The organism is Vibrio olivae, from assembly GCF_042428525.1.
Lineage (GTDB): Bacteria > Pseudomonadota > Gammaproteobacteria > Enterobacterales > Vibrionaceae > Vibrio > Vibrio olivae.
In genome coordinates, this window is record NZ_JBHMEP010000012.1 from 1 (window position 1) to 57,671 (window position 57,671).

At 46.2% G+C, this 57,671-nt stretch carries 55 protein-coding genes and 1 riboswitch; of the genes, 13 read left to right on the forward strand and 42 right to left on the reverse strand.

Annotation, left to right across the window (positions count from 1 at the left end; genetic code table 11):
• Positions 1-354: 354 nt before the first annotated feature.
• The 3 genes from hemG to ACFFUV_RS20655 are packed head-to-tail and all read right to left on the reverse strand — an operon-like array spanning position 355 to position 3,030.
• Positions 355-885, reverse strand: coding sequence for a menaquinone-dependent protoporphyrinogen IX dehydrogenase (hemG, locus tag ACFFUV_RS20645; protein WP_390196867.1), 531 nt, complete (start codon positions 883-885; stop codon positions 355-357).
• A 16-nt stretch (positions 886-901) separates the two neighbouring features.
• Positions 902-2,359, reverse strand: a complete 1,458-nt coding sequence (locus ACFFUV_RS20650) for a TrkH family potassium uptake protein (RefSeq protein WP_390196870.1) — start codon at positions 2,357-2,359, stop codon at positions 902-904.
• A 38-nt stretch (positions 2,360-2,397) separates the two neighbouring features.
• Positions 2,398-3,030 carry a YigZ family protein gene (locus tag ACFFUV_RS20655; protein WP_390196873.1) on the reverse strand — a complete coding sequence of 211 codons (633 nt, stop codon included), beginning with the start codon at positions 3,028-3,030 and terminating at the stop codon, positions 2,398-2,400.
• Positions 3,031-3,242: 212 nt separating this feature from the next.
• Here ACFFUV_RS20655 and fadB point away from each other — a divergent pair, with 212 nt between their 5' ends.
• Together fadB and fadA are read left to right on the forward strand one after the other, a co-directional pair.
• Positions 3,243-5,414, forward strand: coding sequence for a fatty acid oxidation complex subunit alpha FadB (gene fadB, locus ACFFUV_RS20660; RefSeq protein ID WP_390196875.1), 2,172 nt, complete (start codon positions 3,243-3,245; stop codon positions 5,412-5,414).
• Between the two features lie 12 nt (positions 5,415-5,426).
• Positions 5,427-6,590: an acetyl-CoA C-acyltransferase FadA gene (gene fadA, locus ACFFUV_RS20665; RefSeq protein WP_390196878.1), complete on the forward strand. Its 1,164-nt coding sequence runs from the start codon at positions 5,427-5,429 to the stop codon at positions 6,588-6,590.
• A gap of 48 nt (positions 6,591-6,638) precedes the next feature.
• Here the strand turns inward: fadA and punR are convergent, their stop codons facing one another.
• A complete protein-coding gene (punR, locus tag ACFFUV_RS20670; protein WP_390196881.1) occupies positions 6,639-7,547 on the reverse strand; it encodes a DNA-binding transcriptional activator PunR in 909 nt (302 codons plus the stop codon).
• 175 nt (positions 7,548-7,722) lie between these two features.
• Between punR and punC the strand changes: the two genes are divergently transcribed.
• Complete coding sequence (gene punC, locus ACFFUV_RS20675; protein ID WP_390197077.1) at positions 7,723-8,916, forward strand: purine nucleoside transporter PunC; 1,194 nt, start codon at positions 7,723-7,725, stop codon at positions 8,914-8,916.
• 43 nt (positions 8,917-8,959) lie between these two features.
• Here the strand turns inward: punC and glmU are convergent, their stop codons facing one another.
• The 23 genes from glmU to ACFFUV_RS20790 all read right to left on the reverse strand — a co-directional run bounded on the left by glmU (position 8,960) and on the right by ACFFUV_RS20790 (position 29,101).
• Positions 8,960-10,321 (reverse strand): bifunctional UDP-N-acetylglucosamine diphosphorylase/glucosamine-1-phosphate N-acetyltransferase GlmU, encoded by a 1,362-nt coding sequence (gene glmU / locus ACFFUV_RS20680; protein WP_390196884.1) that lies wholly within the window; start codon positions 10,319-10,321, stop codon positions 8,960-8,962.
• 155 nt (positions 10,322-10,476) lie between these two features.
• Positions 10,477-10,899 carry a F0F1 ATP synthase subunit epsilon gene (locus ACFFUV_RS20685; protein ID WP_390196888.1) on the reverse strand — a complete coding sequence of 141 codons (423 nt, stop codon included), beginning with the start codon at positions 10,897-10,899 and terminating at the stop codon, positions 10,477-10,479.
• An 18-nt stretch (positions 10,900-10,917) separates the two neighbouring features.
• On the reverse strand, positions 10,918-12,321 hold the full coding sequence (gene atpD / locus ACFFUV_RS20690; protein WP_390196891.1) for a F0F1 ATP synthase subunit beta: 1,404 nt from the start codon (positions 12,319-12,321) through the stop codon (positions 10,918-10,920).
• Between the two features lie 36 nt (positions 12,322-12,357).
• Positions 12,358-13,224 (reverse strand): F0F1 ATP synthase subunit gamma, encoded by an 867-nt coding sequence (atpG, locus tag ACFFUV_RS20695; protein WP_390196894.1) that lies wholly within the window; start codon positions 13,222-13,224, stop codon positions 12,358-12,360.
• Positions 13,225-13,268: 44 nt separating this feature from the next.
• Positions 13,269-14,810, reverse strand: a complete 1,542-nt coding sequence (gene atpA / locus ACFFUV_RS20700) for a F0F1 ATP synthase subunit alpha (protein WP_390196897.1) — start codon at positions 14,808-14,810, stop codon at positions 13,269-13,271.
• Between the two features lie 13 nt (positions 14,811-14,823).
• Positions 14,824-15,357 carry a F0F1 ATP synthase subunit delta gene (gene atpH / locus ACFFUV_RS20705; protein ID WP_390196900.1) on the reverse strand — a complete coding sequence of 178 codons (534 nt, stop codon included), beginning with the start codon at positions 15,355-15,357 and terminating at the stop codon, positions 14,824-14,826.
• A 13-nt stretch (positions 15,358-15,370) separates the two neighbouring features.
• On the reverse strand, positions 15,371-15,841 hold the full coding sequence (gene atpF / locus ACFFUV_RS20710; RefSeq protein WP_390196903.1) for a F0F1 ATP synthase subunit B: 471 nt from the start codon (positions 15,839-15,841) through the stop codon (positions 15,371-15,373).
• Positions 15,842-15,910: 69 nt separating this feature from the next.
• Complete coding sequence (atpE, locus tag ACFFUV_RS20715; protein ID WP_002540812.1) at positions 15,911-16,165, reverse strand: F0F1 ATP synthase subunit C; 255 nt, start codon at positions 16,163-16,165, stop codon at positions 15,911-15,913.
• Positions 16,166-16,221: 56 nt separating this feature from the next.
• Positions 16,222-17,034 carry a F0F1 ATP synthase subunit A gene (atpB, locus tag ACFFUV_RS20720; protein WP_390196905.1) on the reverse strand — a complete coding sequence of 271 codons (813 nt, stop codon included), beginning with the start codon at positions 17,032-17,034 and terminating at the stop codon, positions 16,222-16,224.
• A gap of 8 nt (positions 17,035-17,042) precedes the next feature.
• Complete coding sequence (locus ACFFUV_RS20725) at positions 17,043-17,432, reverse strand: F0F1 ATP synthase subunit I (protein WP_390196908.1); 390 nt, start codon at positions 17,430-17,432, stop codon at positions 17,043-17,045.
• 185 nt (positions 17,433-17,617) lie between these two features.
• Complete coding sequence (locus tag ACFFUV_RS20730; protein ID WP_390196911.1) at positions 17,618-18,499, reverse strand: ParB/RepB/Spo0J family partition protein; 882 nt, start codon at positions 18,497-18,499, stop codon at positions 17,618-17,620.
• A gap of 28 nt (positions 18,500-18,527) precedes the next feature.
• Positions 18,528-19,304 (reverse strand): ParA family protein, encoded by a 777-nt coding sequence (locus tag ACFFUV_RS20735; protein WP_390196914.1) that lies wholly within the window; start codon positions 19,302-19,304, stop codon positions 18,528-18,530.
• Between the two features lie 14 nt (positions 19,305-19,318).
• Positions 19,319-19,951, reverse strand: a complete 633-nt coding sequence (rsmG, locus tag ACFFUV_RS20740; protein WP_390196917.1) for a 16S rRNA (guanine(527)-N(7))-methyltransferase RsmG — start codon at positions 19,949-19,951, stop codon at positions 19,319-19,321.
• Positions 19,948-21,846 carry a tRNA uridine-5-carboxymethylaminomethyl(34) synthesis enzyme MnmG gene (gene mnmG / locus ACFFUV_RS20745; RefSeq protein ID WP_390196920.1) on the reverse strand — a complete coding sequence of 633 codons (1,899 nt, stop codon included), beginning with the start codon at positions 21,844-21,846 and terminating at the stop codon, positions 19,948-19,950. The genes rsmG and mnmG overlap by 4 nt, the downstream gene beginning before the upstream one ends.
• 483 nt (positions 21,847-22,329) lie before the next feature.
• On the reverse strand, positions 22,330-22,767 hold the full coding sequence (gene mioC, locus ACFFUV_RS20750; protein WP_390196923.1) for an FMN-binding protein MioC: 438 nt from the start codon (positions 22,765-22,767) through the stop codon (positions 22,330-22,332).
• A 32-nt stretch (positions 22,768-22,799) separates the two neighbouring features.
• Complete coding sequence (gene mnmE, locus ACFFUV_RS20755) at positions 22,800-24,161, reverse strand: tRNA uridine-5-carboxymethylaminomethyl(34) synthesis GTPase MnmE (RefSeq protein WP_390196926.1); 1,362 nt, start codon at positions 24,159-24,161, stop codon at positions 22,800-22,802.
• 117 nt (positions 24,162-24,278) lie between these two features.
• Complete coding sequence (gene yidC, locus ACFFUV_RS20760) at positions 24,279-25,901, reverse strand: membrane protein insertase YidC (RefSeq protein ID WP_390196929.1); 1,623 nt, start codon at positions 25,899-25,901, stop codon at positions 24,279-24,281.
• A gap of 2 nt (positions 25,902-25,903) precedes the next feature.
• Positions 25,904-26,164: a membrane protein insertion efficiency factor YidD gene (yidD, locus tag ACFFUV_RS20765; RefSeq protein ID WP_390196934.1), complete on the reverse strand. Its 261-nt coding sequence runs from the start codon at positions 26,162-26,164 to the stop codon at positions 25,904-25,906.
• Entirely contained in the window at positions 26,131-26,454 is a 324-nt protein-coding gene (gene rnpA / locus ACFFUV_RS20770; RefSeq protein ID WP_390196937.1) for a ribonuclease P protein component, read from the reverse strand. The genes yidD and rnpA overlap by 34 nt, the downstream gene beginning before the upstream one ends.
• Before the next feature lie 46 nt (positions 26,455-26,500).
• On the reverse strand, positions 26,501-26,635 hold the full coding sequence (gene rpmH, locus ACFFUV_RS20775; protein WP_093278272.1) for a 50S ribosomal protein L34: 135 nt from the start codon (positions 26,633-26,635) through the stop codon (positions 26,501-26,503).
• 229 nt (positions 26,636-26,864) lie between these two features.
• Positions 26,865-27,602, reverse strand: a complete 738-nt coding sequence (locus ACFFUV_RS20780; protein ID WP_390196941.1) for an amino acid ABC transporter ATP-binding protein — start codon at positions 27,600-27,602, stop codon at positions 26,865-26,867.
• Entirely contained in the window at positions 27,599-28,270 is a 672-nt protein-coding gene (locus tag ACFFUV_RS20785; protein WP_390196943.1) for an amino acid ABC transporter permease, read from the reverse strand. Before ACFFUV_RS20785 ends, ACFFUV_RS20780 begins: the two co-directional genes overlap by 4 nt.
• A gap of 84 nt (positions 28,271-28,354) precedes the next feature.
• On the reverse strand, positions 28,355-29,101 hold the full coding sequence (locus ACFFUV_RS20790) for an amino acid ABC transporter substrate-binding protein (protein ID WP_390196946.1): 747 nt from the start codon (positions 29,099-29,101) through the stop codon (positions 28,355-28,357).
• Positions 29,102-29,488: 387 nt separating this feature from the next.
• Here ACFFUV_RS20790 and dnaA point away from each other — a divergent pair, with 387 nt between their 5' ends.
• From dnaA to ACFFUV_RS20815, 5 genes are all read left to right on the forward strand, one after another.
• A complete protein-coding gene (dnaA, locus tag ACFFUV_RS20795) occupies positions 29,489-30,910 on the forward strand; it encodes a chromosomal replication initiator protein DnaA (RefSeq protein WP_390196949.1) in 1,422 nt (473 codons plus the stop codon).
• Positions 30,911-30,973: 63 nt separating this feature from the next.
• Positions 30,974-32,074 (forward strand): DNA polymerase III subunit beta, encoded by a 1,101-nt coding sequence (dnaN, locus tag ACFFUV_RS20800; protein WP_390196953.1) that lies wholly within the window; start codon positions 30,974-30,976, stop codon positions 32,072-32,074.
• A gap of 9 nt (positions 32,075-32,083) precedes the next feature.
• Positions 32,084-33,208 (forward strand): DNA replication/repair protein RecF, encoded by a 1,125-nt coding sequence (recF, locus tag ACFFUV_RS20805; protein WP_390196956.1) that lies wholly within the window; start codon positions 32,084-32,086, stop codon positions 33,206-33,208.
• A gap of 18 nt (positions 33,209-33,226) precedes the next feature.
• Complete coding sequence (gyrB, locus tag ACFFUV_RS20810) at positions 33,227-35,644, forward strand: DNA topoisomerase (ATP-hydrolyzing) subunit B (protein WP_390196959.1); 2,418 nt, start codon at positions 33,227-33,229, stop codon at positions 35,642-35,644.
• 372 nt (positions 35,645-36,016) lie between these two features.
• On the forward strand, positions 36,017-36,451 hold the full coding sequence (locus ACFFUV_RS20815; RefSeq protein WP_390196961.1) for an Hsp20 family protein: 435 nt from the start codon (positions 36,017-36,019) through the stop codon (positions 36,449-36,451).
• A gap of 68 nt (positions 36,452-36,519) precedes the next feature.
• On the opposite strand, the gene ACFFUV_RS20820 is transcribed toward ACFFUV_RS20815, so the two are convergent.
• From ACFFUV_RS20820 to glyQ, 3 genes are all read right to left on the reverse strand, one after another.
• Positions 36,520-37,773 (reverse strand): valine--pyruvate transaminase, encoded by a 1,254-nt coding sequence (locus ACFFUV_RS20820; protein WP_390196963.1) that lies wholly within the window; start codon positions 37,771-37,773, stop codon positions 36,520-36,522.
• Between the two features lie 172 nt (positions 37,774-37,945).
• Positions 37,946-40,012 (reverse strand): glycine--tRNA ligase subunit beta, encoded by a 2,067-nt coding sequence (gene glyS / locus ACFFUV_RS20825; protein ID WP_390196966.1) that lies wholly within the window; start codon positions 40,010-40,012, stop codon positions 37,946-37,948.
• A 16-nt stretch (positions 40,013-40,028) separates the two neighbouring features.
• Positions 40,029-40,949: a glycine--tRNA ligase subunit alpha gene (gene glyQ, locus ACFFUV_RS20830; RefSeq protein WP_390196969.1), complete on the reverse strand. Its 921-nt coding sequence runs from the start codon at positions 40,947-40,949 to the stop codon at positions 40,029-40,031.
• A 212-nt stretch (positions 40,950-41,161) separates the two neighbouring features.
• A riboswitch (yybP-ykoY riboswitch) is annotated at positions 41,162-41,281 on the forward strand.
• 91 nt (positions 41,282-41,372) lie between these two features.
• Between glyQ and ACFFUV_RS20835 the strand changes: the two genes are divergently transcribed.
• Entirely contained in the window at positions 41,373-41,930 is a 558-nt protein-coding gene (locus ACFFUV_RS20835) for a TMEM165/GDT1 family protein (protein WP_390196972.1), read from the forward strand.
• Between the two features lie 134 nt (positions 41,931-42,064).
• Positions 42,065-42,322 (forward strand): hypothetical protein, encoded by a 258-nt coding sequence (locus tag ACFFUV_RS20840; RefSeq protein WP_390196974.1) that lies wholly within the window; start codon positions 42,065-42,067, stop codon positions 42,320-42,322.
• A gap of 59 nt (positions 42,323-42,381) precedes the next feature.
• Here the strand turns inward: ACFFUV_RS20840 and tusA are convergent, their stop codons facing one another.
• Positions 42,382-42,630, reverse strand: coding sequence for a sulfurtransferase TusA (gene tusA / locus ACFFUV_RS20845; protein ID WP_390196977.1), 249 nt, complete (start codon positions 42,628-42,630; stop codon positions 42,382-42,384).
• A gap of 131 nt (positions 42,631-42,761) precedes the next feature.
• Here tusA and ACFFUV_RS20850 point away from each other — a divergent pair, with 131 nt between their 5' ends.
• Positions 42,762-42,947: a hypothetical protein gene (locus ACFFUV_RS20850; RefSeq protein ID WP_390196980.1), complete on the forward strand. Its 186-nt coding sequence runs from the start codon at positions 42,762-42,764 to the stop codon at positions 42,945-42,947.
• A 190-nt stretch (positions 42,948-43,137) separates the two neighbouring features.
• Here the strand turns inward: ACFFUV_RS20850 and ilvA are convergent, their stop codons facing one another.
• From ilvA to ilvG, 5 genes are read right to left on the reverse strand one after another with little or no spacing between them, the layout of a single operon-like run.
• On the reverse strand, positions 43,138-44,685 hold the full coding sequence (gene ilvA / locus ACFFUV_RS20855) for a threonine ammonia-lyase, biosynthetic (protein ID WP_390196982.1): 1,548 nt from the start codon (positions 44,683-44,685) through the stop codon (positions 43,138-43,140).
• 4 nt (positions 44,686-44,689) lie between these two features.
• A complete protein-coding gene (gene ilvD / locus ACFFUV_RS20860; RefSeq protein WP_390196985.1) occupies positions 44,690-46,531 on the reverse strand; it encodes a dihydroxy-acid dehydratase in 1,842 nt (613 codons plus the stop codon).
• Between the two features lie 19 nt (positions 46,532-46,550).
• A complete protein-coding gene (ilvE, locus tag ACFFUV_RS20865) occupies positions 46,551-47,489 on the reverse strand; it encodes a branched-chain-amino-acid transaminase (RefSeq protein ID WP_390196988.1) in 939 nt (312 codons plus the stop codon).
• Positions 47,490-47,500: 11 nt separating this feature from the next.
• A complete protein-coding gene (gene ilvM / locus ACFFUV_RS20870) occupies positions 47,501-47,785 on the reverse strand; it encodes an acetolactate synthase 2 small subunit (protein WP_390196991.1) in 285 nt (94 codons plus the stop codon).
• A gap of 1 nt (position 47,786) precedes the next feature.
• A complete protein-coding gene (gene ilvG / locus ACFFUV_RS20875) occupies positions 47,787-49,436 on the reverse strand; it encodes an acetolactate synthase 2 catalytic subunit (RefSeq protein ID WP_390196994.1) in 1,650 nt (549 codons plus the stop codon).
• A gap of 505 nt (positions 49,437-49,941) precedes the next feature.
• Between ilvG and ACFFUV_RS20880 the strand changes: the two genes are divergently transcribed.
• Positions 49,942-51,465: a YifB family Mg chelatase-like AAA ATPase gene (locus ACFFUV_RS20880; protein ID WP_390196997.1), complete on the forward strand. Its 1,524-nt coding sequence runs from the start codon at positions 49,942-49,944 to the stop codon at positions 51,463-51,465.
• Between the two features lie 2 nt (positions 51,466-51,467).
• On the opposite strand, the gene ACFFUV_RS20885 is transcribed toward ACFFUV_RS20880, so the two are convergent.
• The gene (locus ACFFUV_RS20885; RefSeq protein ID WP_390197000.1) at positions 51,468-52,442 is read right to left on the reverse strand and encodes a DUF2860 domain-containing protein; all 975 of its coding nucleotides are present in this window, start codon (positions 52,440-52,442) and stop codon (positions 51,468-51,470) included.
• Positions 52,443-52,550: 108 nt separating this feature from the next.
• Between ACFFUV_RS20885 and yihG the strand changes: the two genes are divergently transcribed.
• Entirely contained in the window at positions 52,551-53,453 is a 903-nt protein-coding gene (yihG, locus tag ACFFUV_RS20890; RefSeq protein ID WP_390197003.1) for a 1-acylglycerol-3-phosphate O-acyltransferase, YihG family, read from the forward strand.
• 45 nt (positions 53,454-53,498) lie between these two features.
• Here yihG and ACFFUV_RS20895 read toward each other — a convergent pair whose 3' ends face one another.
• From ACFFUV_RS20895 to ACFFUV_RS20915, 5 genes are all read right to left on the reverse strand, one after another.
• Positions 53,499-54,101: a thiol:disulfide interchange protein DsbA/DsbL gene (locus tag ACFFUV_RS20895; protein WP_390197006.1), complete on the reverse strand. Its 603-nt coding sequence runs from the start codon at positions 54,099-54,101 to the stop codon at positions 53,499-53,501.
• A gap of 39 nt (positions 54,102-54,140) precedes the next feature.
• Positions 54,141-55,133, reverse strand: coding sequence for a serine/threonine protein kinase (locus tag ACFFUV_RS20900; RefSeq protein ID WP_390197009.1), 993 nt, complete (start codon positions 55,131-55,133; stop codon positions 54,141-54,143).
• A 57-nt stretch (positions 55,134-55,190) separates the two neighbouring features.
• The gene (gene ccoG, locus ACFFUV_RS20905) at positions 55,191-56,609 is read right to left on the reverse strand and encodes a cytochrome c oxidase accessory protein CcoG (RefSeq protein ID WP_390197012.1); all 1,419 of its coding nucleotides are present in this window, start codon (positions 56,607-56,609) and stop codon (positions 55,191-55,193) included.
• A 254-nt stretch (positions 56,610-56,863) separates the two neighbouring features.
• On the reverse strand, positions 56,864-57,130 hold the full coding sequence (locus tag ACFFUV_RS20910) for a YihD family protein (RefSeq protein WP_390197015.1): 267 nt from the start codon (positions 57,128-57,130) through the stop codon (positions 56,864-56,866).
• Positions 57,131-57,237: 107 nt separating this feature from the next.
• Positions 57,238-57,405 (reverse strand): hypothetical protein, encoded by a 168-nt coding sequence (locus tag ACFFUV_RS20915; RefSeq protein ID WP_390197017.1) that lies wholly within the window; start codon positions 57,403-57,405, stop codon positions 57,238-57,240.
• Positions 57,406-57,671 lie beyond the last annotated feature (266 nt).

Here is a 57,671-nt window from a genome sequence, read left to right on the forward strand (position 1 = left end):
TTGAAACCTCAGTTGATTCTTTAGAATCATCTTTGATTATCATCAACGAGTGCCCACACAGATTGATAGGTTTATATTGTTAAAGAGCTTGTTTTGAAGCTTCCCTCAAAACGGACGGCTATTTTAGCGAGCTAGCATTTGGTGTCAACCACTTTATGCAAACTTTTTTGAAGTTATTTACTCTAAAAAATTTCCGTTTGCGTTAGGTCAATTTTTCTTGCGAAGCGTTTCCCTGACAGCGAGGCGCATTATAGATATCCGATTTTGATTGGCAACCCTTTTTTTAGGTTTTTTATCGTTTTTTCATTGTTCGGTTAGTTCTTAGCCTAAAAGCGATAAAATGATCCCTTTCAATTATTGCTTTCGCCACTTTTCGACAAAAAGACTGACTTTTTTCCAGTTCGTGTACTCAATATCTTTACTGGTATCCGTTTCTCCTCCAGTCATTTTCATGATCAGGCGAATCATCACTTTATCGATCCAGCGATATTTAGGGTAACGAAGCGCGCCAGCAAAGACGCCAATAAGTGTTGGCTGCCAAGGTGACTTTTTCAAAAAGGTGCGAATGTAAGCACTGCCCTCAGGTGTATCCTTACCTTGGTCTTCTTTGCGAGCGGTTAAATTGACACAGAAGAATGCCGCATTGTGCTGTTTCAGTTGCTGTTGATGGCGCTCAATAAACTGATAAAGCTTTTTATTGAGATGCCCATAACGTATCGACGCTCCCACCAGCACTTTCTGGTAACCAGAAAAATCAATATGCTCGACTTGATGTATATCGACCAATTCACACTGATACTCTGGCAGCTCTTTATCGATGTATTGGAGTATTTTTTTCGTTTGCCCTTCTCGGGTTGAATATAGAAGCAACGCTTTGTTACTCAAAGTCACTCTCCTTGGCTTAACTTCGCCAAAATGTCGGGGTGAATAAAATTAATAGGGTAAAGATCTCAAGACGTCCAAACAACATCGATACGACCAACACCCATTTGGCCGTATCGTTCACATCCGCAAAGTGAACCGATACCTCACCGAGTCCTGGACCTAAATTGTTTAACGTCGCGGCAACGGCAGAAAACGCGCTGAGCTCATCCATACCAGTTGCTATTAAACACAGCATACAAATCACAAAGACCAATGCATAAGCAGAAAAGAAGCCCCAAACAGCATCAACGACTCTTGCTGGCAACGCACCACCACCAATTTTGATGGTATAAACGGCTCGTGGGTGAACCAAGCGTTTAATTTCCCGCGCGCCCTGCAAAGTTAACAGAAGTATACGAATGACTTTCATCCCTCCTCCTGTAGAACCTGCACAGCCTCCAATAAAAGAAGAGAACAATAATAATACCGGTAAGAATAGCGGCCAATCAGAGAACCCCGTGGTCGTGAAACCTGCCGTCGTCGAAATCGAAACGGTCTGGAATAACGCCTGATCAAATGCATCGTAGAATGAGTCATGGCTTTGATGATTAATCAAAACTGAAAAGCAGATGGCAAATAAAATGACCTGAATAACAATAAAGGCTCGGAATTCCGGGTCTTTTATGTAGTACTTGGGATGAACACCGCCAGATGCAAATGCAGCAAAATGCAGAGAATAGTTACATGCTGAAATGAGGAGAAAAACCACCGTAATGACGTTGATCGCGTAGCTATCAAAATACCCCATACTGGCGTCATGTGTTGAGAAGCCACCAATCGCAATGGTTGAAAAGCTATGACTAATCGCATCGAATGGCGTCATGCCTGCGCCCCAGAATGCCAATGCACAGGCGATCGTTAAACTTAAGTAGATATACCAAAGCGCTTTTGCGGTCTCAGCAATACGCGGCGTCATCTTGGTATCTTTTACCGGGCCAGGAATTTCAGCTCGATAGAGCTGCATGCCACCAATGCCCAGCACCGGAAGAATCGCGACGGCGAGCACAATGATCCCCATGCCGCCGAACCATTGCAGTAGCTGGCGGTAAAACAATATCGCTTTGGGTAATTCATCGAGCCCCACAATGACCGTGGCACCCGTAGTGGTTAATGCCGAAAAAGACTCAAAGAATGCATCGGTTACCGAGACACCCGGGTTATCGGAAAGTAGGAAAGGAATTGAACCCGCACTGCCAAGTACCGTCCAGAACAAAACAACAATTAAAAAGCCATCACGAGCTTTTAGCTCTTTACGAAAGCGACGATTAGGAAACCAACAAAGTCCGCCACAAAAGAACAAAGCAAAAAACGTCGTCACAAACGCCACGCCAGCGCCATCGCGGTAGATTAAGGCTACGAGCGCTGGTGCGAGCATAGAGAGACTAAAAAGGGCGAGAAGTAGCCCAACGATTCGGATAATAGATCGAAATTGCATTGCTATATGAGAGTGACGCGCTGCGGCCTCTAAACTTCCTAGTTGTTTTTGTTATCTTCCAGTGGCGTAATCATCGCTTTAGCACCACTTTTATTGATTACCGCCAGTGAAAAATCTTCCAGCTGCCGACGCTCGATTTCCAAGATTAAATCAATACTCTCACCGTAGTTAGCACTCACTTCTAATACTGAAAACTGAGTCATTAAAGCTTGAGCTATCGGCATAAAAGCATAGTCTAACTGTAAGCGTAGCTTTGTCGTGATTTTTTTCTCAATAGTTTGAAGCAGCTTGAGAGCTTGTTGAACACCACCACCATAAGCCTTGACGAGACCACCCGTACCCAATTTTACACCGCCCGAATATCGAGTTACGACAGCACAAATTTCACCGACACCAGAGCCGGAAAGCTGGGAAAGTATTGGTTTGCCAGCGGTTCCAGACGGTTCGCGATCATCACTAAACCCCCACAGCATCGAATTTTCAGGACGACCCGCGACAAACCCCCAGCAATTATGACCAGCTTCATTATGTTGTTGGCGCACAGTATCAATGAAGGCTTTCGCCTCATCAATACTCGCAGTATGGGACAACTGGGTAATAAACAGGCTTTTTTTAATTTCTTCTTGATACACCGCCATTTGTGCAGGAATCAAATAAGGTTTGTCATTCATAACCATTCACTTTCGTCACTCTGCGCCACAGTGTATCACGCCTCGAAGTTAAGTTGTTGTATGTACCCAGCGCACAATGTTAAACAGTTGTTTAAAAAATGTATTGAAATTCAACATTCCCAAGTCCACACTACTGGTACTGGTCTAACCAGAATAAAACTATAACGATTTTACCTCTACAAAACTCAGATCGTAGGTCATGGAGACAAACAATGATTTACCAAGCCGAAACCCTACACGTTAAGGAAGCGCAAAACGGCATCGCCGAACTCTGCTTTTGCGCACCTCAATCTGTCAATAAGCTCGATCTCGCGACTTTGCAATCACTTGACGCTGCACTTGATGAGATCCTAAAAAACACCACGATTAAAGGACTCATCCTCACCTCGAATAAAGACAGCTTTATCGTTGGTGCGGATATTACCGAGTTTTTAACTCTCTTCGCCAAACCAGAACACGAATTAGACCAATGGTTGCAATTTGCGAACAGCATTTTCTCCAAACTCGAAGATCTTCCATTTCCTACAGTGTCAGTGTTACAAGGGCACGCTCTTGGTGGTGGATGTGAGTGTGTACTCGCTACTGACTTTCGCATCGGTGATGCAACCACCAGCATCGGTTTGCCTGAAACGAAGTTAGGCATCATGCCAGGGTTTGGTGGTTGTGTACGCCTTCCACGTGTGATTGGTGCCGACAGCGCCATGGAGATCATCACCCAAGGTAAAGCATGCCGTGCTGACGAAGCGCTCAAAGTGGGTTTACTAGACGCAGTTGTTGATAGTGCTCGCTTAAAAGAGTCTGCGCTTGAGACTCTAAGCCAAGCCATTAATGAAAAAATCGATTGGCAAACGCGACGCCAACAAAAAACGTCGTCATTAACACTCAGTCAAACAGAAGCGCTCATGAGCTTCACCATGGCTAAAGGTTTGGTTGCCCAAAAAGCAGGCCCTCATTATCCGGCACCCATGGCCGCAGTAAAAGCGATCGAAGAAGCCTGCACGAGGTCGCGCGATGCTGCCCTGGATATCGAGCGTAAGTATTTTATTAAACTCGCAAAATCAGAAGAAGCGAAATCCCTTGTCGGATTATTCTTAAACGATCAGCACATCAAAGGCTTGGCGAAACAAGCAGCGAAGTCTGCGTCTAAACCCACCTCACGCTCAGCCGTTTTAGGCGCGGGTATCATGGGTGGCGGTATCGCTTATCAATCTGCACTGAAAGGTGTACCGGTATTAATGAAAGACATTGCCCAATCTTCGTTAGATCTGGGTATGACCGAAGCTTCAAAACTGCTCAACAAACGACTAGAGCGAGGACGAATTGATGGCTTCAAGATGGCTGGCATTCTCGCGTCCATTACACCGAGCCTGCATTACTCTGGGATTGAAAACAGTGACATTATTGTCGAAGCCGTCGTTGAAAACCCGAAAGTCAAAGCCTCGGTGCTCAGTGAGGTTGAAACCCATATTGGCAACGACACGGTATTAACCTCTAACACATCAACTATACCGATCAATCTTTTGGCGAAATCGCTGAAGCGTCCAGAGAACTTCTGCGGCATGCACTTTTTTAACCCTGTACATCGAATGCCTCTGGTCGAAGTCATTCGAGGCGAACAGACTTCAGAAGATACGATTAATCGAGTGGTGGCTTACGCCGCACAAATGGGTAAATCCCCCATCGTCGTCAATGACTGCCCAGGATTCTTCGTCAACCGCGTTCTATTCCCCTATTTTGGCGGCTTCAGTTTATTGCTGCGTGACGGTGCCGATTTCACCTCCATCGATAAAGTCATGGAGCGCCAATTTGGTTGGCCTATGGGACCTGCTTACCTACTCGATGTCGTTGGTATAGATACAGCCCATCACGCTCAAGCCGTCATGGCGGAAGGGTTCCCTGAACGTATGCAAAAGCAAGGACGTGACGCTATTGACGCTCTGTTTGATGCGGATAAATATGGTCAGAAAAATGGCAGTGGATTCTATAGCTATACCTTAGATAAAAAAGGTAAACCGAAGAAAACCTTCTGTGAAGACGTATTATCTCTACTCAACGATGTTTGTGCAAAACACCAAGATTTTGACCAACAAACGATCATTGAGCGCATGATGATTCCGATGCTCAACGAAGTCGTGCTATGCCTTCAAGAAGGTATTATTGCGTCACCGCAAGAGGCTGATATGGCATTAGTGTATGGCCTTGGGTTCCCTCCATTCCGCGGCGGTGCACTGCGTTATCTCGATAGCCTTGGGCTTGAACACTATATCGCAATGACGCAGAAGTACGCGGATTTAGGTGCCATGTACCAAGCACCACAACTGTTAATCGATATGGCAGAGCAAGGGAAAACCTTTTACTCCACACAACCGACCGATTCAATCTAGGAGGGATACCAAATGAATAATGTAGTTGTCGTTGATTGTCTTCGTACTCCAATGGGTCGCTCCAAAGGTGGTGCTTTTCGTCATACTCGTGCCGAGGACCTTTCAGCTCGTTTGATGAAAGGAATACTTGAACGTAACCCTCAGCTCAATCCAAATGAGATTGAAGATATTTATTGGGGATGTGTGCAGCAAACACTCGAGCAAGGCTTCAATATCGCTCGTAATGCTGCGCTGCTCGCTGGCCTACCGATTGAAGTCGGCGCTGTCACCGTGAACCGACTATGTGGTTCATCGATGCAGGCTCTGCATGATGCGAGTCGAGCCATTATGGTTGGCGATGCAGAGGTGTGCCTTATTGGTGGTGTCGAACATATGGGACATGTCCCCATGACTCATGGCGTGGACTTTCACCCCGGCATGTCCAAGAACGTGGCAAAAGCGGCAGGCATGATGGGCTTAACAGCGGAAATGCTTGGTAAAATGCATGGCATCAGCCGTGAACAGCAGGATGCGTTCGCCGCACGTTCTCATGCACGCGCTCATGCTGCAACCCTTGAAGGACGATTTAAAAATGAGATCTTGCCAATGGAAGCCCATGGTCCCGATGGCACGCTATTTACTCTCGACTACGATGAGGTGGTACGCCCAGAAACCAGCGTTGAAGGGCTGTCACAATTGCGCCCTGTATTTGACCCAGTAAACGGAACCGTGACGGCAGGAAGTTCTTCTGCCCTTTCCGACGGCGCATCGGCGATGTTGATCATGAGCGAAGCAAAAGCCAACCAGTTAGGATTACCTATTCGCGCTAAAATTCGTTCGATGGCTATCGCAGGCTGCGATCCCTCTATCATGGGATACGGTCCGGTGCCAGCAACCAAAAAAGCACTGAAACGTGCAGGGCTAACCATGGATGATATTGATCTTGTCGAACTTAACGAAGCCTTTGCTGCACAATCTTTACCCTGTGCCAAAGATTTAGGTTTGTTGGAGAAGGTTGATGACAAAGTCAACCTTAACGGCGGCGCGATTGCACTGGGCCACCCGCTAGGGTGCTCTGGATCGCGCATCTCAACCACATTGATCAATCTGATGGAAAGTAACAACGCCAAATACGGTTTAGCGACAATGTGTATCGGCCTTGGTCAAGGAATAGCGACTATTTTTGAGCGTCCTTAAACATATCATTTGGAAACACTATGCCAGCAGTGTCACTGCTGGCATTTTTTATGATGCAATCCAATCTTGATACAACTTCTGCTCCGGTCCTAAATAGTCGACAAGCCACTCGATCATTTCGTGGTTATCATCATTTCGCCAAACCATGCAGCACTGACTGAGAGGAGGATCGTCAATCAACTTTTTCTCCACCAGCCATTTTTGATCGATCAAGGGCTTGGCAATATGCCTTGGCATGTACCCCACACCCACACCTTGTTTTAAACACTCTATGGCACTATACCAATTGGGTAATAATAACCGCCGCTGCTGGCGGTAGTGCACCGTATGCCGCTTAGGCAGGCTAATTGAAGTATCATCCAAGCACACCGCTGGATACGCGCTCAGTTGATCAGCACCGAGTATGTCCAAGTTGGCACACGGGTGATCGGGCGCCATGACGAAAGCCCAATCGAGAACCCCCATTTCTTTGACTTCGAAGTTCCCACCAACCGGTACTGCGGACGTAGCGCCAATCACCACATCAGCTCGACCTTGATCAATGGCTTCCCAAGACCCGTTAAACACTTCCATGTTTATTTGTAATTCAGCATGTTGAAATCGTTGGTAAAAGGCTTCGATCAAAAACTGCAATTTATCCAGTTTTACGACATTATCGAGAGTCAGCTTGAGTGTTGTTTGCCAACCAAAAGCCGCACGACGCGTTTGCATTTTGATCTCATCCATTTGCCGAAGTAGAACTCGAGCTTCATCTACGAATAGTTCTCCTGCTTTGGTTAAGGCGACTCTACGAGGCAAACGCTCAAACAAGAGGACATCGAGTTCCTGTTCAACTTGGCGTACACCATAGCTGATCGCTGACGGCACCTTATGCAATACCTCCGCCGCAGCTGAAAAACTTCCCAGCCGAGCAACCACATCAATCATCTCAAGGGATGAGCGAGAAAATGCACTCATGACACTCTGTGACTCATACTTTCTACCTTTCAATTTTTTTGATAGATAACCACAAATTTTAACGTTTCACATCACACAAAAGCTTCAATACAATCCACACCCTAATATCTGCCAAGTTTTTAAACTCATAAAAGAGTGAATTATTTTGAATAATAACAGTATAAAACCTTCCTTCATGCAAATTTTTTATCTCGCAACCTTATCGATGCTGGGGTTTATTGCTACTGATATGTACCTCCCAGCGTTTAAAGCCATGGAAGTTGATTTTGCTACTGGACCTGAGCACATCGCGTTATCACTCACGGTCTTTCTAGTTGGTATGGCGGTGGGGCAACTCATTTGGGGGCTGATCTCCGATAAGTACGGACACCGTCAAACCCTAATTGTCGGGCTACTTTTATTTTCAGCCGCCTCTCTAGGGCTTAGCTATAGCCAACAGGTATGGCAACTATTAAGTTTACGCTTTATACAAGCAATCGGCGTGTGTGCGCCAGCTGTTATCTGGCAAGCGATGGTGATTAAGCGCTATTCCACAACCACCAGCCAGCAAATTTTTGCCACCATTATGCCATTGGTTGCTTTATCGCCGGCTCTGGCGCCGCAATTAGGCGTCGTTCTTGCTGAACATTGGGGTTGGCGAAGTATTTTTGTATGTCTCACCGGTGTCGGCGTAATCGTGGCGCTGCAAACACGTCTGCAACCTTGCGATCTTAATCAGACAAAAAAAAGCACCTCAGTGGCTTCGGATATCAAGGCATTACTGGTTAGCAAAGTGTATCTTGGCAATGTGCTGATGTTTGCGATGGCCTCAGCGGCCTTCTTTGCTTACTTAACGGGCATGCCAGAAATTATGGCCTCGCTGGGCTATTCGGCGAAAGACATTGGACTCAGCTTCACCCCTCAAACCATCGCATTTATGACAGGCGGTTTTTTCGGTAAACAGTTGGTCAAAAAATATGGGGATGAGAAGATCCTTAAACACCTGATCGGGTTATTTACCGTGGCCAGTTTACTGGTATTTATTGCCTCGCAATGGTCACTGTCCTCTATTTGGCCGTTGTTATTACCATTTTGTTTGATTGCGACCGCCAATGGCGCGCTGTATCCGGTTGTGGTCAATCGAGCTCTCGCCAGCGCAAAACAAAGCCCTGCGACCGCTGCAGGATTGCAAAATAGCCTACAAATCTGTGTGAGCAGCCTGTTCAGTGCTGGCGTTGCAGCCTTTGCAAGCCAAGTATTGCCAGTAACAGGCGTCGCCATCTTAATCACAACGCTAGGCGTATGGGCTGGCTACCTCTTAGCTAATCGACCACTACGTCAACAACTGACCATTCCAGACAATGCTCGAGTCGTCAGCGACGAACAATAATCCACATAAATAAAAAGCACCGTTAAACGGTGCTTTTTATTGCTTATTTTTTCTTGACGGGTCGCTGCCAATCGGCGATTTTTCGCTCTTTAGCTCGCGTGATAACTAACTCGTTTGATTCCACATCTCGAGTGAGTGTTGTTCCCGCACCTACCGTTGCACCATCTGCAACGGTCACTGGCGCCACCAATTGGCTATCAGAACCGATAAACACGTCATTACCAATAATGGTTTTGTGTTTGTTCGCACCATCATAGTTGCAGGTAATCGCCCCTGCCCCGATGTTAGTACGCTTCCCAATTTCCGCATCGCCAAGGTAAGTGAGATGGTTCGCTTTTGAACCGCTGCCTAAACGCGCATTTTTGACTTCCACAAAATTACCAACATGCGCATCATTTTGTAATTCAGCGCCAGGACGAAGTCGAGTAAATGGCCCAACCGTACACTCTTCACCAACGGTGGCCCCTTCAATAACGCTATATGGACGAATAATGGTGTTGTCATCAATTTCACAATCTTTAAGCATACACCCCGCACCAATCACTACGTTATCTCCCAGAGACACATTCCCTTCAATGATAACGTTCGCGTCAATTTCTACATCCATACCACATTGCAGTTCGCCACGTAGATCGAAGCGAGCAGGGTCACGCAACATCACACCCTGCGTAAGCAGTTTTTTGGCTTGAATCGACTGATACGCACGCTCCAAACGAGCCAATTGCAAACGGTCATTTACCCCTTCAACTTCAATCGGATTCGCCGGATGTACCGCTTCTACCGCTCGACCTTCTTCGTGAGCCGCTGCAATCACATCTGTCAGGTAGTACTCGCCTTGCGCGTTATTGTTATTCAACCCAGAGAGCCAGCGCTTAAGATCAGCGCCCGTTGCCACCATCACACCGGTATTAATTTCTTTAATCAGCTTTTGTTCTTCAGTGGCGTCTTTTTGCTCAACAATTGCCACAACTGGGCCATTTTTACGTACAATACGTCCATATCCTGAAGGATCATCAAGAACCACCGTCAACAATGCAATCCCACCTGTTGGCTGCGCATCCAGTAAGCTTTCAATGGTTTCTTCTGAGATCAAAGGAACATCGCCATAGAGCACGAGAATCTTCTCATCATCAGCGAACTTTTCTGACGCTTGATCGACGGCATGCCCAGTCCCTAACTGATCGGCTTGCAGCACCCAGTTAACTGGCTCATCCACCAGCTCTTGCTGCATTTGATCGCCGCCATGGCCGTAAACTAAATGGATATTTTGCGCCCCTAAACCGACACATGTATCAATAACATGTTTTGCCATTGGTTTCCCCGCAAGGGTGTGAAGGACTTTAGGTTTATTAGAATACATGCGAGTGCCTTTGCCCGCAGCCAGAATGACAGCACTAAACTTCATACAATACCTGTTTGGAAATGTGTTTGGAGATGGTCGTAATGAGAGAGATTGTAGCCAGTTGACCATAAATAGTTAACGGCAATTGCCAGAAAATGGGCTGAGGAAAGCAAAAAGGCGGTCAAATGACCGCCTTTTGTACTCGATAACGCCGAAAATTAACGACGTTTCTTTGTCAACTCGATTACTCGTAGCTGAGCCATGGCTTTAGCCAGTTCACTGGCCGCTTGCGCGAAGTCCATATCACCGTGCTGATTCTGGATTTGCTCCTCAGCGCGACGTTTGGCTTCTTCTGCCTTCGCTGCGTCTAGGTCTTCACCACGAATTGCTGTATCAGCTAGCACAGTCGCTGTGCCAGGCTGAACTTCAACAATACCACCAGAGACATAGATGAACTCTTCGTGGCCGTGCTGTTTTACAATACGCACCATACCAGGCTGAATAGCGGTCAGCAGCGGTGTGTGACCATGGAAAATACCAAGTTCACCTTCGCTACCGGTCACCTGAAATGTTTCTACGCGACCAGAGAAAAGTTTTTTCTCGGCGCTCACAACATCAAGGTGAAAGGTTATTGCTGCCATATCGCCTCCTAGTTAGCCTTATAGCTTCTTCGCATTCTCAAGAGCATCGTCAATGCTACCGCAGTACATGAACGCTTGCTCTGGGATGTCGTCGTATTCACCAGATAGCAGACCTTGGAAGCCACGTAGAGTCTCTTTAAGAGGTACGTAGATGCCTGGGTCACCAGTAAATACTTCCGCTACGTGATAAGGCTGAGTTAGGAAACGCTCAATCTTACGTGCACGAGATACGACTTGCTTATCTTCTTCAGATAGCTCGTCCATACCTAGAATCGCGATGATGTCTTTCAGCTCTTTATAGCGCTGAAGAGTCTGCTGCACGTTACGAGCTGTGTCGTAGTGCTCTTGACCAACAACCAGCGGATCAAGCTGACGAGACGTTGAATCTAGTGGGTCGATCGCTGGGTATAGACCCATTGCAGCGATGTTACGGTTAAGTACAACCGTTGCATCCAAGTGCGCGAACGTCGTTGCAGGAGATGGGTCAGTCAAGTCATCTGCAGGTACGTATACCGCCTGTACAGACGTGATAGAACCTTGACGAGTTGAAGTGATACGTTCTTGGAGAACACCCATTTCTTCCGCTAGCGTTGGCTGGTAACCTACCGCTGAAGGCATACGACCTAGAAGTGCCGAAACCTCAGTACCCGCAAGGGTATAACGATAAATGTTATCGATGAACAGCAGAACGTCACGACCTTCGTCACGGAACTTCTCTGCCATTGTTAGACCAGTCAAAGCAACACGTAGACGGTTACCTGGTGGCTCGTTCATCTGACCATAAACCATCGCTACTTTTGATTCTTCAGGTTTTTCGATGTTTACAACACCGGCTTCCTGCATCTCAAAGTAGAAGTCGTTACCTTCACGAGTACGTTCACCAACACCCGCGAATACAGACAAACCAGAGTGTTGAAGTGCGATGTTGTTGATAAGCTCCATCATGTTAACGGTCTTACCTACACCTGCACCACCGAATAGACCGATTTTACCACCCTTAGCGAATGGACAAATTAGGTCGATTACTTTTACACCTGTTTCCAGTAGCGCAGTCTCGTTTGACTGCTCTTCATAGCTTGGTGCTGGGCGGTGGATAGAGTATGTCTCTTCCGCTGCCACTTCACCACGCTCATCAATCGCATCACCAAGTACGTTCATGATACGACCAAGGGTCTTAGTACCCACTGGTACTGAGATTGGAGCACCGGTATTTTCTACTGCAACTCCACGACGTAAACCATCTGAGCTACCCATGACGATACAGCGCACAACGCCACCGCCAAGTTGCTGTTGAACTTCAAGAACAAGACGTTCTTTTGAATCGACAACGTTCAGAGCGTCATACACTTGAGGGACATCGCTCTGTGGGAACTCTACGTCGACTACCGCACCGATGATCTGTACGATCTTACCTGTAGCCATCGTTAATCCTCTAAACTAATTCGTTTTACCTATTGCTTAAACCGCTGCTGCGCCACTAACAATCTCAGACAACTCTTGGGTGATAGCCGCTTGACGCGCCTTGTTATACACCAGTTCTAAGTCATCAATCAGATTGGTTGCGTTATCAGTTGCTGCTTTCATCGCAATCATTCGTGCGGCTTGCTCACAAGCCAAGTTTTCGACCACACCCTGATAAACCTGTGATTCTACATAGCGAAGCAATAATGCATCGAGCAGAGGTTTCGGTTCAGGTTCGTAAATGTAGTCCCACGAATGGTCGCGTTGTACTTCTTCGCTATCTGATTTAGGCAAAGGTAGTAATTGATCGATCGTTGGTTGTTGAACCATTGTGTTGACGAACTTGTTCGACACCACATATAGGCGGTCCAATTCACCGGCATCGTATTTCTTCAACATCACGCTCACTGAGCCGATCAAGTCTTCTAAACTTGGTGAGTCACCAAGGCCAGACACCTGAGCCGCCACTTTTGCGCCGCTGTTGTTAAAGAATGCAGTCGCCTTTGAGCCAATTACGGCTAGCTCAATTTCAGCGCCTTTCTCTTTCCATGCTTGCATATCTGTCACAGCTTTTTTGAACAAGTTAATGTTCAAGCCGCCACACAAGCCACGGTCTGAAGAAACGATGATGTAACCAACACGCTTAGCTTCACGCTCTTCTAGATACGGATGACGATATTCTAGATTTGCGTTTGCCACGTGACCGATCACTTTACGCATTGTTTCCGCGTATGGACGAGAAGCTTCCATTGCATCTTGAGAGCGACGCATTTTTGAAGCTGCTACCATTTCCATCGCTTTCGTAATTTTCTGAGTGCTTTTCACACTACCGATTTTATTACGTATCTCTTTTGCGCCGGCCATCGTTACTCTCCTTTAGTTGGTGGCAGAAACTGCCACCGACCTAATTACCAAGATTGGGTTGCTTTGAAGTCGTCAACCAGTTTCTTCAACTGGGCTTCAACGTCATCGTTATAAGCACCCGACTTGTCGATCTCAGCTGCTAATTCAGCATATTGACCGCGAGCATACGATAGTAAAGCTTCTTCGAAAGCGAGAACTTTAGACAGTTCTACGTCATCGAGGTAGCCACGCTCCGCCGCATAGATAGTCAACGCTTGGTCAAACACAGACATTGGAGCATATTGTTTCTGCTTCATAAGCTCTGTGACTTTCTGACCATGGTCAAGCTGCTTCTTGGTTGCTTCATCTAGATCCGATGAGAACTGAGCAAACGCAGCCAATTCACGGTAAGCAGCCAGTGCGGTACGAATACCACCCGATAGCTTCTTAATGATCTTGGTTTGCGCCGAACCACCTACACGAGATACAGAGATACCAGGGTCAACCGCAGGGCGAACACCAGCATTGAATAGCTCAGTTTGTAGGAAGATCTGACCATCGGTAATCGAGATTACGTTAGTCGGTACGAATGCGGATACGTCACCAGCTTGAGTTTCGATGATAGGTAGCGCGGTCAATGAACCGGTTTTACCTTTCACTTCACCATTAGTGAAACGCTCTACGTAATCTGCGTTTACACGAGCAGCGCGCTCTAGTAGACGAGAGTGGAGGTAGAATACGTCACCTGGGAAGGCTTCACGGCCTGGTGGGCGTTTTAGAAGTAGAGAAATCTGACGATACGCTACTGCTTGCTTTGATAGATCATCATAAACAATCAGTGCATCTTCACCGCGATCGCGGAAGTACTCACCCATCGCACAACCTGCATATGGCGCTAAGTATTGTAGCGCTGCAGATTCAGAAGCCGATGCCACAACCACGATAGTGTTTGATAAAGCGCCGTGCTCTTCTAATTTGCGTACTACGTTAGCGATTGTCGATGCTTTCTGACCGATCGCGACGTAGATAGAGTAAATACCAGAATTCTTTTGGTTAATGATCGCATCGATCGCCATCGCTGTTTTACCAGTTTGACGGTCACCGATAACAAGCTCACGCTGACCACGACCGATTGGAATCATAGAGTCAACAGACTTGTAACCAGTTTGCACAGGTTGATCAACCGATTGACGGTCGATTACACCTGGTGCAATCATTTCAACAGGCGAAGTTAATTTCGCTTCGATAGGACCTTTACCATCGATAGGCTCACCCAGTGTATTCACTACGCGGCCTAATAGCTCAGGACCAACTGGCACTTCAAGAATGCGACCAGTACCTGTTACTTTCATGCCTTCCTTAAGGTCAGCATATGGGCCCATTACAACCGCACCAACCGAGTCACGCTCAAGGTTTAGTGCTAGTGCATAACGGCCACCCGGTAATTCAATCATTTCACCTTGCATCACGTCCGCTAGGCCGTGAATGCGGATGATACCATCGCTTACCGATACGATAGTACCCTCGTTGCGAGCTTCACTAACAACGTCGAAAGACTCGATACGTTGTTTGATTAGATCGCTGATTTCCGTGGAATTAAGTTGCATGCTCCAATCCCCATTAAGACTGCAATGCATCGCTCAGGCGGTTTAAACGACCGCGTGCTGAGTTGTCGATGACTAGGTCTCCGGCTCGAATAATCACCCCGCCAAGCAGGGACTCATCTACACTGCAATTCAGCTTTACTTTGCGTTCAAGACGCTGCTCAAGTTTGCTACTGATATCTGCTTGCTGCTGATCAGAGAGTGCCGTTGCTGAGATAACCTCAACATCAATCTCTTTTTCATGCTCTTGCTTAAACGCAAGGAATTGCTCACATACATCAGGAAGGGCCATTAAACGACCATTCTCAGCCATTACCTTCAATAGGTTTTGGCCATGTGCATTAACTTGTTCGCCACAAACTGCAACAAATAATTCGGCCAATTTATCGGCAGAAACAGAACCCGTTAACAGCTCTTTAATTTGTTCATTGTTCGCGACTTCAGCGGCAAAAGAGAGCATTTGACCCCATTGGTCTAGCTCGTTCTTTTCCACAGCAAAGTCAAAGGCTGCTTTAGCATAGGGGCGTGCAATTGTTGTCAAATCAGACATGTCGCCCCCACTCTTAAAGTTTTGCAGTTATGTTGTCGAGAATATCTTTGTGCGCATCTTTATCGATAGAACGCTCAAGGATTTTCTCAGCACCAGCTACAGCCAGAGTTGCAACTTGTTTGCGTAGATCATCGCGTACACGATTACGTTCCGCTTCAAGTTCCGCTTCTGCTTTCGCAAGGATCTTCTGGCTTTCAGCCTTCGCTTCCTCACGTGCTTCTTCAACAATTTGAGACTTACGCTTATTCGCTTGCTCGATGATCTCAGTTGCTGTGCGCTTCGCTTCTTTCAATTGCTCAGAAGCGTTTGCTTGTGCCAGATCCAAGTCTTTTGCAGCACGTTCTGCTGCTTGTAGACCGTCAGCGATTTTTTTCTGACGTTCTTCGATCGCTTTCATCAACGGCGGCCACACATATTTCATGCAGAACCACACAAAGAGTGCGAACGAGATTGCTTGACCTAGCAGAGTTGCGTTCATATTCACAACAGCTACCCCTCTATTTGGACTAAGTGTTAATCAAAGACAAATGATATTGTCTGACGTTAAAAGTGATTAACCTAGCTGACCAACAAATGGGTTCGCGAAAGTGAATAGCAGAGCGATAACGATACCGATCATTGGAACCGCATCAAGTAGACCTGCGATGATGAACATCTTAACTTGTAGCATAGGAGCCATTTCTGGTTGACGAGCTGCACCTTCCAGGAATTTACCACCTAGAAGCGCGAAACCAATCGCAGTACCTAGAGAAGCAAGACCGACGATAATACCTACGGCGATTGCAGAAAAGCTCAGTAAAGTTTCCATTTACTATCTCCAATTTATAGTTGTTGGCTAAATGCCCAAAATAAAAAGCTTAAAAATTAATGATCACTGTCTTCGTGTGCCATTGACAGATACACAATTGTCAACATCATGAATACGAAGGCTTGAATCAGGATTACCAGAATATGGAAAATAGCCCACGGTAGTGAACCCATCCATTGTAGCCACCATGGCAGCATTGCCGCACAAAGAATAAATACAACCTCACCAGCAAACATGTTACCGAATAGACGCATACCAAGTGACAACGGCTTCGCCAACAGGGAAACCACTTCAATCAGTAGGTTAAACGGAATCATGACAGGGTGATTGAATGGATGTAGTGCTAATTCTTTAGCGAATCCTCCTAGACCTTTCACTTTGATGCTGTAGTAGATCATCAATGCAAATACGCCTAGAGCCATAGCCATGGTGATATTCACATCAGCAGAAGGCACCACTTTTAAGTAAGGGATACCGAGCCAATGCTCAGCTGGGTACGGTAAGAAGTCGATCGGGACTAAGTCCATCACGTTCATCAAAAATACCCAACAAAAGATAGTCAGTGCTAAAGGCGCTATCAACGGGTTGCGGCCATGAAAGGTGTCTTTGACGTTCTCCGCGACAAATTCAACAATCATTTCCACAGCACACTGAAGCTTACCTGGCACACCTACTGTTGCTTTCTTAGCTACCGAACGGAATATTCCTAAGAAAATCAGTCCTGTAAACACAGAAAAAAACAGGCTATCGATATGTACGTTCCAGAAACTTGACGCCTCTTCAACTAAACCTAGCGAATGTAGAGAAAGGTTAGTTAAATGGTGTTCAATGTAACCGGACGAAGTTAGCGCTTCACCTGGCGCAGCCATAACTCATCCTATTTTTTGTTGTTAATGAATAGCACTGGCGCAAAGATATTAATTCCGAGAGCCAGCAAATAGGTTAGCTTAAGGGGAACAAGTTCCACCTGCATATACATGTAGACCAAGGAAAAGAGTGCTACCGTGATGAGAATTTTCAATGCTTCTCCAGTGTAGAACGAAGCCGCAATCCTTTTTGCTGCTCGAGCGCCACTAAACAGAAAAGCACAAAACGCAAATACGGTATTGGCGATGACAAAAATGCCTCCACCGATTAACGCTGAAAGTCCCCATTCAGCATTCACGACTAGCGTCATTCCTATTGCTACTAAAATGACCGCGACCAACTGGATCATCAACAATTGCTTTGCAAGCTCTCGTCCTGGTCTAGCTAATGCAGCCACCATGTATTCGTACCTCTACTTAAGATCCGCCGCGTTAAAAATCTGCGGTGGAAATTGGCGAAATTATACGGTCAGTCGACTTGATTGCAATGGACTCGATGAAAAAAGTTACAATTTTGTATCCTAACCGACAACTTCTCTACAAATAATTGCTTTTGAGAACAATTGATTCAGATCAATTATCTCATTTAGCTTTCTAGCTTGGCAATTAGCTGTTCTAATTTGTGAGGCTCATCAATACTGATTGTCAATTTTGCTTTACCGCTCTTAGAACGAACAATATTCACTTTTGCACCGAGTTTTTCGCTCAATTTTTGCGAGATATGTTGCGTATCTGAGTCTTCCGGCTGATTTTTTACATCAGACTGTGGTTCAAGACACTTTTTGACAATTTTTTCAGTTTGGCGGACGGTAAGTTGCTTTTTTGCGACCATTTGTGCGATATCGACTTGTTGGTCTTTTTCCAAAACCAACAGTGCACGAGCATGGCCCATTTCAAGCTGTTTGGAGGCAACTAACGTCTTCACTTGCTCATCAAGCAAGTTTAAACGTAGTAGATTGCTGACAGTGGCGCGTGACTTACCTATCACTTCAGCCACTTGCTGATGAGTTAATGAAAACTCATCTTGGAGGCGTTCCAACGCTTGAGCTTCCTCAATGACATTGAGATCTTCGCGTTGAATATTTTCAATCAAAGCCATTGCTATCGCAGCGCGATCTTCAACGGCTTTCACAATACAAGGCACTTGGCGTAAGCCTGCGTGTCTTGCGGCTCGCCAGCGACGTTCGCCAGCGATAATCTCGAATTTGTCTTCGCCAATGGGGCGTACGACAATCGGTTGAATAATACCTTGGGATTCAATGGAAGACGCTAATTCTTCAAGCGCTTCAGCAGACATATCTTTACGTGGCTGGTAGACGCCAGGCTTTAAACTCGATACCGAGATTTCAACCAACTCACCATCGGCAGAAAGCGCCTGACTGTGAATCGCGGTTTGTTGTTTTTCGCGAGCAACCGAGCTGGTAGAAAGCAGAGCATCAAGCCCTTTACCTAAACCACGTTTAGACATTGAAATGAATTCCTTTAGTAATTATTGATTATGCAACCGCTTCTTCATCACGGCGGAGCATTTCTCCTGCAAGAGCTAAATAGGACTTCGCCCCTGCAGAATATTTATCGTAATACATGGCAGGCTTACCATGACTTGGCGCTTCGGCTAAACGCACATTGCGAGGAATTACCGTACGGTAGACCTTGTTGCCGAAGTGCTTTTTAAGCTGTTCTGAGACTTCATTAGACAGTCGATTGCGCGGATCGTACATAGTCCGTAACAATCCTTCAATCTTCAAATTCTCGTTAACCACTGCGGACAACTTACTGATGGTATCCATTAATGCTGTCAAACCTTCAAGCGCGAAGTATTCACACTGCATAGGAACTAAAACCGAATCGGCCGCCGCCATCGCATTGATGGTCAATAGGTTAAGAGCTGGTGGGCAATCAATAAAAATAAAATCGTATTGGTCTCGGGCAGCAGCCAAGGCGTTTTTCAGGCGAACTTCACGAGCAAACACTTCCATCAGTTTGATTTCTGCTGCCGTGACATCGCCATTCGCTGGCACTAAATCGAAATGACCGCTGGTTTGGGTACACACCACTTCTTCGAGTGGTACATCTTCCACTAACAATTCATAGGCGGTGGCATCAACTTGATATTTATCGACGCCGCTCGCCATCGTGGCGTTGCCTTGTGGATCGAGGTCAACCACCAAAACTTTTCGTTTGGTCGCCGCCATTGAGGCAGCCAAATTAACACACGTTGTTGTTTTTCCAACGCCACCTTTTTGGTTGGCGATTGCTACGATTTTACCCACGATGTACCTCGTTTTTATCCCTTGCGCGATAAGATTACAAGATGGCGCTCCCCATCCAATTGTGGAACGCTCAAAGCCTTGATATCGATCACAGAACACCAGTCAGGGAGTAATTCGACTTCGTCGTCTGGTCGTTGACCTTTCAACGCTAAAAATACGCCTTGATTTTCATCTGGCAAATGATGACACCAATTAACCATATCGACCATTGAAGCAAATGCTCGACTCAGTACACCATGAAATTTGACTGAAGGTTGAAATTCTTCGACTCGACTTTGGACTGGCGTCACATTTTCGATCTTAAGCTCATGAATCACTTGCTTAATAAATCGAATACGTTTGCCTAAACTGTCGAGCAGTGTGAATTGTTTCTCTGGGTTCATTATTGCCAAAGGAATACCCGGTAAACCAGGACCTGTACCGACATCAATAAAGCGCTCACCCTGTAAGTGAGTGCTAACCACTATACTATCAAGAATATGTTTAACTAACATATCGCTAGGGTTGCGCACTGATGTCAGATTATACGCTTTATTCCATTTGTCCAATAACTGAACATAACCAACCAACTGCTCCCGTTGGCGCTCATTGACCTCTAAATCGGTTTTCGCAATCAGTACATCAAGTTCAGATCTTAGCGAACTCATACAAGCGCCTCACCCTTTTTCAGCATCCCATGCTTTTTCAGATGCACTAATAGGATCGAAATCGCGGCTGGGGTAACACCAGAAATACGCGATGCGATTCCCAGCGTTTCCGGCTTGGCCTCATTCAGTTTCAGAACGACTTCGTTGGATAGCCCTTTCACATCACGATAATCGAGTTCAAACGGCAACTTGGTGTGTTCATGACGCAGTGATTTCTCAATCTCATCTTGCTGACGCTTGATGTAACCTTCGTACTTAATTTGAATTTCCACCTGTTCAGTCGCTTGTTCATCGCTGAGGGCTGGCGCGAAACTTTCTAACTCAACCAGTTGCTGATAGTTCATCTCTGGACGTTTTAAGAGATCTTCACCGCTAGCTTCACGCACAATTGGTGTTTTGAGCAATTGATTTAATTCATCGATCCCTTGAGATTTAGGATTGATCCACAACCCACGTAGACGTTGACGTTCGCTCTCGATATTGTCCAATTTTTGGTTAAAGCGCGCCCAGCGTTGCTCATTGATCAACCCAAGTTCATGTGCTTTCGCCGTTAAACGCCAATCCGCATTATCTTCACGCAGTAGCAAACGGTGCTCAGCACGAGAGGTAAACATGCGATAAGGTTCTTTTGTTCCCATACTAGAAAGATCGTCAATCAGCACGCCCATGTAAGCTTGGTCGCGACGTGGGCTCCAACCTTCTTTGTCTTGGCTAAACAAGCTGGCATTCAAGCCAGCCATCAGGCCTTGAGCCGCGGCTTCTTCGTAACCTGTCGTGCCGTTGATCTGCCCAGCAAAGAATAAACCGGAAACAAACTTGGTTTCGTATGTCTGCTTGAGATCGCGAGGATCAAAGAAGTCATATTCAATTGCGTAGCCAGGACGGACAATATGTGCGTTTTCAAAGCCTTTCATCGATTGAACGATTTTCACCTGTACATCAAATGGCAAGCTGGTGGAAATACCATTTGGGTACAATTCATGGGTATTCAGACCTTCTGGCTCAATAAAAATTTGGTGACTGTTCTTATCCGCAAAACGCATCACCTTGTCTTCAATCGATGGACAATAGCGAGGCCCGATACCTTCAATCACACCGGCATACATTGGGCTGCGATCTAAATTAGCGCGAATCACATCATGAGTTTGCTCATTGGTGTGCGTGATGAAACATGGAATTTGGCGTGGATGTTGACTGCGATTCCCCATGAAAGAAAACACTGGCGCCGGATCATCACCATGTTGTGTATCCAAAGCCGCTAAATCGACAGTACGCGCATCGATGCGTGGAGGCGTACCGGTTTTTAGACGGTCAACACGAAACGGTAATGCACGAAGACGATCCGCTAACGCGATCGATGGAGGATCGCCTGCGCGGCCACCAGAAGAACTTTCCATTCCAATATGGATCTTGCCACCAAGAAAGGTCCCCACGGTCAACACAACCGCTTTGGAGAGGAATTTGAGGCCCATCTGAGTGACGACACCACGAACTTGATCATTTTCGACAATCAGATCATCAACCGATTGTTGGAACAAGGTTAAGTTTGGTGCGTTTTCCAATGCACTGCGAACATACGCTTTGTACAGTGCTCGATCAGCTTGCGCTCGTGTAGCACGAACCGCTGGCCCTTTTGACGCATTGAGGGTGCGAAATTGAATACCAGCATGATCAATGGCTTCAGCCATTAATCCGCCCATGGCATCGACTTCTTTGACCAGATGTCCTTTGCCAATTCCACCAATCGCTGGGTTGCATGACATCTGACCTAAAGTATCAATATTGTGTGTAAGTAAGAGGGTTTTTTGCCCTGTTCTTGCTGATGCAAGTGCGGCTTCCGTTCCTGCATGACCGCCACCAACTACGATGACGTCAAATGTTTCGTGGTAAAGCATGAACCGACCTCTGGTATCCAATCAATGGTAAAGCGAGATAAAAGAGCGATATTCTACCTTCTTTCCTAAAGAGAGAAAATCGGTTTTGCATTTTTTAATTTAAGGGTCTGAAACTAATATATATAAGATCTATATAGAGATCTTTTTTATTAGTACTATTATTAGGATCGACGATCTTTGTGGATAAGTAAAAAATGATCAATAAGATCATGGATCTCGAAACGATCATATCATGTGATCTGATCCTGATCTAAGTGAGGATTAGCTGGGATCAAAATGGCTACTTATACACAGGGGGTGTTCGATGCCTAAGTTATCATTTGGATAACTATAGGTTGATCACTGGAAAATGATCCATTTATCCACAGTTCGTTTGGTTAATTATTGCTCGATTGGTGGGCTTAATTATCCACAAATGAGCGATTGATAAAATTAACAGTAAAAAAAAGCAGCTCGAAAGCTGCTTATCTAAACTGAAAAAGATTACTCAAATTGGCTAATATGTTGCTTTAGCCATGCTTCTGCCGCATCTTCGGGTATGGTGTCTGTCGTTACATCAATTGTCAGACAGTCAGTCAGCGGTTGTGCCCCAATATCTTCTAGTAAGTCATAAGCATGTTTGCCTGCTTCGCAAAAGGTATCGTAGCTTGAATCGCCAATGGCAATGACCGCGTACTTGACTTCACTCATGCGTGGCGGTGTGTTTTGAAGCTCCGCAATAAAGGGCTGAATATTATCTGGATAATCTCCCGCACCGTGGGTTGACGTAATGATCAACCAAATTCCCTGCGCAGGGATCTCACTCATCTGAGGTTGGTTGTGAATGGTGGTTGATAAGCCGCGCTCTTCAAGGAGATCACTCAAGTGATCCCCAACGTATTCAGCCCCACCTAACGTGCTACCTGTAATAATGTGTATCATGCATTGTCCTTGTTGATGGCCAATAGAGAGAGTTATTTTCCGATACAGAATGAAGAGAAAATGCGGCCAAGTAAATCGTCGGAGCTAAATTCTCCTGTTATTTCACTCAGGTACTGCTGCGTAATACGTAACTCTTCTGCGAGAATTTCTCCAGCCATATAGCCTTCGAGTTGTTGTTGGCCTATGTCGAGATGTTCGGCGGCTTTTTCAAGTGCTTCTAAGTGGCGGCGACGGGCCATAAAGCCACCTTCACCGCTTCCAGAAAAGCCCATACACTCTTTGAGATGCGTACGAAGAGCATCAACACCCTGACCGGTTTTGGCTGACAGACGAATTAATGTCGGTGAATTAACGTGGCAGATCCCTAAGGTTTCTTGAGTTTGATCGACCTTGTTACGGATCACCGTCATGCCAATCTCCTCTGGCAATCGATCGACAAAGTCAGGCCAAATTTCGCGTGGATCGGTGGCATCTGTTGTGGTGCCATCGACCATAAATAACACGCGGTCTGCTTGGGCTATTTCTTCCCACGCTCGCTCAATGCCGATACGTTCAACCTCATCAGAAGCCACGCGCAGACCCGCGGTATCAATGATGTGCAGCGGCATACCGTCAATATGAATATGCTCTCTTAATACATCGCGAGTGGTGCCGGCTATGTCAGTGACAATTGCACTGTCTTTACCCGAAAGCGCATTGAGAAGGCTGGATTTTCCCGCATTAGGACGCCCAGCTATGACGACTTTCATCCCTTCTCGTAAAATGGCTCCCTGATTGGCTTCTTTTCGCACTGAGGTGAGATCATTAATGATGGTTTGAAGGTCGCCAGCGACTTTGCCATCAGCGAGGAAGTCTATCTCTTCTTCAGGAAAATCAATCGCAGCTTCAACGTAAATTCGTAGGTGAATTAATGCTTCCACTAGCTGGTTCACTTTACCGGAGAACGTGCCTTGCAGTGATTGAAGAGCGGATTTGGCGGCTTGCTCGGAACTGGCATCGATAAGATCTGCGATCGCCTCTGCTTGCGCCAAATCGAGCTTATCGTTTAAAAACGCGCGCTCAGAGAACTCGCCAGGGCGCGCAGTACGGATACCATCAATTTTGAGGATGCGATTAATCAGCATATCCATCACGACAGGGCCACCGTGGCCCTGAAGCTCAAGAACATCTTCACCCGTAAACGAATTTGGGTTGGGGAAATACAGCGCGATGCCTTGATCGAGTTGCGTGCCATCTGAATTGAGAAACGGTAAATACTCCGCATACCGAGGGCGTAAACTTTTACCGGTTACTTGCTGTGCAACGTGTGAGGCGAGTGGGCCTGAAACACGAATAATTCCGACCCCACCACGACCGGGAGCGGTCGCTTGGGCAACAATAGTGTCTGTGGTCATAGTCTTGCCTGTGAACCTGCTATGCGGTTCTGTGTGAATAAATGAATTAGCTGAATTGTAATCAGCCTAAACAAAAAAGGCGACCTTTAAGGCCGCCTTTGTCGAGTTAAGAGCTAGTTACTTCTTGGAGTGTAAGCCTTTCTTCTCAAGTGATTTATAGATCAGCGTTTGCTGAATCAGTGTCACAACGTTCGATACCAACCAGTATAGAACTAGGCCTGATGGGAAGAACAAGAAGAACACAGTAAACATCACAGGCATGAAGGTCATGATCTTCTGTTGCATCGGATCAGTGACCGTTGTTGGGCTCATCTTCTGGATCATAAACATGCTTGCACCCATCAAGAGTGGCAAGATGTAGTATGGGTCTTGCGCAGATAGGTCATGAATCCAACCGAAGAATGGAGAGTGACGCAGTTCTACTGACTCCATCAAAGCCCAGTAAAGTGAGATGAAAATAGGCATTTGCAGTACAAGCGGTAGACAGCCACCCAGAGGGTTTACTTTCTCTTCTTTGTACAGTGCCATCATTTCTTGGCTCATACGCTGACGATCATCGCCAATACGCTCACGCATCGCTTGCAACTTAGGTTGCAACATACGCATTTTCGCCATTGATGTGTATTGCGCTTTGGTTAGTGGATACATCGCACCACGAACGATAAAGGTCAAACACATGATAGCAACACCCCAGTTGCCAACAAAGCTTTGAATCAATGACAGCAACATGTGCAGCGGTTTTGCGATAAACCATAGCCAGCCATAGTCAACCACGAGGTCGAGATTTGGCGCCACTTTCTCCATTTGGTCTTGAAGTTTTGGACCTACCCACAACGTGGCTTTTAGCTCCGTTTGGCTACCATCTGCGATGGTTTTGTTTGGCATGCGAACACCAATATCACCCACATTACCAATGATGCGTGTGTAGAGGTTCGTGCCTGGTTCATCACGAGGAACCCATGCAGTGGCAAAGTAGTGCTGAATCATGGCTGCCCAACCTTGACCGTTAGTCAAAGGAATCGACAGGTTGCGATCTTGCATGTCTTCGAAACTGTATTTTTTGTAGCGAACGTCTTCAGTAGAATATGCACCACCACGATAGGTTGGCATTGTAATGCTGCCACCGTCATCGACAACACTTTGACGAAGATGAGCATACATACCGATGGTGGCATTCGCGCCTGAGTTGTTTTTCACATCGTAAATGACATCAATGGCGTAGCTATCACGTTGTAGTACGAAAGTTTTGGTGTATTCCAAGCCATTCGCTGTGTAGGTCATTGGAATACGCAGCTCGTTTTGACCGTCGGCCAATGTGTAGCTATCGCTTTCAACTTGGTAACTCGGACGATTGTTGCTGCTTAAATCGATGCCTTGAGGGCCAATTAAACCGCTTTGAGCGATGAATTGATGGCTTGGGGAATCTTTTAGAAGAACAAATGGGTCTTCAGAATCGAGTTCTGCGTCATATTGATTCAGTTTTGCCGAAACAACATCGCCACCGATCGTGTCAATAGACAGAGTCAATACATCTGTTGTGACCGTAATTGTTTTCGCCGACGCCTGCGTTGCAGGTGCTGGGTCTAATTCATCAGCAAAAGATGGTGCAGGTAGAGAGCTGCTTGATTGAGCCTGTTCAACCGGCTGTGGAGCTGGGTTCTTCGCCGCTTGCCATTGTTGAAACAGCAAGAAAGAAACCAGCGCGAGCGCGATTAACAGGATATTACGTTGAGAATCCATCGTTATTTATCTCTGTCATGTTTTTGGGTTGGTGGCGGTACTGGATCATACCCACCTTCATTCAAAGGGTGGCATTTTAATAGACGTTTGCCTGATAACCAACACCCTTTTACAAAACCGTGAGCTTTCAACGCTTCAATCGCATATCTCGAGCATGTCGGCGTGAAGCGACAACGTGGACCTATGAGTGGACTAATTAACCACCGATAGAGGTAGACTAGCCCTATGGCTAACCACGCGAGGGGCGAGACAGGCGATGCCATAGCTTATCAAACAACTGAAACATTTCTTCATTACTCAGCTCTTGAGCACTTTTCTTGGCAATGACGACAAAGTCTTTGTTCGGAAGTTGATGCTGCTTGTTACGAAAACTTTCGCGCGCTAAACGTTTAAAACGATTACGACCAACGGCGGTTTTTATTTGCTTTTTCGGAACGGCTAAACCTAATCGGGGGTGAGATAGGTTGTTATTACGAGCAATGATGGTGAAATGAGGTGAGCCTGCTCGATGAGCTTGCTGAAAGACATTTTGATAATGTTCGGGAGTTAACAAACGTAACTCCCGATTGAACGCGTACGTATTCAAAATAAACGAGCGATTATTTTGATAGGCGCTTACGGCCTTTTGCACGACGTGCATTAATTACTTTACGACCGTTCTTAGTAGCCATACGTGCACGGAAACCGTGAGTACGTTTACGCTTCAGAACTGAAGGTTGAAAAGTGCGTTTCATGATAATTACCTTTACTGATCAGTAGTTTTAGGTCAATGTTAACCCGGCGTGGGCAATGATTTACTCTTTTAATTAAAGAGGAAAATACCGACGCCTCTCAACAAAGAGGCGGAATTGTAATCACAGTGTTCCTCGCTGTCAATGACTGAGGCATGATGACATTCCGGCCGGGCGATTATACGGAGTGTGGCTGAAATCTCAAGGATCGATCTTGCTTGATCCTCGATCTTTATTCCGCCCCTACTTGGCGTAAGAATTTCTTTAGTCTCGGATCTTGCGCCTGTTCAAACAGTTGTTGTGGTGTTCCCTGTTCGACAATGTTGCCTTCTGCCATAAAGATCACTCGATCTGCCACTTCTCGAGCAAACTGCATTTCATGCGTCACCACCAGCATCGTTTGCTGCTCAGTCGCCAGTCGTTTCATGAGGGCCAGTACTTCCCCTACCCATTCTGGGTCGAGGGCGGATGTTGGCTCATCAAACAGGAGCAGTTCGGGTTGGAGTGCCATTGCGCGGCCAATACCGACGCGTTGTTGCTGACCACCAGAGAGTGATGCTGGGTAGGCATCCCCTTTATCCCCCAAACCAATATCATCCAAAATTTGCTGGGCGCGATCTAAGGCTTGTTGCTTATTCCAACCTCGCACCGTAATCAAACCTTCAGCGATGTTTTGTCTCGCATTCATATGGGCGAACAGGGCGTAGTTTTGAAAAACAAACCCGGTTTTACGCCTGAGTGCCAGTTCTTCTGCTTTGGTATAGCGTTCAACATTGACCGAGATATCATCAATGTTAATGTGCCCTTGGTCAGCGCGTTCTAAAAAGTTAATGCAGCGTAATAGCGTTGATTTTCCTGTACCGCTAGAGCCAATAATAACGATGATCTCGCCTTGTTTGATTTCAAGGTCAATGCCCTTAAGAATCTCGCTATCGCCGAAACGTTTGTGAATATTGGTGAGTTTTATCATCGCACATATGCCTTATTGAGTTTCTGCTCTGCCCAAGTTTGAATTCGAGTCAAAATCAACACCACACCCCAATAAATCAGAGCGACGGCTAAGAAGGCTTCAAAAAATCGAAAGCTGGAAGATGCTTCCATTTGCGCTTTCGCCATAATTTCTGCCACACCTAAGGTAAAGGCAAGCGAGGTCGATTTAATCATGTCGATAAAATAGTTCATCAGCGACGGCAGTGCGACGCGACTGGCTTGTGGCAAAATCACGCGGCGCATCGCTTGTGATGTCGTCATTCCGACGGACAAGCTGGCTTCCATTTGGCTACGATCAATGCCAATGATGGCTGCGCGAATGGTTTCCGCCATATAGGCAGCAAAGTGCAAGGTTAAGCCAATGACTGCGGCTGAAAAGGCATCCAGTCCAACAAGAATTGGAAAGATCTGGGGAAGGCCGTAATAAAGCAAGAAGAGCTGTACAAGCAGTGGCGTGCCACGGAAAAAGCTAATATAGAGTTGGCTAAGTTGATCGAGTACTGGGACACGAAATACACGAATATTGGCCAATATGACGGACAAAATGAGTGAAAAGAACAAGCCCCATACGGCCATCTCCATCGTTGTACCTAAGTACTTCAACAAGATCGGCATTAATCCGAGCATGTAATCAAAGTCAAAACCCATAACGCTACCTTATAGAGACAACAAAAAGGTGGAATCGAAATTCCACCTTTTATAGTGTGTCAGTAAATATGTTGGCTTGTCGATTTATTTAGTGATGTCAGCGCCAAACCACTTTTCAGAGATTTTCGCTAACGTTCCGTCTTCACGCATTGCTGCCAACGCTTTATTGACGTCTTGCTGCAGTTTTTTGCCTTTTTCGTTATCCACGAACGGCCATGCGTTTTCAATCGTTTCAAACGGTTTGCCTGCCAATTGTAGTGGTAGACCCGTTTCTTTAATCAGCTGAAGAGCGGATAAGCGGTCCATGATGAAGGCGTCAGCGCGACCCAGTGCTACGTCATGTTCAATGCCCGTCTCGTAGGTTTTGATATTGATTTCACCATCGGTGTTGTACTTGTTGAGTAGCTGTTCAAAGTTAGAGCCAAGGTTAACCGCAACAGTTTTGCCTTTTAGGTCATCAATGCCTTGGATGTCGTCATTGCCTTTACGAACGGTAATTTGTGCACCATCAACAACGTATGGGTCAGCAAATAGGTATTTCGCTTTGCGTTCTTTGGTAATCGTGATTTGGTTAGAGATGGTATCGATACGGCCTGTTTCTAAAAGACCAAACAAACCAGAGAAATTTGCAGTGACATATTCCACGTTGTAGTCATTACGTTTACCAATCTCATCCCAAAGGTCGACTTCAAAACCTTGCAATTTATCTTGCTTAACAAAGGTGAATGGGAAGTAACGGCCTGACATACCGACTTTAACATCCGTCGCAGCTTGAACGGTTGCCGTTGATAGAGCAATAGCAGCTAGCGCTACCTTTAACCAGTTTTTCATATAACAAGTCCTCAAAATTTATAGTCAGAAATTTTACTATTTTATTGTTAATTAGATAAATAACTAAGTGCGATATTCTAGATGGTGGCGGAATAAGTTTGTATAAACCCGCCTCTCATTAAGAATAAGCCGTGGATGATCAGTGTGTAACTTTTTTCATTCACACAGTTATCACCACCAGCAGGATCCGCGTAAAAATACTCAAATGTGGATCAAATTGTGAGTAAAAATAGTACTAGGTGTGTAGATCTTAACAAATTCAGCGAAATCATTGTGAATAACTTAGATCTTATTCACTGGATCCTCGATCAATTACTGGCGATCTCGGTTATCAACAGGTAAGATTGTCCTTCTTTTCCGATCATCGATTTATTGAGTGGGGGCAACGTGTCATCTTCGCTTTGGTTGCAGTGTTTGCAACAACTTCAAGAAGAGCTACCAGCAACAGAATTCAGTATGTGGGTTCGTCCGCTACAAGCCGAGCTGAATGACAATACTCTCACCTTGTTTGCGCCAAACCGGTTTGTGTTGGATTGGGTACGAGATAAGTATCTCAACAACATTAATCGTCTGTTACAGCACTATTGCGACCATGAGATTCCTCATCTTCGTTTTGAAGTCGGCAGTAAGCCGGTGTCTCGTCCGGTTGCTGAACCTGCACCTAAAAAACCGTTGCGTACGCCCGCTGATGTCGCGGCGGAATCATCTGCGCCCGCTCAGCTTCAAGCTCGTAAGCCAGTACATAAAACTTGGGATGATGACGCGCAAGCGATCTCAGATATCAATCATCGTTCGAATGTGAATCCTAAACACAAGTTCAATAACTTTGTGGAAGGTAAATCCAACCAGTTAGGTTTAGCGGCGGCACGTCAAGTCTCTGATAACCCAGGTGCAGCCTATAACCCATTGTTTCTGTATGGTGGTACGGGTCTTGGTAAAACCCACTTATTGCATGCGGTAGGCAATGCGATTGTGGATAACAACCCCAATGCGAAAGTGGTGTACATGCACTCTGAACGTTTTGTGCAGGATATGGTTAAGGCACTGCAAAATAACGCGATTGAAGAGTTCAAGCGTTACTATCGCAGTGTGGATGCGCTGCTTATCGATGACATTCAATTTTTCGCCAACAAAGAGCGCTCACAGGAAGAGTTTTTCCATACCTTCAACGCATTGTTAGAAGGTAACCAGCAGATCATTCTTACCTCAGACCGTTATCCAAAAGAGATCAACGGCGTGGAAGATCGTTTGAAATCTCGCTTTGGTTGGGGCCTAACGGTGGCGATTGAACCACCAGAGTTAGAAACTCGCGTTGCGATTTTGATGAAGAAAGCTGAGGACCACCAAATTCACTTGGCGGACGAAGTGGCGTTCTTTATCGCTAAGCGTCTGCGTTCTAATGTTCGTGAGTTGGAAGGGGCACTCAATCGTGTTATCGCCAACGCCAACTTTACTGGCCGCCCGATTACGATTGATTTCGTGCGTGAAGCGCTACGCGACCTTCTTGCTCTGCAAGAGAAGCTGGTGACCATCGATAACATTCAAAAGACGGTGGCGGAATATTACAAAATTAAAGTCGCTGACTTACTGTCAAAGCGTCGTTCACGCTCGGTTGCGCGTCCACGTCAGCTAGCGATGGCGTTATCCAAAGAGCTTACCAACCACAGTTTGCCTGAAATTGGCGATGCATTTGGTGGTCGAGACCACACTACCGTTCTGCATGCGTGTCGTAAAATCGAGCAGTTGCGTGAAGAAAGTCACGATATTAAAGAAGATTATTCGAATTTGATTCGTACTCTTTCTTCTTAAATCATCGCGTTATGCGTATCCTAAGCACTATACTTATTCACAGCCAATCGTTAAGAGCGAACTATGAAATTTACCATTGAACGTAGCCACTTACTGAAGCCCTTACAGCAAGTTTCTGGCGCTTTGGGTGGACGTCCTACTTTACCTATTCTTGGCAACTTACTGCTCAAAGTCGAAGAAAATGTGCTGTCGATGACAGCAACCGACTTAGAAGTCGAATTGATCAGCCGAGTGACGCTTGAAGGCGAATATGAGTCGGGCAGTATTACGGTTCCATCGCGTAAATTTCTCGATATTTGCCGTGGCCTTCCTGACGATGCGAACATTACGTTTGTGTATGAAGGTGATCGAGTTCAAGTGCGTTCTGGACGTAGCCGTTTTTCGTTATCGAAATTGCCTGCCGACGATTTTCCAAATATCGAAGATTGGCAGAGTGACGTTGAAGTGACGATGACACAAGGTGCGCTTAAAGGTTTGATTGAAAAAACACAGTTTTCGATGGCAAACCAAGATGTGCGCTACTACCTCAACGGGATGTTATTTGAAATCGATGGTAATACACTGCGCAGTGTGGCGACCGATGGTCACCGTATGGCCGTTGCGCGCACTGAGTTAGACGGTGAATTTGCCCAGCAGCAAATCATTGTTCCACGCAAAGGGGTTCAAGAGTTGGTGAAACTCCTGGATGCACCTGAACAGCCGGTTGTTTTGCAAATTGGTAGCTCTAATGTGCGCGCTGAAGTGAATAACTTTGTGTTTACCTCGAAGTTGGTCGATGGCCGCTTCCCGGATTACCGCCGCGTGTTACCGCAAAATACCACCAAGACGTTAATCGCTGGTTGTGATGAATTGCGCCAAGCGTTTTCACGAGCAGCAATTTTATCCAATGAAAAGTTTCGTGGTGTGCGGGTGAATTTGAGCGGTGAAGAAATGTGTATTACCGCCAATAACCCTGAGCAGGAAGAAGCCGAAGAGATGCTCGATGTCCAGTTTGAGGGCGAGCCGATAGAAATCGGGTTTAATGTCAGCTATGTGCTGGATGTGCTCAATACTCTACGTTGCGAGAATGTTCGCATGTCGATGTCTGACTCAAACGCCAGTGCGCTGGTGGAAAACTCTGAGGATGACAGTGCGATGTACGTGGTTATGCCGATTCGTTTATAAGCACCTTGAATGCCTCTTAATCGCTTAGTCATACAGCAGTTTCGAAATATTAAAGCCTGTGATATTGAACTATCAACAGGCTTTAACTTTCTTATTGGCCCGAATGGCAGTGGCAAAACCAGTGTTTTGGAAGCCATTTATATGCTCGGCCATGGACGTTCTTTTAAAAGTACACTCACTGGAAGAGTGATTCAAAATCAGTGTGATGAGTTATTTATCCATGGAAGAATTCATCAACCAGAGCAAGATAATTCTTCATCATCTGCCCGTTTTTTGAACTCGAACCAATTTGAGCTACCTGTTGGCATTAATAAGCAGCGTGATGGCTCAACAGAGGTTAAAATAGGCGGTCAGTCTGGACAAAAATTAGCGCAGCTTGCACAGGTTTTACCCTTGCAATTAATTCACCCTGAAGGGTTTGAATTGCTCACTGATGGTCCGAAACATCGTCGTGCGTTTATCGACTGGGGCGTCTTTCATAGCCAACCCGGTTTTTATGAAGCATGGGGGCGCTTTAAACGTCTTAACAAGCAGCGTAATGCGTTGTTGAAAACCGCACAGCGTTATCGTGAACTCAGTTACTGGGATCAACAGTTAGCGCAGCTAGCGGAGCAAATCAGTGTATGGCGTGCTGAGTATGTTGAGCAGTTGAGCGGGCAAGCGCAAGCGCTGTGTAAAACCTTTCTACCTGAGTTCGATATCAGTCTGAAATATTATCGTGGTTGGGAAAAAGAGACAGACTACCAAGAGTTGCTTGAACGTAACTTTGAGCGTGACCAAGCGCTTGGTTATACAGTCAGTGGGCCCAATAAAGCTGACTTGCGAATAAAAGTGAATGGAACCCCCGTTGAGGATGTTCTATCACGTGGGCAGTTGAAGTTAATGGTCTGCGCATTGCGCGTGGCGCAGGGTCAACATTTAACTCAACAAACCGGCAAGCAATGCATCTATTTGATTGATGACTTTGCCTCTGAATTAGATAGCCAACGTCGTAAACGTCTTGCAGACAGTTTAAAACAGACGGGGGCGCAAGTTTTTGTAAGCTCTATTACTGAGCACCAGATCGCGGACATGCGAGATGGTGATAAAGGCAAGATGTTTCATGTGGAACATGGCACAATAGAGCAAGGATAAATAGTGAGAGAGTAACTCATGTCTGATAATTACGATTCATCGAGTATTAAAGTACTGAAGGGTCTGGATGCGGTACGTAAGCGTCCTGGAATGTACATCGGCGACACAGATGATGGTACCGGTTTACACCACATGGTTTTTGAGGTGGTGGATAACTCAATAGATGAAGCGTTGGCAGGTCACTGTAAAGACATCGTAGTGACGATCCATGAGGACAACTCGGTATCAGTTTCTGATGATGGTCGCGGTATTCCGACCGAAATGCACTCAGAAGAAAATGTTTCCGCAGCGGAAGTCATCATGACAGTCCTTCACGCGGGCGGTAAATTTGACGATAACTCGTACAAGGTCTCTGGTGGTCTGCACGGTGTTGGTGTGTCAGTGGTTAATGCCCTATCTGAAAAGGTAGAGCTCACCATCAAGCGTGGTGGGCACATTCATACTCAGACCTATCGTCATGGTGTGCCTGACGCACCGCTTGCGGCGGTTGGCGATACCGAAGAAACAGGAACGATGATTCGCTTCTGGCCAAGCGGTGAAACCTTTAGTGATACCGAATTCCACTACGAGATTCTTGCTAAACGTCTGCGTGAGCTTTCGTTCTTAAACTCTGGTGTTTCCATCAAGTTGAATGATGAGCGTGAAGCGGATAAAAATGACCACTTCATGTACGAAGGCGGTATTCAAGCGTTTGTTACTCACCTCAACACCAATAAAACGCCGATTCACGATAAAGTCTTCCACTTTAACTCAGAGCGTGAAGACGGTATCTCGGTTGAAGTGGCGATGCAGTGGAATGATGGCTTCCAAGAAAGCATTTTCTGTTTCACTAACAACATCCCTCAGCGTGATGGCGGTACTCACCTTGCCGGTTTCCGTGGCGCGTTGACGCGTACACTGAATACCTTTATGGATAAAGAGGGTTACTCGAAAAAAGCCAAAGCAGCGACTTCCGGTGATGATGCGCGTGAAGGCCTGACTGCGGTGATTTCGGTTAAAGTTCCGGATCCAAAATTCTCAAGCCAAACTAAAGACAAACTGGTTTCTTCTGAAGTGAAATCAGCGGTTGAATCGGCTATGGGTGAAAAACTTTCTGAATTCTTGGTTGAGCATCCAAACGAAGCAAAAATCGTGTGTTCAAAAATCATCGATGCTGCTCGTGCGCGTGAAGCCGCTCGTAAAGCGCGTGAGATGACTCGTCGTAAAGGTGCGCTAGATTTGGCAGGTCTTCCTGGCAAATTGGCGGATTGCCAAGAGAAAGATCCAGCACTGTCTGAACTCTACATTGTGGAGGGTGATTCGGCAGGCGGCTCCGCAAAACAAGGCCGCAACCGTAAGAACCAAGCGATTCTTCCATTGAAAGGTAAAATCCTTAACGTGGAGAAAGCGCGCTTCGATAAAATGCTCTCTTCTCAAGAAGTAGCAACTCTGATTACCGCTCTAGGTTGTGGTATCGGCCGTGATGAGTACAACCCAGATAAACTGCGTTACCACAATATCATCATCATGACCGATGCGGACGTCGATGGTTCTCACATTCGTACCCTACTGTTGACATTCTTCTATCGTCAAATGCCTGAGTTGATTGAACGCGGCTACATCTATATTGCTCAGCCACCACTGTACAAAGTGAAAAAAGGCAAACAAGAGCAATACATTAAAGATGAAGAAGCGATGACCCAGTATCAAATCAGCTTGGCCCTAGATAACGCTGCGCTGTACGTCAACGCTGAGGCGCCTGCAATGTCGGGTGAGCATCTGGAAAAACTGGTTCAACAATACAATGCGGGTATGAAGCTGGTGGATCGTATGAGCCGCCGTTACCCTTACGCACTCGTGCATGAATTTATGTATGCGCCTCGCATGACGGCTGAAAAATGCCATGATGCGGCGGAAGTGGAAGCGTGGACCAAACAATTGGTGGAAACACTCAACAGTAAAGAAGTGGGTGCAAGTCAATACTCTTACGAGATTGAACAGCACTTGGAGTTGGGTTTAAGCTTGCCAAAAATCATCGTACGTACTCATGGCGTTCGTCATGAATATGCGTTAAGTGTTGATCTGTTTAATTCCAAAGAATACAGCAAGTTAGCCGATATTTCTTTGGCGTTAGATGGTTTGATTGGTGAAGGTGCCTATATTCAGCGTGGTGAACGTAAGCAACCTGTGTCGACTTTCGTGCAAGCGACGGAGTGGCTGCTTAAAGAGTCTCGCCGTGGGTTGAGCACTCAGCGCTACAAAGGTTTGGGTGAGATGAACCCAGATCAGCTTTGGGAAACCACCATGGATCCTGAAACACGTCGTATGATGCAAGTGACTATCGATGATGCGGTCGGTGCTGATCAACTGTTTACCACCTTGATGGGGGATCAAGTTGAACCACGTCGTAACTTTATCGAAGAGAACGCACTTAAAGTGGCTAACCTCGACGTTTAGATGGATGTTCCGATACGGAATCATCGCTAAATAACTGCAAAACACCGCCTTTTTAGGCGGTGTTTTTTTGTATTTAACTTATTGAAAATTAATTAATTAAAAATTTTTTCAAAAAAATCCCTTGAAAGCGATTTGAGCTGTCCTTATATCTGTTTGTGAAGAGGATGCCAGCTGGGCCTCTGATATGCTTGTCCCTGAACCTGAGGGTTCTTCTGCTTTGCTCAAGAGAGGAAGCGGATGTGGAAAGCGCACAATTTGATATTTACATTCACAGACTGTCCCTGTGCGATTAACGCCTGAGGAGGTCACGGTGAATGCTCGATTTAACCATTACTGAATCGAGACTATTGCTTAACGAAAGAGGATAGAATTATGCGTAATGTAGATTTTGCACCCCTATACCGTAATGCCATTGGTTTTGACCGTCTGCTTAACTTAATGGAAGCTAATACTGCTAAAAATTCATCAGCAGGTTACCCTCCATATAACATCGAGCAGCAAGACGATAATCACTATCGGATTACCATGGCCGTGGCGGGTTTCTCTGAGGACCAACTCGAACTCACTCAAAAAGAAAACATGCTGATAGTCCGTGGTGAACGCCAAGAAGAAGAAGGCAAAAACTATGTATATCAAGGCATTGCTGAACGTGACTTCGAACGTAAATTCCAATTGGCAGACTATGTGAAAGTCACTGGCGCCAGCATGGAAAATGGTCTGCTTCACGTTGATTTAGAACGTGAGATTCCAGAAGCAATGCAGCCACGAAAAATTGCGATTAATGGTCAAAAATTGATTGAAAGCTAAGCTTTCATCATTAGCAAAAAAAAGAGCGCCAATGGCGCTCTTTTTTATTCTGTCTGTGATTTTTATTTTCACTTACCTTGTTGATAGGCTTTTTTCACTTCTTCAGCGATGATCGCAATCCCTTTTTGCATCATGTCATCGTCTTGAACGTAGTTCATTCGCAAACATTGATGTGCATGCTCCCACTCGTCTTTTTGACCAATAAAGAAATATTCACCAGGAACAATTAACACGCCACGTGCTTTAAGGCGCTTGTAGAGTTCCATGGTTGTAATCGGCAATTCATCAAACCACAGCCACAAGAAGATGGCGCCTTCTGGTTTATGGATTCGAAACCGTGGGTCATCAATGGCGGTTTGCAACAGTTGCACTGCGCGCTGCGATTTCTGCTGGTAGAAAGGCTTGATCACCTCGCTGCTCAGTGTGAGTAAGTCGCCCTGCTCTATCATATGGTTTGCAAGCGCTGGGCCCACGCTACCGGGCGCTAGGCTGATAATACCATTCATATTACTGAGCGCTTGTGTTACCTCTTCATTGGCAATCACAATCCCACAGCGAACGCCAGGTAACCCCAGCTTCGACAGGCTCATACATAAAATCGTGTTGTCATTCCAAAACGGCTCGACGTCTTCAAAAATAATATTAGGAAAAGGAACGCCATAGGCATTGTCGATCAGCAAAGGAATATTATTGGCGCGTGCCAATTCATCCAATTTACGCACTTCTTCATCGGTGAGTACATTCCCTGTCGGATTGGTTGGACGTGAAGCGCAGATGGCGGCCACACTGTCATCAATCTTTATCTGCTCAAAGTCGACGTGGTACTTGAACTGACGCTCATCAAGCAATTCGATTTCTGGATGGTAAGAGACAAAAATATCTTCATCGATCCCGGCATCGCCATAGCCAATGTATTCTGGGGCCAGTGGTAGAAGTATTTTCTTATGCGTACCATCGGGTTGTGTGCCCGCTAACAGATTGAATAAGTAGAAGAATCCACTTTGGCTGCCATTAGTTAAGCTAATGTTTTTACTTGATATATCCCAACCGTAAGTCTTTTTTAGCAGATCTGCTAAGGCGGTGATAAACGCATCTTTGCCTTGCGGTCCGTCATAGTTGGCAAGTGCGGCAATCAGTTGTCCGTTGGCAAGCAGTTGCTTGCTGGCTTGAGTGAAATAATCGAGCATAGCGGGAATGGCGGCTGGGTTACCACCTCCAAGCATGATAGCTCCGGGAGTTCGAAGACCATCATTAAGGTCATCCATTAACTGGGTGATACCGGAATACTGATTGAATTTTTCACCAAACTTAGAGAACTGCATGATTTTACCTAATTGGGTTGTGAGCGCTTTATTGAGGGCGATTGAGCCATAGTTATTATCTGCTTTGACCTTACCGAATTATCGGAGTGAGGCAAAGCACAAATTCGGTGCAGGCATAAAACAAAGCCCAACTCCGATGAGTTGGGCTTTGAGGACCGTTTAAAACGCGAGATTATTTCTGAAGTAGAGAAATATCGGCGATTTGTAGGAACAAGTTGCGTAGGTTATTCAGCAGCGTGAGGCGGTTTTTCTTCAATGCTTCATCATCTGCCATCACCATCACATTATCAAAGAAAGCATCCACAGGTTCGCGCAGATCCGCGAGTTTACTCAGAGCTTGTTGATAGTTACCGGTAGCAAAAGCAGGTTCAAGAGCCTCTGTCATCACTTCGACGTTTTCTGCGAGGGCTTTTTCTGCGTCTTCTTGGAGCAGTGCCAAGTCAATGTCTGCAGATAATTCGCCGTCAAATTTCGCCAGAATGTTACCAACACGTTTGTTGGCAGCAGCAAGAGATTCAGCTGCTTCCAATTCACGGAAGTGAGAAACTGCTTTAACGCGTTGGTCAAAGTCTGCAGGTTTGGTTGGATGACGAGCCAATACCGCTTGAATCACATCAACGCTAAAGCCTTCGTCTTGATACCAAGCGCGGAAACGACCTAGCATAAACTCAACCACATCACTTTCAACCTTGTCATTGGTTAGGCGATCACCAAACAGTGATTTTGCTTTAGCGATAAGATCCGTTAAATCAAGGTTGTAACCGTATTCGACGATAATGCGGAGCACACCAAGTGATGCACGGCGTAGAGCAAATGGGTCAGACCCTTTCGGGGCTTGACCAATGCCAAAAATACCCACGATGGTGTCTAGCTTATCGGCCATCGCAACGGCGGTTGACACACCATCAGATGGTAGGTCATCACCGGCGAAACGTGGCATGTATTGCTCGTTTAGCGCTAGTGCAACCTGTTCGTTTTCGCCGTCATGACGGGCATAGTGCATGCCCATTACACCTTGAGTATCGGTGAATTCAAATACCATTGAGGTCATGAGGTCACATTTGGCCAGTAGACCTGCACGTTTAGATAAGTCCACATCCGCACCAATCTGCTCGGCGATATAACCAGCTAACTCGGTGATACGATCAGTTTTATCTTTGATGGTGCCCAGTTGTTTTTGGAAGATGGCGTTATCCAGCTCTGAAAGGCGATCAATCAGCGGACGCTTGCGGTCAGTATTGAAGAAAAATTCTGCATCGGCCAAGCGTGGACGGACAACTTTCTCATTCCCTTCAATGACATGGCGTGGTTCTAGCGACTCAATGTTAGACACGAAGATAAAGTTAGGTAGCAGTTTCTTGTTGTCATCATAAACAGGGAAATATTTTTGGTCCCCTTTCATGGTGTACACCAAAGCTTCAGCGGGTACTTTCAAAAATTCTTCTTCGAATTTCGCTGTCAGTACGACTGGCCATTCAACTAATGACGCGACCTCTTCGACTAAGTCATCTTCGAGATCCGCTTGACCACCCACGGCAGCTGCCGCTTTTTGTGCGTCAGCAATAATGATGGCTTTACGTTTGTCATAGTCAGCCATGACTTTACCGCGCTGCTCTAGGATCTCTGGATATTGCTGTGCTGAATCGATGGTAAACTCTTGCTCACCCATAAAGCGATGGCCACGAATGGTTCGAGCTGATTGCACACCCAGAATCTCGCCTTCGATCAGTTCATCACCAAATAAAATCGTCAGCGTTTTTACCGGACGAATAAATTGAGTTTCTTTATCACCCCAACGCATTGGTTTCGCGATAGGCAGATTCGCCAAGGCTTTAGCGGCCAGATCAACGACGACTTGTTTGGCGTCTTGCCCTTTTACTTCTTGTTTGAAAAGAAGCCACTCACCTTTGTCAGTGACAAGGCGGTCTGCTTGTTCAACGGTAATACCATTACCACGTGCCCAACCTTGTGCCGCTTTAGTCGGATTACCGTCTTCGTCAAAGGCAACCGCAATAGCTGGTCCACGTTTTTCAACGATTTTATCAGCTTGGCCATCGGCCAGATTCGCGACTTTTAGCGCTAAACGACGTGGAGCGGCATACCACTTGATGCCTTCATGCTCCAAGTCTGCGGCTTTGAGCTCTGAAGCAAAGTTGTCGGCAAATGCTTGAGCAAGTGTACGCAGCTGTGTTGGTGGTAGTTCTTCAGTACCCAGTTCAATCAGAAATTCTTTTGCCATGATTCCTTGTTCTCCCTTATGCCTTGTCTTGTGGCTTTTTACACATTGGGAAGCCAAGTGCTTCACGTGATGCGTAATACGCTTCTGCAACTGCTTTAGTCAGGTTACGGATACGCAGAATGTAACGTTGACGTTCGGTCACTGAAATCGCTTTACGTGCATCAAGTAAGTTAAAGGCATGGCCTGCTTTTAGAATGCGTTCGTAGGCTGGCAGTGGCAGTGGTTTTTCAAGCTCAAGAAGTTTCTGACACTCTTTCTCACACTGGTCAAAGAAAGTGAACAAGAAATCGACATCGGCATGTTCAAAGTTGTAAGTTGACTGTTCGACTTCATTTTGGTGGAAAATATCACCGTAGGTGACTTTGCCCAGTGGACCATCAGTCCAAACCAAGTCATAAACAGAATCGACACCTTGGATATACATGGCTAAGCGTTCGATACCATATGTGATCTCACCGGTCACGGGCTTACACTCTAAGCCACCCACTTGCTGGAAGTAGGTAAACTGGGTGACTTCCATACCGTTCAGCCATACTTCCCAGCCAAGACCCCATGCGCCGAGTGTTGGGTTTTCCCAGTTATCTTCCACGAAGCGAATATCGTGAACTTTCGGGTCAATACCCAACACCTGCAAAGAACCTAGGTAAAGTTCTTGAATGTTGTCAGGTGATGGTTTGATGATGACCTGGAATTGGTAGTAGTGCTGCAAACGGTTTGGGTTTTCGCCGTAACGACCATCAGTAGGTCGACGAGATGGCTGAACGTAAGCCGCTGCAATTGGCTCTGGGCCAATAGCGCGTAAACAGGTCATTGGGTGAGAAGTGCCTGCACCTACTTCCATGTCTAGAGGTTGAACAACGGTACAGCCTTGTTGGGCCCAATAATCCTGCAGCGCGAGGATCATACCCTGAAAGGTTTTGATATCGTATTTTTGCATAGTCAGGTTCGCGCGATTCTTTTTTGTGAATGGAGAAAAAATAACGATCAAGTATACCGAGATATTCCTCTTGGGAGTAGGGCTAATCTTGTTTAATTGATAGTCAAATATTCCTTTTAAGGGAATTTATTACCTTTAATGACTGTTTTCCCTTGTCAGCTATTTTTTCGCTGCATTTTCGCTTGAGCTTTCAAAGCTGGCTGATTAGAATGACGCCTGTCTTTGGGGAGTAGCCTACTTATTGAGCATCGCTGAATAAGTTCTTTCGTCAACATAATTGGTGCCCAATCACCATGGCGCTAGAGACTCATCACCAACCTTTCGGTGAGTTTGGCAAGACCTTAGATAAGCATCGCGAACCGGGGTGGGGGCGACGTTTATCTATGGTTATTACTATAATCCCTGCCCCCATTTGAGTATGTCGTGAGCGTTTTAGCTGTTTCTATCTCAACCGTTGCTTTGGCGGAAATTGGGGATAAAACTCAACTTTTATCGTTACTTCTGGCGAGTTGCTACCGAAAACCGGTGCCGATCATTGCCGCTATCTTTTTCGCCACTATCTTAAATCATGCGCTCGCCGCTTGGTTGGGTGTGGTTGTCGCCGATTACATTTCACCGGATATTCTTAAGTGGGTTGTTGCTGCAAGCTTTCTGGCAGTGGCCGCTTGGGTTTTAGTACCGGATAAACTAGATGATGAATCGTGCAGTACAGGACGTAGCCCATTTATTGCCAGTTTTGTCGCGTTCTTTATTGCTGAAATTGGCGATAAAACCCAAATTGCCACTTCGATTTTGGGTGCGCGCTATGCCGATGCCTTGATGTGGGTCGTGGTGGGAACCACCATCGGTATGTTACTTGCCAATGTGCCTGTGGTTGTGATTGGTAAATTATCTGCAGATAAATTGCCGTTAACATGGATTCGCCGCATTACCTCGTTGCTGTTTGTTGGGTTGGCGATAGCCAGTGTGATGTATGCGTGAGGCGCTTCGCGAATTCAAGTAATGATATCGACCGTGAGTGGCAGTTAAATAACGTAGCGTGATATTTGCCGTATTTGTGTCATGCTTGTCATAGTAAAATCACTGTGTAAGGCGCAGCGATAGAGGAGACAACTATGCTGACACGTTATATGGGGATGACCCCTAAGAGTCAAAGTTATCTGTTTACATTTGGTTTGGCCTTAACCTTACTGGGTATGGCATTAACGGATATGTGGTTACCTATGGTGGCTGGTGCATTGATTTTAACTGGTCTTACTGTTGAATCCTGGATTCGCGTTGCGCATATCATTCCGATGCATGAGGAGCTTCGTTCATTGCAAAAGCAAGTGAACCAAGTGCGGCAGGAATTGAATAAAATGCATGAACAATAAAAAAAGGCTGCCGATTTGGCAGCCTTTTTTATAAGGTAATGACGAACAGGTATTAGCGGTCAGTCGAGGCCTTTTTTGATCAAATACTGGTATGGCAGCGTTTCGGTCTGCGAAGCGACCAATTGATGATCCATAAAGCGACAGAAGCTTGGAATGTCGCGTGTGGTGGATGGATCATCAGCGGTGATCAGTAAAGTTTCACCACTTTTCATCGTACGAATTGTCTTTCTGACCATCATCACTGGCTCTGGGCAGCGCAGACCTTCTGCGGCTAACACTTGATTCGCTGAATTGGGGTTAAACGTCATAATCACTTCTTTTCATGCTTGAGATAAGATCGCGATCATACTGCTGAGGAAAAAATATTCAATAACCCTTGGCAAATAGAACATTTTGTTTTAAATTATTTAACAAGTTAGCAACATATGAGGTGCCGCTGATGTTAACCGTACTTGATAGATTAACCATTTATTCTGTGTTGTGTCTGGTATGTTTTGGCGCTTTATTTGTTGTCCCAGCATCTGGATGGTCGTTTTTGCCTCTGGTCGGCATGGCGGCAACGATAGTTGGAATTTGGCTTGAGGTCTTTTGCTGGTCTGAAATGTCAGAAGAGCAAGAACCTTAACCCATACAGAGTCACAACACGACGTCGAATAGTACATAACAATCTTCTCCAATTTTCTTGGGCTTCCCCGCTGAAAGGCGGGATTTTTTTGTCTGTTATTTATCTATCTCTACTGCTTGTTGTATTAGTGACAAAAAAGCCATCCGAATGGATGGCTTGAATTCACGGGTGGTTGGCAAGGCCAACGAGCTTATTTGGAGAGGAAGAAACGGTAAGCAGGATTCGCCGATTCATCCTTATATTGGTAATCCAATTCACGCAAATGCGCAGTAAATTCACCAAGATCGGATTCATCCAATTCAAAAGCACACAACACGCGACCGTAATCCGCGCCGTGATTCCGATAGTTGAATAAGCTGATATTCCAGTGAGTGGTCAATACATTCAAAAACCGCATTAACGCGCCAGGATATTCTGGGAATTCAAAACTATATAAGCGCTCTTGCATTGGTTTTGAGGGTTTGCCACCAATCATGTAACGAATATGCTGCTTGGCCATTTCATCCTCGGACAAATCAACCACGGGATAACCGCCTTCACGCAAGTCACTGATAATACTATCGAGGTCTTGTTGGCCATTTTGCAAACGAACACCAACGAAAATATTCGCCAGTTCATCATCGCTGTAACGATAGTTAAACTCGGTGACCGCGCGTCCGCCGATAAGGTTACAAAACTCAAGAAATGCACCTTGGCGTTCAGGAATGGTTACCGCTAACAACCCTTCGCGTTTTTCACCTAATTCACAGCGCTCCGAGACATAACGTAATCCGTGGAAATTGGTGTTGGCACCTGATAAAACCGTTGCGAGGTTTTGACCTTGCAGCTTTTCTTGCTCCGCGTATTTTTTCAAACCCGCGAGTGCAAGGGCGCCAGATGGCTCGGCAATCGCACGAGTGTCCTCAAAGATATCTTTAACAGCTGCGCAAATTTCATCACTGGAGACGCAGATGTGGCCATCAAGGTATTTTTGGCATAAACGGAAGGTTTCGTCACCAATGCGCTTGACGGCTACGCCATCAGCAAACATGCTGACTTGATCTAACACTACTGGCTCACCAGCATCGAGAGCGGCTTTTAAACATGCGGAATCTTCCGGTTCAACAGCAATCACTTGTACTTCAGGCATCAACTGTTTAATCAGCACTGCCACTCCAGCCGCTAAACCACCGCCGCCAACCGGCACAAAAATGTAGTTTAAGTGGCCGTTTTGCTGCAGCATTTCCATACCAATTGTCCCCTGCCCGGCGATCACTAACGGATGATCAAATGGCGGGACAAAGGTGTAGCCGTATTCGGCTGATAGGCGTTCAGCTTCTGCTTTGGCTTCATCAAAATTGCTGCCGTGCAGTACCACTTCACCACCAAAGCCGCGCACCGCGTCGACTTTGATATCGGGTGTTGTTTTGGGCATCACGATCGTCGTTGGAATGCCGAGTTTGGTGCCTGATAGCGCCATGCCTTGTGCATGGTTACCTGCAGACGCAGCGATAACGCCGGCCTGTTTCTGTGCTTGAGTCAGGTTCGACACCATGTTGTAGGCCCCGCGCAATTTGAATGAGTGCACAGGTTGGCGATCTTCACGTTTTAATTGTACGTGGTTGCCAATCCGTTCCGACAGTCTTGGCATGACTTGCAGTGGGGTGACACTGGTGACTTCATAGATTGGAGCGCGAAGGATTTGGCGCAGATAATCTGCGCCAGTTGGCTGTTCACTCCCTGATTGTTCTTCGCTCATGTTGCTAGTCCTCTAGCTTAGATTTATCTCTTACAGCCCCTTTGTCGGCGCTGGTGGCCATGCTGGCATAAGCTTTAAGGGCAAAAGAGACTTCACGTTGACGATCAACTGGTTTCCAGCCCAGTCTGTCTTGCTGCGCGCGGCGCTCACTCATTTCTTGTTCAGACACATTGAGTTCAATGCTGCGGTTTGGAATGTCAATTGCGATGATATCGCCATTTTTAACTAGACCAATCGCCCCGCCATTTGCGGCTTCCGGAGACGCGTGACCAATCGATAATCCTGATGTACCACCAGAGAAACGACCGTCCGTCAAAAGAGCACACTCTTTACCCAGTCCCATTGATTTTAGGTAGGTTGTTGGGTACAGCATCTCTTGCATGCCTGGTCCGCCTTTTGGACCTTCATAGCGAATAACGACCACATCGCCTGCTTTAACTTTTCCACCTAAAATACCTTCAACGGCATCTTCTTGGCTTTCAAATACCACCGCCGGGCCTTGGAATTTAAGAATACTTTCATCAACCCCTGCGGTTTTAACGATACAGCCATCAAGTGCAATATTACCACGCAGTACCGCTAGGCCACCGTCTTGGCTAAATGCGTGCTCTTTAGTGCGAATACAGCCCCCTTGACGATCATCATCCAGCGTATCCCAGCGGCAATCTTGTGAGAATGCCTGAGTGGTGCGAATACCTGCAGGACCTGCGCGATAGAAGTCTTTCACTTCTTGCGATTCGGTCTGCATGATGTCGTATTGTGCTAACTGTTCACGCCAATTAAGGCCGAGTACCGTTTTGGCTTGATGGTTGAGAAGACCAGCACGGTCAAGCTCACCAAGAATACCAATCACACCGCCGGCTCGATGGACATCTTCCATGTGGTATTTTTGAGTCGATGGTGCGACTTTACATAGATGCGGAATTTGACGTGACATACGGTCAATGTCTGTCATATCAAATGACACATCCCCTTCTTGCGCAGCGGCAAGTAAGTGCAGCACTGTGTTGGTTGAACCGCCCATGGCTATATCCAGCGCCATGGCATTTTCAAAGGCTTCTTTGGTTGCGATATTACGTGGTAGAGCGGTGTCATCGTCTTGCTCATAGTAGCGTTTGGTCAGTTCAACGATACGCTTACCAGCATTAACGAACAGATCTCTTCGGTCAGCATGGGTCGCCAGCATCGAACCGTTACCAGGTTGAGACAAACCAAGTGCTTCTGTTAAACAGTTCATTGAGTTGGCAGTAAACATCCCTGAACACGAGCCACAAGTAGGGCACGCTGAGCGTTCGATTTGCTCACTTTGTTCGTCTGATACTTTGGGATCGGCGCCTTGAATCATGGCATCGACTAAATCAAGTTTAATGATTTGGTCAGAAAGTTTGGTTTTACCGGCTTCCATTGGGCCGCCAGAAACAAAAATTACCGGAATGTTAATGCGCATCGCAGCCATCAGCATTCCTGGTGTGATTTTGTCACAGTTGGAGATGCACACCATGGCATCAGCACAGTGCGCGTTAACCATATATTCAACGGAATCGGCAATGAGCTCGCGAGATGGCAGCGAGTACAGCATACCGCCGTGCCCCATTGCAATCCCATCATCGACCGCGATGGTATTAAATTCTTTAGCGATACCCCCAGCTTGTTCAATCTCTTGTGCCACTAATTGGCCCAAGTCTTTAAGGTGTACGTGACCAGGGACAAATTGAGTGAACGAGTTGACGACAGCAATAATCGGTTTACCGAAATCTTCATCTTTTACGCCAGTGGCGCGCCATAAAGCGCGCGCACCAGCCATATTACGTCCGTGAGTGGTTGTTGCTGAACGATATTTTGGCATTTCCCTACTCCTTGGATTGTTATTTCTCGGCTGGATAAACGTAATCTAGCCAGCCCCACTTATCTTCAGTGGTGCCATTAAATAGACCGAAGTAAGCGGTTTGCATCGCTTTGGTCACAAGGCCACATTTGCCTGAGCCGATCTCGCTTTTATCAACACTACGCACTGGGACGATTTCCGCTGCCGTACCTGTCATGAAAATCTCATCGGCAAGATAGAGTGCTTCACGAGCAATATTGGTTTCGCGTACTTCATAACCCATGTCACGCGCAAGCGTCATAATGGTGTCACGAGTGATGCCTGGCAGGATGGAATTGGTAGTTGGTGGCGTAAGGAGTACACCGTCTTTAATGACGAAGATATTCTCACCAGCGCCTTCAGATAGGTAGCCATCAACACTTAATGCAATACCTTCATCGTAACCGTTACGACGAGCTTCACCACCAATTAGCAATGAAGACAAGTAGTTACCCCCTGCTTTAGCGGCTGTTGGTACGGTATTTGGCGCCATGCGATTCCAGCTTGAAATCATCGCATCGACACCTTGCTCTAGGGCTTCTTCACCGAGATAAGCTCCCCAAGGGAAAGCGGCAATAATCAGGTCCATTTCAGTATCAACGGGAGGACAAACGCCCAAGCCAACGTTACCCACAAAGCCAAGTGGACGAATATACGCACTTTCCAGTTTGTTCTGGCGCAGTGTTTCACGTGTTGCTTCCATAATTTCTTCCGCCGTGTACGGAATTGGGAAGCGGTAAATTTTTGCAGAATCTAATAAACGTTGTGTGTGCTCACGATGACGGAAAACAATTGGGCCTTTCGGGGTGTTGTAGCAGCGCACGCCTTCAAACACTGAGGTTCCGTAGTGCATTGAGTGGGTTAAGACGTGAACGTTCGCCTCTGCCCATGGAACCATTTCCCCGTTAAACCATATGTAATCTGCTGTTTTCGTTGCCATGTTTGTCTTCCTTATGCATAAACTTGTTGTTGTAGGTTGTTGTTGGGGAGTTCGTCATTGGCGATTTTTATGACGTCAACACTGCGTACATCCCACAATTTTTCAATTTGATTGGTAATGAAAGTAATCGGTCGGTCACTGTCGACGATAATTTCAACGCTGGCGACTTTGCTTTCATGATTTTGTGTTGCGGCGACCTGTTTGATGATGAAGCCTCGATGGCGAATCACGCGAAGAACACGCTCCAAAAGTACTGGTTTATCATCGGCTTTGATGTCGAGTAAATATCTTTGCATGTTAGGTGTTCTCCAGCATATCACTGTTTGACGCGCCTGGTGGAACCAAAGGCCAAACGTTCTCTTCTTCATCGATCAATACGTGCAATAAGTAAGAGGTTTCGCTGGCAAGCATTTCTTGCAGAGCTGGCTCCACTTCTTCTTTACGCGTGATGGTCTTGCCCGGGATATCAAAGGCTTTAGCCAGCATGACAAAATCAGGGTTGTCATCAAGAATAGTCTCGCTGTGGCGACCGTCAAAGAACAGCGATTGCCATTGACGAACCATGCCGAGACGCTGGTTATTGAGCAGAACAATTTTTACCGGGATTTGGCGACGCTTAAGAGTGCCAAGTTCTTGAATGTTCATCATAAATGAACCATCACCAGTGATCAGCACTGATTGGTCTTGCGGGCGAGCAACGGCTGCTCCCAGGGCGGCAGGTAAGCCAAAGCCCATGGTGCCGAGACCGGCTGAGGTGATGAAGTTTTGTGGATCGCGCGGCTGAATATGCTGCGCTGCCCACATTTGGTGCTGACCAACATCGGTGGATACCATGGTTGAGTCAGGCATCATATCCGAAAGCTGTTTCAACAATAATGGTGCGTAAATCAGCTCACCAGGATGGTCATAACGCCACTTGAAGCCGTCACGGAGGCTTTCGCTGTGTTTCACCCACGATGAGATATCTTGGGTTAATTCCAAGTGAGGGAGAACCGCTTTGATATCGCCGCGAAGCGGAGCGTTGGCACGGCGCAATTTATGAATTTCTGCCGCGTCGATATCAATATGGATCACTTTTGCGTGAGGGGCGAAGGTATCAAGTTTACCCGTGACTCGGTCATCAAAACGCGCACCAACCACCAACAATAAATCACTCTCTTGAACCACCAAGTTCGCCGCTTTGGTGCCGTGCATTCCCAGCATACCAAGATAGTGCGGGTCATGGCGCTCAATGGTACCAAGCCCTTTAAGTGTGCTAACTGCCGGCATTGGGTTTAAACGCAAAAACTCACGCACGCAGTCAGTGGCTTTAGACAGTTGAACGCCGCCGCCAACGTAGAGTACAGGTCGTTCGCTGTTGGCAAGGAGGTCTTGTGCTTTGGCAATTTCTTGTTGGCTGACAACAGGCTGGTCATTGACCGGAGTAAAGCTTGGGAGCGTACTTTCTGGAGCAGTCGCGAGCTGAACATCTTTTGCGATATCCACCACAACAGGTCCTGGTCGTCCGGTTTTGGCGACTTCAAATGCTTCAGCAAGTGTCGGAGCCAGTTCATCGATGTCGGTAACGAGGTAGCTATGTTTGGTACAAGAGAGAGACATACCGATCACATCCATTTCTTGGAAAGCATCGGTGCCGATATGCGAACTGGCGACTTGTCCAGTAATCGCGACGATAGGGATTGAATCGAGTAGAGCGTCGGCAAGACCGGTGACGAGGTTAGTTGCGCCAGGCCCTGAAGTGGCCATACATACTGCGACGTCTTGACTGGCTCTTGCCTTACCAATCGCGGCCATCGCGGCACCTTGTTCATGGCGACAAAGGATATGTTCTACCCCGCCATCATAAAGTGCATCATAGATGGGCATTATCGCGCCACCTGGGTAGCCAAAAATTTGCTTAACCCCTTGCTGATGCAATGCAGCTACGACTAATTCAGCGCCAGTCATCGTAACCTCCCGTTGTTCGCTTAGTGCGATGTTGTGTGTTGCACGTCATGTGCGCTCCCATTATTCCTGTCAGACTTGATTATTGTGCAATCAAGATAAGCTTCTTTGTTGGGCTGAATTGTAAAAAAACCCCCGGACTTTTCAGTGCGGGGGTTTCTGTGTGATTCAGTGGTTATCTTTCGCCCACAAGCCCCCGCGTGGTGTCAATAATGACCACGACAATCAGGAGAATCAGTGCGTTTAGGCGGAAAGAGAAGTTCATCTTAATTTCTTCGACTTATTTTATTTTTTTACGTCACCCGTTTTGTTTATAAACCGGACATGGTGCGTAAATTTGATACGATTTTGTTTGCGTCTCTAGTGGTATCACACAATTCTGTTATCTGACAAGCAAAAACTCATTCTTTTTTCAGATTCTTTCAACGCTACGACAGGCAACATAGCGATAACAAGTCGTATTTTATCGTCGTACGACGACCATTTTTGTCTATGAGAGAGCCGCTTGATGGGATTATCGATTATCTATAGCCGTGCCAGTGTGGGGGTTGAAGCGCCCCCCGTCACGGTTGAAGTTCATATTAGCAATGGTATGCCTGGCTTTACTCTGGTGGGATTACCGGAAACCACGGTCAAAGAATCACGTGATCGTGTGCGAAGTGCCATCATTAACTCTCAATTTGAATTTCCCGCAAAACGGATTACGGTCAATCTTGCACCGGCGGATCTCCCCAAAGAAGGCGGCCGTTTTGATTTACCTATCGCCTTGGGCATTTTAGTCGCGTCACAACAGGTGCCGGATTCGTTAATTGCTGATATGGAATTTGTGGGTGAGTTAGCCCTATCTGGAGAACTTCGCGCTGTAAAAGGCGTATTGCCTGCGGCGTTGGCGGCGCAGCGTGTCAAACGTTTATTGGTGGTACCGCATGATAATGGTGATCAAGCTGCTTTGGTCGGTAAAGATCGTCACCAGTCAGCGCAATCTCTACTTGAGGTATGCAGTGCGCTGTGTGGCCAGCAGGTTCTTGGGCTCAACCACAGCTCAAAGCCACCACAAAGCGCGCGATTAACCCGGGATCTTCAAGACATCATTGGTCAACAGCAAGGCAAGCGAGCATTAGAGATTGCTGCAGCTGGCGCGCACAATTTACTATTTTTAGGCCCACCGGGGACGGGCAAGACGATGCTCGCTTCGCGGTTGTGCGATCTGTTACCGGAAATGAATGAGCAAGAAGCACTGGAAACCGCCGCGGTCGCGTCGTTGATTCAGCAAGACATTAATGCACATAATTGGAAACAGCGTCCCTTTCGCGCGCCTCATCATTCAAGTTCAATGGCGGCTCTGGTCGGTGGTGGCAGTGTTCCTAGGCCGGGAGAGATTTCACTGGCTCACAATGGATTGCTGTTTCTTGATGAAATGCCGGAGTTTGAACGAAAGGTATTGGATTCGCTGCGTGAACCCTTGGAGTCTGGAGAGATCATTATTTCTCGCGCTCAGGGAAAAACACGCTTTCCTGCCCGCTTTCAACTTATCGGTGCATTGAATCCAAGCCCAACGGGGTATTACGAAGGTAATCAAGCCAGAACCAATCCTCAAGCCATTTTGCGCTATTTAGGGAGGTTATCCGGTCCGTTGCTCGATCGTTTTGACATGTCACTGGAGATACCAGCGCTTCCTCAAGGAACACTGGCACAAGGTGGCGATCGAGGGGAGACGACACTCAGTGTTAAACAACGGGTATTGGCAGCTCGAGCCGTTATGCAGACTCGAGCAGGAAAAGTGAACGCTTTGCTTACCAGTCAAGAAATAGAGCGTCACTGCCGCCTAACTCAGGAAGATGCTCGCTTTTTAGAGAGTGCTTTACATCAATTGGGTTTGTCCGTTCGGGCGTATCACCGAATTATCAAAGTCGCGCGGACGATTGCCGATTTAGCGGGTGAGGCAGAGATTAACAAGTCACATTTAGCAGAAGCCTTGGGCTATCGATCGATGGACCGCTTACTCCGGCAATTAACGGCGCAAGCGGTATAGGCTTAAAACTTGTAGTTGGCACCAACACTGACCATGTAATTGCTCTGGTCGTAATACTCAATGTTGGAATCTGTGGAGTTATAACCCGCAAGTGAAATCAGTGACCACTGTTGACCGATTTGATATTCGTAGGCCAAGAATAACTTTAGCGTGTCATCTGAACGGGTTTTGGAAAAGACTGGGTGGCTCTGGTCATAGTCACGTGTTGCGTAACCCAACGTGATAGCAAGGCTTTGGCGGTTTAAGAATTGAAATACGGAAAGTTCACCACCGTAGGACTCATAAGACATCGCATCGCCATCCGCCGAGGAGTCGATATAGATAAATGATGGCGTGACCATGGTTTGCGTTGGCAGCCTCAGACGAGCACTGGTTTTGACATAGACACTGGAGCGATTGCGATCAAGCTGGTCGCGTTGAGACGGGCTTAGACCTAATGCCTCGCCTGAGTGCTCACTCTCAATGTCTCGTTGAATGTACGCACTGTCGATAGAAAAAATGGAGCCGAGAATGTTGTTAGCGCGTAAACGGAAAGCGTTACCATCGACATCGGTTTTATCGCGTTTACGCCCCGTAACAAAGGGATCTGACCACTCTTCACCATCCATAATTGTGGGTAGGTAAGAGACATCGATTTCCATGCCATTTCTAAACGCTTCTTTGTAGCCAATCTCTGCGGCCAGTGTTCCGACAGCAACATCGGAACGAGAGGTACCGATATAGACTTGTTGGTTTAAGCCTCGGCCAAAAGTGTATTTGAGGTTACCGAGTGGAGCGACAAAGCTGCTGTCATCACTTTCGGTCGATTGGTTGAGGTCCGTTAATACCGGGTTGTTACTGGTACTGACATGCGATTTATTTTCGCTGAATCCAGCGACGACGGATATTTCCCCACTAAGACCGCCATGCTCTGCCAATTTTGCCCAACTTGGGGCCGAGCAAATAGTCAGTAATAACCATAAATAGCGCTGTTGCATTATGTTGTTCCTTTTGATGTGAGGTTCGATGTGAACAGTCGTCATTCCAAACAATGAATTCATTTGTATAATGCGGGCTGTTTATTATCCGAACTCCATATTGTATTTATGTTGCCTTCCCTGATATTGATTATAAATGTGTTGCTGGTGGTACTTAATTGTGCGCTGTGCTCTTTCGCCATTAGTCTTTTGGCGATCATCAAAGCGCTGTTACCTCATGATAAAATTAGTTTGTGGATGACAACCCTCGCTAACTATATCATGTGGTTATGGATGACAATCAACGCTTGGATTCTAAAATTTTCTAATAATGTTGATTGGCAAGTCTCTGGCACTGAAGGGTTAAGCAAGAAATCGTGGTATTTGTTGATCAGTAACCATCTAAGTTGGACTGACATTGTGGTGTTATGTTGTGTGTTTAAAGACCGGATTCCAATGCCGAAATTTTTTCTTAAACAGCAATTGATCTATGTGCCATTCATTGGCATGGCTTGTTGGGCTCTGGATATGCCATTTATGCGTCGCTATTCACGAGCGTATTTACTTCGTCACCCTGAAAGACGTGGGCAAGATTTGGCGACCACTCGCCGTTCTTGTGAGAAGTTTATTCAGCAGCCAACGACGGTCGTGAATTATGTGGAAGGCACGCGTTTTACCACTGAAAAACATCAAAAGAGTGGCTCGTGCTATCAACACTTACTGGCACCAAAATCAGGTGGCATCGCTTATACTTTGGCGGCGATGGGTGAGCAGTTTGATGGCATTTTGGATGTCACAGTGGCTTATCCAGGTAATCGGCAAAAACCGTTTCGCGATATGTTAATGGGAAGAATGGATACCATTGTCGTCGATATTCAACACCGCCCTTTGAATGCTGAACTGCAAGGTGACTACTTTGAAGATAAACAATTTAAGCGCCAGTTTCGGCTGTGGCTGGATGCCATTTGGCAACAAAAGGATCAGCGTTTGCAGCAAGTTCACCGAGATTTTGAACAACAGCGCGGTAAATAAAAAAGGAGCCTTGTGGCTCCTTCTTACTTTAAGCTTGAATACGTTTTATTTTTTCAACAAGAAGTTAATCAAATCAAAGTACTCTTCCATGGTTTTTAATGTCTGAGCTTGGACTAGGTACTTATTGTTAACGATAACGCTTGGCACGCCTTGTAAACCGGCATCTTGGAACTGCTTATCAAAGCGACGTACCATGGAGTCGACGGCAAAGCCATTGAAGGCCGCGTCAAATTTTTTCGCATCGACACCTTCATCAAGGAAGATTTGACGCAATTCTTCATCATTCTTTGGCGGTTGGCGTAGATTGTGGATGCGATTGAACATCACCGGAATCATTTGGTCTTCGATATTGAGTGCAACCATTGTCGCGTAGGCTTTACTCATCGATTTACCCATGCTGCCACCCATAAAAGACACGTGGTTCTTCTGGAATTTTGCGTTGTCAGGCAGGTTTTGTTTTAACTGCTGGATGATTGGCTCAAAGTTATTACAGTGCGGGCAGTAAAATGAGAAAAACTCAGTGACTGTTGGCGTTTTTGTTTGTTCCAAGCCATCTAGGACACGGAAGTGTTCACCTTCTTTAAATTGGGCTGCATGAACCGTCAAGCTCAGCAAAAGCGTTGTTACTAGGGCAAACAGTTTTTTCATTTCTTTCTCCATAAGATTTTTGTTTTGCTAGATAGCCTACTACCACTGAGGCATGAGTGACAATGGGGATTCTTCTAATGCCGCAATTTGTTCTTTAATAGCCAGCACTTGGTTTTCCCAATATTTCGGATCATTGAACCAAGGGAACGCCGCGGGAAAGGCAGGATCATGCCATCGTTTGGCTAACCATGCCATATAGTGCACCATTCGTAGACCGCGTAAAGGTTCAATTAGTTTCAATTCGTTGTGATTAAAATCGCAAAACTCTTGATATGCCTCCAAAATAATATCCAGCTGCATCAGTTTGTCACTGCGATCACCATTGAGTAGCATCCACAAATCTTGAATTGCCGGGCCGTTACGGCTGTCATCTAGGTCGACGAACATTGGCCCATCTCGCCACAAAATATTCCCTGGATGACAATCGCCATGCAGGCGAATCATCTGTGGAGGTTCGGTTGGCCACTGTTTTTCCAAAGCACCGATAAGTAAATCCAAATCATTAAAAAAAGCAGATTCAAGGTGAGGCGGAATAAAGTCGGAATTTTGTAATAAAATACGCGGTTGGTACAGATACTCTTCTAGCCCCAGTGTTGGGCGATGAACAAACGGTGTGCGGCTGCCAACTTTATGCATTCGGCCTAGGAAGCGTCCTACACCTTCAAGTTGTTCGAGATTATCAACTTCAAATTGGCGTCCACCAACACTGGCAAACAGCGCGAACATGTGGCCTTGATAGTGATGTAAGGTTTGACCATCACGCTGAATTGGCGGCGCGACAGGAATATCCGCTTCGAGTAATTCTTGAGTGAAATCGTGCTCTTCTTGAATTTGGTGTTCGCTCCAGCGTTGTGGTCGATAAAATTTGACCACGTAACGCTGTCTTTCCTCATCGACGAATTGATAAACGCGATTTTCGTAGCTATTTAAAGCTAAAAATCCGGATTCAGCACGAATTCCGATGCTCTCAAGGGCGTACCACATAACATCCGGGGTCAAGCTATCAAAGTGAAAAGCAGTATTAGTCGGCATAGAAACAAAAAGACCTATTGCTAGGCCTTTTCCGTTGTGAATGAGGGACGTTTGCGATTAGAGTTTCTTAATAAATCGACTTTCGACCATCATTGTAAAGTCTTGGTTATCCGACAGTATAAACTGAATTTTAGTCACAGCAGAGGGAAGTTTTTGCGGATCGATACCCAAACTCATCGGTAAATTTAAAACTTCGCCAGGTTGGACTTGAACGGTTTGCTTGCCATACCAAGATGCATCCGCTAACCCACTCACAGATAATTGATAATGTTGAACTTGCTGCGTTTTATTGATCACTTTTAAGGTGTAAGTGTTTTCAATTTCACCAGCATTATTGGTTCTAAATAGCTGATTCCGATCGCGAAGCACACTTAGCCCTGCAGGATCGACACTGGCAACCTGAGTAAAAAACAGGGCGATCATCACCACCAATACCGCGCCGTAACCGAGCAGTTTAGGGCGTAATACGTTGGTTTTTTTGCCGGATAATTGGTGTTCAGTGGTGTAACTGATTAAACCTTTCTCATACCCCATACGCTCCATGGTGGTATCACAGGCATCAATACATGCTCCGCAGTTGATGCATTCATATTGTAAGCCATCGCGAATATCTATCCCGGTTGGGCAAACTTGTACGCACAAATCACAGTCAATGCAGTCACCAAGCCCAAGAGACTTAGGGTCGGCTTTACGTGGGCGAGGCCCTCGTGGTTCGCCGCGTTGGGTATTGTAACCGACGATAAACGTGTCTTTGTCGAACATCGCGGATTGGAAGCGCGCATAAGGACACATATGAATACACATAATGGAGCGCATCCATCCCGCATTACCGTATGTGCACAAGGCAAAAAACAGCACCCAAAATAGAGGCCAAAATTCGGCCTCTAACGTAAAGAAATTGATGAACAAATCGCGAATGGGGACGAAGTAGCCGACAAAGGTCAGCCCGGTAATAAGAGCAATGGCCCACCACGCGATGTGCTTGAGGGTTTTGCGTAGTGCTAAGTTGGGCGTTAATTTTCCTGCATCTTGCTTACGACGTTTATTTGCACTTCCTTCTAGTTTTTCTTCAAACCAGATGTACATAAATGTCCAAACCGTTTGGGGGCAAAGATAGCCGCACCAGACGCGTCCTAAAAAGGTGGTGATAAAAAACAGAGCAAACGCGGCGACAACGAACAGCAGAGCCAACAAGGTAAGATCTTGTGGATAAAGAGTAGTACCAAAGAAATTAAACTGCTGGTGGCCGATATCGAGCAAAATCGCTTGGCGATCGCCAAAGGGAATCCAGGGTAGCCCTGCAAATAAAACTAAAAGAAACCAGCCGCCGTAACGGCGTAGCTTTTGATAGGTGCCTTTACTTTCTCGAACATAAATACGATTACTGGGATTAAATCGATCGCCACTATTTTTATGTATATTTTTGCGCTTGGGTTTGGGGGTGACGTCTTTGATGTCGATCTTATCCTGACTCATTGCTGGCTCCTCTGAGGCTTGCTTGGCGTAATTTCTGTTGATTACGCTCGATGACATTGCTTCCCACCTTTGGCTAAAAGATTGCAAAGGTTTGATTTTATTATTTTAGTGGTGACTTGTGCTCACTAAGTATACAAGCAATAAACTCGATATTTGTTTACGGCTATCAATCTTTGGTAACAAAGTCAGGCTGTTTTGGGGCAAATAAAAACGCCCCTTACGGGGCGTGGTAGCAAACCATGATGCAGGGAAGCTTACTTGATGATTCCGCGCGCTTTAAGAATCGCGGTTTTGAAGTCATCTTCTTGGTCTTTTGCTAGGCCCGGAATCATCGCCTCTTTGTTGCTATTGCGCATTTTTAGATGGTAAATTAAGACGTCATCTGTGAGTTCTTCCAACGCGCCTTTATAGCCTGCCTCTTGAGCTAACTTGACGACAAACTCAATTAAATTCAATTCTTGGTCTTTATGCCACTCGGGTTCGAGTAGTTCGAGCAGTTCTTCGATACGATGACACTTCATGACTTTCTCCACAATATTTGTATTGTCTTTGCATTTAAAGTATCAGATTGGTAGGGGGAAGGTAAGCGTTGTGGCAAGAAAAAAGCGCAGTCTCCTGCGCCTTTTAATTATGCGGCTTGAACTACTTTTTTGGGCGTTGCAGCCTCAATGGCTTTCTGCTCAGCTAAAGTAGCGTGTGTCGCTGACTTGTTTGCGACAGGCGAAGCAGCAAAACCACTACGACGACGCATTGCACTGCGATTTGTGTTCGAGAACCTGACGGATGTTGGTCGCATCTGTTAACCTAACGGGTCAGGCATATCCATTGCCGATGTTACAGCCCAAACAACTATGAGTTGAGCTTCATTATTAGTGAAGGGTGGCTCTCTGGCTTGCGCCAATCCTAATAACTGCTTGGGAACTCCGATATGCAAGCATATCAGAAACAAGGTTAGCACCATCTGCACAATTGATCGATATATAATCAATTCAATTTATGAAATTGTCCTCAAACAGTCGTTGAGTTGAGACTCCAACCGCGATTAGTATGGAGTTTTCTCCA

Excerpts from the sequence above, each read along its gene's own strand:
- ACFFUV_RS20910 (WP_390197015.1), bottom strand. The coding sequence starts at position 57,130 with ATGAAGTGTCATCGTATCGAAGAACTGCTCGAACTACTCGAACCCGAG.
- fadA (WP_390196878.1), top strand. The coding sequence starts at position 5,427 with ATGAATAATGTAGTTGTCGTTGATTGTCTTCGTACTCCAATGGGTCGC.
- recF (WP_390196956.1), top strand. The coding sequence starts at position 32,084 with ATGCCTCTTAATCGCTTAGTCATACAGCAGTTTCGAAATATTAAAGCC.
- ACFFUV_RS20850 (WP_390196980.1), top strand. The coding sequence starts at position 42,762 with ATGTTAACCGTACTTGATAGATTAACCATTTATTCTGTGTTGTGTCTG.
- ACFFUV_RS20915 (WP_390197017.1), bottom strand. The coding sequence starts at position 57,405 with ATGCGACCAACATCCGTCAGGTTCTCGAACACAAATCGCAGTGCAATG.
- yidD (WP_390196934.1), bottom strand. The coding sequence starts at position 26,164 with ATGGCATCGCCTGTCTCGCCCCTCGCGTGGTTAGCCATAGGGCTAGTC.
- glyQ (WP_390196969.1), bottom strand. The coding sequence starts at position 40,949 with ATGCAAAAATACGATATCAAAACCTTTCAGGGTATGATCCTCGCGCTG.
- ACFFUV_RS20780 (WP_390196941.1), bottom strand. The coding sequence starts at position 27,602 with ATGATAAAACTCACCAATATTCACAAACGTTTCGGCGATAGCGAGATT.
- ACFFUV_RS20885 (WP_390197000.1), bottom strand. The coding sequence starts at position 52,442 with ATGCAACAGCGCTATTTATGGTTATTACTGACTATTTGCTCGGCCCCA.
- ilvA (WP_390196982.1), bottom strand. The coding sequence starts at position 44,685 with ATGAGCGAAGAACAATCAGGGAGTGAACAGCCAACTGGCGCAGATTAT.
- ACFFUV_RS20900 (WP_390197009.1), bottom strand. The coding sequence starts at position 55,133 with ATGCCGACTAATACTGCTTTTCACTTTGATAGCTTGACCCCGGATGTT.
- atpB (WP_390196905.1), bottom strand. The coding sequence starts at position 17,034 with ATGGCTGCGCCAGGTGAAGCGCTAACTTCGTCCGGTTACATTGAACAC.
- rpmH (WP_093278272.1), bottom strand. The coding sequence starts at position 26,635 with ATGAAACGCACTTTTCAACCTTCAGTTCTGAAGCGTAAACGTACTCAC.
- punC (WP_390197077.1), top strand. The coding sequence starts at position 7,723 with ATGCAAATTTTTTATCTCGCAACCTTATCGATGCTGGGGTTTATTGCT.
- atpG (WP_390196894.1), bottom strand. The coding sequence starts at position 13,224 with ATGGCCGGCGCAAAAGAGATACGTAATAAAATCGGTAGTGTGAAAAGC.
- ilvE (WP_390196988.1), bottom strand. The coding sequence starts at position 47,489 with ATGGCAACGAAAACAGCAGATTACATATGGTTTAACGGGGAAATGGTT.
- ACFFUV_RS20655 (WP_390196873.1), bottom strand. The coding sequence starts at position 3,030 with ATGAATGACAAACCTTATTTGATTCCTGCACAAATGGCGGTGTATCAA.
- ilvG (WP_390196994.1), bottom strand. The coding sequence starts at position 49,436 with ATGACTGGCGCTGAATTAGTCGTAGCTGCATTGCATCAGCAAGGGGTT.
- ACFFUV_RS20790 (WP_390196946.1), bottom strand. The coding sequence starts at position 29,101 with ATGAAAAACTGGTTAAAGGTAGCGCTAGCTGCTATTGCTCTATCAACG.
- atpE (WP_002540812.1), bottom strand. The coding sequence starts at position 16,165 with ATGGAAACTTTACTGAGCTTTTCTGCAATCGCCGTAGGTATTATCGTC.
- glmU (WP_390196884.1), bottom strand. The coding sequence starts at position 10,321 with ATGAAGTTTAGTGCTGTCATTCTGGCTGCGGGCAAAGGCACTCGCATG.
- ACFFUV_RS20725 (WP_390196908.1), bottom strand. The coding sequence starts at position 17,432 with ATGGTGGCTGCATTAGCTAGACCAGGACGAGAGCTTGCAAAGCAATTG.
- tusA (WP_390196977.1), bottom strand. The coding sequence starts at position 42,630 with ATGACGTTTAACCCCAATTCAGCGAATCAAGTGTTAGCCGCAGAAGGT.
- punR (WP_390196881.1), bottom strand. The coding sequence starts at position 7,547 with ATGAGTGCATTTTCTCGCTCATCCCTTGAGATGATTGATGTGGTTGCT.
- ACFFUV_RS20815 (WP_390196961.1), top strand. The coding sequence starts at position 36,017 with ATGCGTAATGTAGATTTTGCACCCCTATACCGTAATGCCATTGGTTTT.
- mnmE (WP_390196926.1), bottom strand. The coding sequence starts at position 24,161 with ATGACCACAGACACTATTGTTGCCCAAGCGACCGCTCCCGGTCGTGGT.
- ACFFUV_RS20730 (WP_390196911.1), bottom strand. The coding sequence starts at position 18,499 with ATGTCTAAACGTGGTTTAGGTAAAGGGCTTGATGCTCTGCTTTCTACC.
- ACFFUV_RS20685 (WP_390196888.1), bottom strand. The coding sequence starts at position 10,899 with ATGGCAGCAATAACCTTTCACCTTGATGTTGTGAGCGCCGAGAAAAAA.
- ccoG (WP_390197012.1), bottom strand. The coding sequence starts at position 56,609 with ATGAGTCAGGATAAGATCGACATCAAAGACGTCACCCCCAAACCCAAG.
- ilvD (WP_390196985.1), bottom strand. The coding sequence starts at position 46,531 with ATGCCAAAATATCGTTCAGCAACAACCACTCACGGACGTAATATGGCT.
- ACFFUV_RS20895 (WP_390197006.1), bottom strand. The coding sequence starts at position 54,101 with ATGAAAAAACTGTTTGCCCTAGTAACAACGCTTTTGCTGAGCTTGACG.
- glyS (WP_390196966.1), bottom strand. The coding sequence starts at position 40,012 with ATGGCAAAAGAATTTCTGATTGAACTGGGTACTGAAGAACTACCACCA.
- ACFFUV_RS20880 (WP_390196997.1), top strand. The coding sequence starts at position 49,942 with ATGGGATTATCGATTATCTATAGCCGTGCCAGTGTGGGGGTTGAAGCG.
- rsmG (WP_390196917.1), bottom strand. The coding sequence starts at position 19,951 with ATGAGTTCGCTAAGATCTGAACTTGATGTACTGATTGCGAAAACCGAT.
- ACFFUV_RS20820 (WP_390196963.1), bottom strand. The coding sequence starts at position 37,773 with ATGCAGTTCTCTAAGTTTGGTGAAAAATTCAATCAGTATTCCGGTATC.
- fadB (WP_390196875.1), top strand. The coding sequence starts at position 3,243 with ATGATTTACCAAGCCGAAACCCTACACGTTAAGGAAGCGCAAAACGGC.
- atpA (WP_390196897.1), bottom strand. The coding sequence starts at position 14,810 with ATGCAACTTAATTCCACGGAAATCAGCGATCTAATCAAACAACGTATC.
- atpD (WP_390196891.1), bottom strand. The coding sequence starts at position 12,321 with ATGGCTACAGGTAAGATCGTACAGATCATCGGTGCGGTAGTCGACGTA.
- mnmG (WP_390196920.1), bottom strand. The coding sequence starts at position 21,846 with ATGCTTTACCACGAAACATTTGACGTCATCGTAGTTGGTGGCGGTCAT.
- gyrB (WP_390196959.1), top strand. The coding sequence starts at position 33,227 with ATGTCTGATAATTACGATTCATCGAGTATTAAAGTACTGAAGGGTCTG.
- atpH (WP_390196900.1), bottom strand. The coding sequence starts at position 15,357 with ATGTCTGATTTGACAACAATTGCACGCCCCTATGCTAAAGCAGCCTTT.
- ACFFUV_RS20785 (WP_390196943.1), bottom strand. The coding sequence starts at position 28,270 with ATGGGTTTTGACTTTGATTACATGCTCGGATTAATGCCGATCTTGTTG.
- yidC (WP_390196929.1), bottom strand. The coding sequence starts at position 25,901 with ATGGATTCTCAACGTAATATCCTGTTAATCGCGCTCGCGCTGGTTTCT.
- ilvM (WP_390196991.1), bottom strand. The coding sequence starts at position 47,785 with ATGCAAAGATATTTACTCGACATCAAAGCCGATGATAAACCAGTACTT.
- dnaN (WP_390196953.1), top strand. The coding sequence starts at position 30,974 with ATGAAATTTACCATTGAACGTAGCCACTTACTGAAGCCCTTACAGCAA.
- ACFFUV_RS20840 (WP_390196974.1), top strand. The coding sequence starts at position 42,065 with ATGCTGACACGTTATATGGGGATGACCCCTAAGAGTCAAAGTTATCTG.
- yihG (WP_390197003.1), top strand. The coding sequence starts at position 52,551 with ATGTTGCCTTCCCTGATATTGATTATAAATGTGTTGCTGGTGGTACTT.
- ACFFUV_RS20650 (WP_390196870.1), bottom strand. The coding sequence starts at position 2,359 with ATGCAATTTCGATCTATTATCCGAATCGTTGGGCTACTTCTCGCCCTT.
- mioC (WP_390196923.1), bottom strand. The coding sequence starts at position 22,767 with ATGATACACATTATTACAGGTAGCACGTTAGGTGGGGCTGAATACGTT.